The sequence below is a fragment of the Mesorhizobium sp. PL10 genome (assembly GCF_053714315.1).
This window is the reverse complement of the sequence record NZ_JBSKBR010000006.1, coordinates 165186-221394: the sequence shown is the minus strand read 5'-3', so window position 1 is coordinate 221394 and position 56209 is coordinate 165186. Positions and strand designations below refer to the sequence as shown.

The 56209-nt window shown below is 61.9% G+C and carries 51 protein-coding genes, 2 tRNA genes and 1 pseudogene (2 of these 54 only partly in view); 23 read left to right on the top strand and 31 right to left on the bottom strand.

The window, feature by feature from the left end:
• The 5 genes from ACWGTO_RS12450 to ACWGTO_RS12430 form a co-directional block, all read left to right on the top strand.
• Positions 1-131, top strand: the end of a protein-coding gene (locus tag ACWGTO_RS12450) for an anti-sigma factor family protein (RefSeq protein WP_454575151.1). 646 nt of this gene lie to the left of the window's left edge; 131 of the gene's 777 nt are visible here — the last part of the coding sequence; the start codon falls outside the window, past its left edge; the stop codon is at positions 129-131.
• Positions 132-155: 24 nt separating this feature from the next.
• Positions 156-872, top strand: coding sequence for a Bax inhibitor-1/YccA family protein (locus tag ACWGTO_RS12445; RefSeq protein ID WP_454575150.1), 717 nt, complete (start codon positions 156-158; stop codon positions 870-872).
• Between the two features lie 172 nt (positions 873-1044).
• Positions 1045-1914 carry an aldose 1-epimerase family protein gene (locus tag ACWGTO_RS12440; protein ID WP_454575149.1) on the top strand — a complete coding sequence of 290 codons (870 nt, stop codon included), beginning with the start codon at positions 1045-1047 and terminating at the stop codon, positions 1912-1914.
• Positions 1915-2028: 114 nt separating this feature from the next.
• Positions 2029-2802, top strand: coding sequence for a DUF2066 domain-containing protein (locus ACWGTO_RS12435; RefSeq protein WP_454575226.1), 774 nt, complete (start codon positions 2029-2031; stop codon positions 2800-2802).
• Between the two features lie 19 nt (positions 2803-2821).
• Positions 2822-3226: a hypothetical protein gene (locus ACWGTO_RS12430; RefSeq protein ID WP_454575148.1), complete on the top strand. Its 405-nt coding sequence runs from the start codon at positions 2822-2824 to the stop codon at positions 3224-3226.
• Between the two features lie 18 nt (positions 3227-3244).
• Here the strand turns inward: ACWGTO_RS12430 and ACWGTO_RS12425 are convergent, their stop codons facing one another.
• On the bottom strand, positions 3245-3934 hold the full coding sequence (locus ACWGTO_RS12425) for a TetR/AcrR family transcriptional regulator (protein WP_454575147.1): 690 nt from the start codon (positions 3932-3934) through the stop codon (positions 3245-3247).
• Positions 3935-4128: 194 nt separating this feature from the next.
• On the opposite strand from ACWGTO_RS12425, the gene ACWGTO_RS12420 reads away from it, so the two are divergent.
• From ACWGTO_RS12420 to ACWGTO_RS12410, 3 genes are all read left to right on the top strand, one after another.
• A complete protein-coding gene (locus ACWGTO_RS12420) occupies positions 4129-4611 on the top strand; it encodes a RidA family protein (RefSeq protein ID WP_454575146.1) in 483 nt (160 codons plus the stop codon).
• A 120-nt stretch (positions 4612-4731) separates the two neighbouring features.
• The gene (locus ACWGTO_RS12415; RefSeq protein ID WP_454575145.1) at positions 4732-5151 is read left to right on the top strand and encodes a VOC family protein; all 420 of its coding nucleotides are present in this window, start codon (positions 4732-4734) and stop codon (positions 5149-5151) included.
• A gap of 281 nt (positions 5152-5432) precedes the next feature.
• Positions 5433-6197 carry a GNAT family N-acetyltransferase gene (locus ACWGTO_RS12410; RefSeq protein WP_454575144.1) on the top strand — a complete coding sequence of 255 codons (765 nt, stop codon included), beginning with the start codon at positions 5433-5435 and terminating at the stop codon, positions 6195-6197.
• A gap of 13 nt (positions 6198-6210) precedes the next feature.
• Here the strand turns inward: ACWGTO_RS12410 and ACWGTO_RS12405 are convergent, their stop codons facing one another.
• The 7 genes from ACWGTO_RS12405 to ACWGTO_RS12375 all read right to left on the bottom strand — a co-directional run bounded on the left by ACWGTO_RS12405 (position 6211) and on the right by ACWGTO_RS12375 (position 13736).
• Positions 6211-7029, bottom strand: a complete 819-nt coding sequence (locus ACWGTO_RS12405; protein WP_454575143.1) for an MBL fold metallo-hydrolase — start codon at positions 7027-7029, stop codon at positions 6211-6213.
• Between the two features lie 3 nt (positions 7030-7032).
• Positions 7033-7821 carry a TatD family hydrolase gene (locus ACWGTO_RS12400; RefSeq protein WP_454575142.1) on the bottom strand — a complete coding sequence of 263 codons (789 nt, stop codon included), beginning with the start codon at positions 7819-7821 and terminating at the stop codon, positions 7033-7035.
• On the bottom strand, positions 7821-9371 hold the full coding sequence (metG, locus tag ACWGTO_RS12395; RefSeq protein ID WP_454575141.1) for a methionine--tRNA ligase: 1551 nt from the start codon (positions 9369-9371) through the stop codon (positions 7821-7823). Before metG ends, ACWGTO_RS12400 begins: the two co-directional genes overlap by 1 nt.
• A gap of 92 nt (positions 9372-9463) precedes the next feature.
• Positions 9464-10519 (bottom strand): DNA polymerase III subunit delta', encoded by a 1056-nt coding sequence (locus ACWGTO_RS12390; RefSeq protein WP_454575140.1) that lies wholly within the window; start codon positions 10517-10519, stop codon positions 9464-9466.
• Positions 10516-11190, bottom strand: a complete 675-nt coding sequence (tmk, locus tag ACWGTO_RS12385; protein WP_454575139.1) for a dTMP kinase — start codon at positions 11188-11190, stop codon at positions 10516-10518. The genes ACWGTO_RS12390 and tmk overlap by 4 nt, the downstream gene beginning before the upstream one ends.
• A gap of 76 nt (positions 11191-11266) precedes the next feature.
• Positions 11267-12433, bottom strand: coding sequence for a D-alanyl-D-alanine carboxypeptidase family protein (locus ACWGTO_RS12380; protein WP_454575138.1), 1167 nt, complete (start codon positions 12431-12433; stop codon positions 11267-11269).
• A gap of 97 nt (positions 12434-12530) precedes the next feature.
• Entirely contained in the window at positions 12531-13736 is a 1206-nt protein-coding gene (locus ACWGTO_RS12375; protein WP_454575137.1) for a septal ring lytic transglycosylase RlpA family protein, read from the bottom strand.
• A 371-nt stretch (positions 13737-14107) separates the two neighbouring features.
• Between ACWGTO_RS12375 and ACWGTO_RS12370 the strand changes: the two genes are divergently transcribed.
• A tRNA-Ser gene (locus ACWGTO_RS12370) sits at positions 14108-14197 on the top strand.
• Positions 14198-14366: 169 nt separating this feature from the next.
• Here the strand turns inward: ACWGTO_RS12370 and ACWGTO_RS12365 are convergent.
• Positions 14367-14864, bottom strand: a complete 498-nt coding sequence (locus ACWGTO_RS12365; protein WP_454575136.1) for a hypothetical protein — start codon at positions 14862-14864, stop codon at positions 14367-14369.
• Between the two features lie 1795 nt (positions 14865-16659).
• Between ACWGTO_RS12365 and ACWGTO_RS12360 the strand changes: the two genes are divergently transcribed.
• The 3 genes from ACWGTO_RS12360 (at position 16660) to rimO (ending at position 19321) form a co-directional block, all read left to right on the top strand.
• On the top strand, positions 16660-17067 hold the full coding sequence (locus ACWGTO_RS12360) for a DUF930 domain-containing protein (protein WP_454575135.1): 408 nt from the start codon (positions 16660-16662) through the stop codon (positions 17065-17067).
• 146 nt (positions 17068-17213) lie between these two features.
• Positions 17214-17873, top strand: a complete 660-nt coding sequence (locus tag ACWGTO_RS12355) for a TerC family protein (protein WP_454575134.1) — start codon at positions 17214-17216, stop codon at positions 17871-17873.
• 134 nt (positions 17874-18007) lie between these two features.
• Positions 18008-19321: a 30S ribosomal protein S12 methylthiotransferase RimO gene (gene rimO / locus ACWGTO_RS12350; RefSeq protein WP_454575133.1), complete on the top strand. Its 1314-nt coding sequence runs from the start codon at positions 18008-18010 to the stop codon at positions 19319-19321.
• A gap of 155 nt (positions 19322-19476) precedes the next feature.
• Here the strand turns inward: rimO and ACWGTO_RS12345 are convergent, their stop codons facing one another.
• Complete coding sequence (locus ACWGTO_RS12345) at positions 19477-19920, bottom strand: hypothetical protein (protein ID WP_454575132.1); 444 nt, start codon at positions 19918-19920, stop codon at positions 19477-19479.
• Between the two features lie 236 nt (positions 19921-20156).
• Here ACWGTO_RS12345 and ACWGTO_RS12340 point away from each other — a divergent pair, with 236 nt between their 5' ends.
• Positions 20157-21257, top strand: a complete 1101-nt coding sequence (locus ACWGTO_RS12340; RefSeq protein ID WP_454575131.1) for an acyltransferase family protein — start codon at positions 20157-20159, stop codon at positions 21255-21257.
• Positions 21258-21302: 45 nt separating this feature from the next.
• Here the strand turns inward: ACWGTO_RS12340 and ACWGTO_RS12335 are convergent, their stop codons facing one another.
• The 8 genes from ACWGTO_RS12335 to ACWGTO_RS12300 form a co-directional block, all read right to left on the bottom strand.
• Positions 21303-22370, bottom strand: coding sequence for a BMP family ABC transporter substrate-binding protein (locus ACWGTO_RS12335; protein WP_454575130.1), 1068 nt, complete (start codon positions 22368-22370; stop codon positions 21303-21305).
• Between the two features lie 50 nt (positions 22371-22420).
• On the bottom strand, positions 22421-23341 hold the full coding sequence (locus ACWGTO_RS12330) for an ABC transporter permease (RefSeq protein ID WP_454575129.1): 921 nt from the start codon (positions 23339-23341) through the stop codon (positions 22421-22423).
• Positions 23341-24456, bottom strand: a complete 1116-nt coding sequence (locus ACWGTO_RS12325) for an ABC transporter permease (RefSeq protein WP_454575128.1) — start codon at positions 24454-24456, stop codon at positions 23341-23343. The genes ACWGTO_RS12330 and ACWGTO_RS12325 overlap by 1 nt, the downstream gene beginning before the upstream one ends.
• Positions 24453-26030, bottom strand: a complete 1578-nt coding sequence (locus ACWGTO_RS12320) for an ABC transporter ATP-binding protein (protein WP_454575127.1) — start codon at positions 26028-26030, stop codon at positions 24453-24455. Before ACWGTO_RS12320 ends, ACWGTO_RS12325 begins: the two co-directional genes overlap by 4 nt.
• 216 nt (positions 26031-26246) lie before the next feature.
• Entirely contained in the window at positions 26247-27224 is a 978-nt protein-coding gene (locus ACWGTO_RS12315; RefSeq protein WP_454575126.1) for a quinone oxidoreductase family protein, read from the bottom strand.
• 17 nt (positions 27225-27241) lie between these two features.
• A complete protein-coding gene (pcsA, locus tag ACWGTO_RS12310) occupies positions 27242-28072 on the bottom strand; it encodes a phosphatidylcholine synthase (protein WP_454575125.1) in 831 nt (276 codons plus the stop codon).
• Entirely contained in the window at positions 28069-28683 is a 615-nt protein-coding gene (locus tag ACWGTO_RS12305) for a DUF1326 domain-containing protein (protein WP_454575124.1), read from the bottom strand. The genes pcsA and ACWGTO_RS12305 overlap by 4 nt, the downstream gene beginning before the upstream one ends.
• A gap of 13 nt (positions 28684-28696) precedes the next feature.
• Positions 28697-29590, bottom strand: a complete 894-nt coding sequence (locus ACWGTO_RS12300; RefSeq protein ID WP_454575123.1) for a DUF2182 domain-containing protein — start codon at positions 29588-29590, stop codon at positions 28697-28699.
• Between the two features lie 102 nt (positions 29591-29692).
• Between ACWGTO_RS12300 and ACWGTO_RS12295 the strand changes: the two genes are divergently transcribed.
• A complete protein-coding gene (locus ACWGTO_RS12295) occupies positions 29693-30904 on the top strand; it encodes a UbiH/UbiF family hydroxylase (protein WP_454575122.1) in 1212 nt (403 codons plus the stop codon).
• A gap of 58 nt (positions 30905-30962) precedes the next feature.
• Here ACWGTO_RS12295 and ACWGTO_RS12290 read toward each other — a convergent pair.
• A pseudogene (locus tag ACWGTO_RS12290) lies at positions 30963-31121 on the bottom strand (AEC family transporter); the annotation flags it as partial.
• A 224-nt stretch (positions 31122-31345) separates the two neighbouring features.
• Here ACWGTO_RS12290 and hspQ point away from each other — a divergent pair.
• Positions 31346-31669 (top strand): heat shock protein HspQ, encoded by a 324-nt coding sequence (gene hspQ, locus ACWGTO_RS12285; RefSeq protein ID WP_454575121.1) that lies wholly within the window; start codon positions 31346-31348, stop codon positions 31667-31669.
• Between the two features lie 133 nt (positions 31670-31802).
• On the opposite strand, the gene ACWGTO_RS12280 is transcribed toward hspQ, so the two are convergent.
• Positions 31803-32789 (bottom strand): glycosyltransferase family 2 protein, encoded by a 987-nt coding sequence (locus ACWGTO_RS12280; RefSeq protein WP_454575120.1) that lies wholly within the window; start codon positions 32787-32789, stop codon positions 31803-31805.
• Positions 32790-33011: 222 nt separating this feature from the next.
• Between ACWGTO_RS12280 and ACWGTO_RS12275 the strand changes: the two genes are divergently transcribed.
• On the top strand, positions 33012-34550 hold the full coding sequence (locus tag ACWGTO_RS12275; RefSeq protein ID WP_454575119.1) for a glycosyltransferase family 2 protein: 1539 nt from the start codon (positions 33012-33014) through the stop codon (positions 34548-34550).
• A 62-nt stretch (positions 34551-34612) separates the two neighbouring features.
• Here the strand turns inward: ACWGTO_RS12275 and ACWGTO_RS12270 are convergent, their stop codons facing one another.
• Complete coding sequence (locus ACWGTO_RS12270) at positions 34613-35239, bottom strand: invasion associated locus B family protein (RefSeq protein WP_454575118.1); 627 nt, start codon at positions 35237-35239, stop codon at positions 34613-34615.
• Positions 35240-35499: 260 nt separating this feature from the next.
• Here ACWGTO_RS12270 and ACWGTO_RS12265 point away from each other — a divergent pair, with 260 nt between their 5' ends.
• Positions 35500-37320, top strand: coding sequence for an extracellular solute-binding protein (locus ACWGTO_RS12265; protein ID WP_454575117.1), 1821 nt, complete (start codon positions 35500-35502; stop codon positions 37318-37320).
• 98 nt (positions 37321-37418) lie between these two features.
• Positions 37419-38099 (top strand): DsbA family oxidoreductase, encoded by a 681-nt coding sequence (locus tag ACWGTO_RS12260; protein WP_454575116.1) that lies wholly within the window; start codon positions 37419-37421, stop codon positions 38097-38099.
• Here the strand turns inward: ACWGTO_RS12260 and ACWGTO_RS12255 are convergent, their stop codons facing one another.
• Positions 38100-38534: a hypothetical protein gene (locus ACWGTO_RS12255; RefSeq protein ID WP_454575115.1), complete on the bottom strand. Its 435-nt coding sequence runs from the start codon at positions 38532-38534 to the stop codon at positions 38100-38102.
• Positions 38535-39173: 639 nt separating this feature from the next.
• Between ACWGTO_RS12255 and ACWGTO_RS12250 the strand changes: the two genes are divergently transcribed.
• Both ACWGTO_RS12250 and mgtE read left to right on the top strand, forming a co-directional pair.
• Positions 39174-41066 (top strand): ABC transporter ATP-binding protein/permease, encoded by a 1893-nt coding sequence (locus ACWGTO_RS12250; protein ID WP_454575114.1) that lies wholly within the window; start codon positions 39174-39176, stop codon positions 41064-41066.
• 289 nt (positions 41067-41355) lie between these two features.
• Positions 41356-42723, top strand: coding sequence for a magnesium transporter (gene mgtE / locus ACWGTO_RS12245; protein WP_454575113.1), 1368 nt, complete (start codon positions 41356-41358; stop codon positions 42721-42723).
• A 44-nt stretch (positions 42724-42767) separates the two neighbouring features.
• On the opposite strand, the gene gor is transcribed toward mgtE, so the two are convergent.
• The 3 genes from gor to rpiA all read right to left on the bottom strand — a co-directional run bounded on the left by gor (position 42768) and on the right by rpiA (position 45608).
• Positions 42768-44156: a glutathione-disulfide reductase gene (gor, locus tag ACWGTO_RS12240; RefSeq protein WP_454575112.1), complete on the bottom strand. Its 1389-nt coding sequence runs from the start codon at positions 44154-44156 to the stop codon at positions 42768-42770.
• Between the two features lie 122 nt (positions 44157-44278).
• Complete coding sequence (locus ACWGTO_RS12235) at positions 44279-44890, bottom strand: DUF2059 domain-containing protein (RefSeq protein WP_454575111.1); 612 nt, start codon at positions 44888-44890, stop codon at positions 44279-44281.
• Complete coding sequence (rpiA, locus tag ACWGTO_RS12230) at positions 44877-45608, bottom strand: ribose-5-phosphate isomerase RpiA (RefSeq protein ID WP_454575110.1); 732 nt, start codon at positions 45606-45608, stop codon at positions 44877-44879. Before rpiA ends, ACWGTO_RS12235 begins: the two co-directional genes overlap by 14 nt.
• Positions 45609-45772: 164 nt before the next feature.
• Here rpiA and ACWGTO_RS12225 point away from each other — a divergent pair, with 164 nt between their 5' ends.
• Both ACWGTO_RS12225 and ACWGTO_RS12220 read left to right on the top strand, forming a co-directional pair.
• Complete coding sequence (locus ACWGTO_RS12225) at positions 45773-46456, top strand: phosphoglycolate phosphatase (RefSeq protein WP_454575109.1); 684 nt, start codon at positions 45773-45775, stop codon at positions 46454-46456.
• Between the two features lie 129 nt (positions 46457-46585).
• Positions 46586-46660: transfer RNA gene (locus ACWGTO_RS12220), tRNA-Val, on the top strand.
• A gap of 34 nt (positions 46661-46694) precedes the next feature.
• Here ACWGTO_RS12220 and ACWGTO_RS12215 read toward each other — a convergent pair.
• The 5 genes from ACWGTO_RS12215 to ACWGTO_RS12195 form a co-directional block, all read right to left on the bottom strand.
• Positions 46695-46865 (bottom strand): hypothetical protein, encoded by a 171-nt coding sequence (locus ACWGTO_RS12215; RefSeq protein WP_454575108.1) that lies wholly within the window; start codon positions 46863-46865, stop codon positions 46695-46697.
• A gap of 201 nt (positions 46866-47066) precedes the next feature.
• Positions 47067-49718, bottom strand: coding sequence for a DNA/RNA non-specific endonuclease (locus ACWGTO_RS12210; RefSeq protein WP_454575107.1), 2652 nt, complete (start codon positions 49716-49718; stop codon positions 47067-47069).
• On the bottom strand, positions 49715-50980 hold the full coding sequence (locus ACWGTO_RS12205) for a hypothetical protein (protein ID WP_454575106.1): 1266 nt from the start codon (positions 50978-50980) through the stop codon (positions 49715-49717). Before ACWGTO_RS12205 ends, ACWGTO_RS12210 begins: the two co-directional genes overlap by 4 nt.
• Before the next feature lie 167 nt (positions 50981-51147).
• A complete protein-coding gene (locus ACWGTO_RS12200) occupies positions 51148-52131 on the bottom strand; it encodes a trypsin-like peptidase domain-containing protein (protein WP_454575105.1) in 984 nt (327 codons plus the stop codon).
• 9 nt (positions 52132-52140) lie between these two features.
• Positions 52141-54405, bottom strand: coding sequence for a DNA/RNA non-specific endonuclease (locus ACWGTO_RS12195; RefSeq protein ID WP_454575104.1), 2265 nt, complete (start codon positions 54403-54405; stop codon positions 52141-52143).
• 502 nt (positions 54406-54907) lie between these two features.
• Between ACWGTO_RS12195 and ACWGTO_RS12190 the strand changes: the two genes are divergently transcribed.
• Positions 54908-55594: a Crp/Fnr family transcriptional regulator gene (locus ACWGTO_RS12190; RefSeq protein ID WP_454575103.1), complete on the top strand. Its 687-nt coding sequence runs from the start codon at positions 54908-54910 to the stop codon at positions 55592-55594.
• Positions 55595-55601: 7 nt separating this feature from the next.
• Here ACWGTO_RS12190 and ACWGTO_RS12185 read toward each other — a convergent pair whose 3' ends face one another.
• Positions 55602-56209 carry the 3' end of a cytochrome P450 gene (locus ACWGTO_RS12185; RefSeq protein ID WP_454575102.1) on the bottom strand. 3718 nt of this gene lie beyond the right edge of the window, so the window shows 608 of its 4326 coding nt (coding positions 3719-4326); its start codon lies off the right edge, out of view; it ends in the stop codon at positions 55602-55604.

Here is a 56209-nt window from a genome sequence, read left to right as displayed (position 1 = left end):
CAATAGCGCCCTCGGGCGAAATTTCCTCGGCCTATTTCCAGATCGGCGAGGTCGCTTACGCGGTCGTTGCGCGCAGCGACGTCCACGACCTCGACCGTGCCGCCGAAACACTCGCCAAAACGCTTTACTGATTTAGACCCCAAAGGAGAACCCGCATGAACACCCCCGACCTCGGATACCGCATGGGCGCTGGCGCCCGCGCCGGCGCCGTCTATGACGAAGGCCTGCGCAGCCACATGCTGCGTGTCTACAACTACATGGGTATCGGCCTTGTCGTGACCGGCCTCGTCGCCATGTTTGTGGCCTCGACGCCGGCGCTTTACGTGCCGATCTTCTCCAGCCCGCTGAAATGGGTGGTGATGCTGGCGCCGCTCGGCTTCGTCCTGTTGTTCTCGTTCAAGATGCAGACCATGTCGGCGGCGAGTGCCCAGACGATGTTCTGGGCCTTCTGCGCGGTGATGGGCCTGTCTCTGGCTTCGGTGTTCCTTGTCTTCACCGGCACCAGCATCGCGCGCACCTTCTTCATCACCGCCACCATGTTCGGCGCGACCAGCCTTTACGGCTACACGACCAAGCGCGACCTGACGCAGTTTTCGTCGTTTCTGATCATGGGCCTGCTCGGCGTGGTGATCGCCAGCGTCGTCAACATCTTCCTCGGCTCGACCGCGCTGCAGTTCGCCATTTCGGTGATCGGCATCGCCGTGTTTGTCGGCCTGACCGCCTGGGACACGCAGACGATCAAGGAACAGTATGCGGAGAATTTCGACGCTGAATCGCAGCAGAAGCTCGCCGTCTTCGGCGCACTGTCGCTCTACCTGAACTTCGTCAACATCTTCCAGCTGTTGCTGAATTTCACGGGCGAACGCGAATAGTCGAACCGTAGCAGGCAACAATCTCGATCTTGCAGTGGCCGGGGACACCTCCGGCCACTGTTGTTTTTGCCATAGTTCATTTCCCAGGCTCCGTGAGCGGTGTCTTGCCGCCTTTGAGTCCACGCGGGCTTTTGCTAACCTCCCGCTCGCACGCAGCTTTCCGCGAGGACGCATGGAACAAGTGACGCTTCACGGCGACAGGATTTCGGCGACCATTGTCGGGCAGGGGGCTGAACTGGTTTCTCTGCGCAACGCCGAGGGTATCGAGTTTTTGTGGCAGGCCGGACCTGAATGGCGGCGGCATTCGCCGGTGCTGTTTCCGATCGTCGGTCGGCTGAAGGGCGACCAGCTGCGCCACCGTGGCCAGGCCTATCCGCTGACGCAGCACGGCTTTGCTCGCGACAAGCCGTTTGTGTGGGCTGAGACGACCACCCGATCCTGCACGCTGGTGTTGACCGACGACGCCGACACCCGCGCGCGCTATCCCTTCGCGTTTCGCCTGGCGGTCACCTACACGCTGGAACGGCGGCAGCTCGATATCTCCTTCGATATCACCAACACCGGCGACGAGATGCTGCCTGCCTCGATCGGAGCGCATCCGGCATTCAACTGGCCGTTGCTGCCGGGCCTCGCCAAGACCGATTACCAGCTGACCTTTGCTGCTGACGAGCCGGCGCCGATCCGTCGGCTGAAGGACGGCCTGGTGCTTGCTGCGCCGCAGCCGACGCCTATCGAAGGCAAAACGCTGGTGCTGTCGGAACGGTTGTTCGACGCGGACGCCGTGATCCTCGACCGGCCGGCCAGTAAGAGCGTTCGTTATGCCGCCACGCACGGTCCGGCGATCGAAATGGCTTGGCAGGGTTTCAAGGAACTGGGTGTCTGGTCGAAACCCGGCGGCGCGCCGTTCCTGTGCATCGAACCCTGGCATGGCCTCGCCAGCCCCGTCGATTTCGACGGCGAGTTCGCCGACAAGCCTGGGGTGATGCTGATCGCGCCCGGTGAAAAGCGCGCGGTGAGCTATCAGGTAAAGCTGACATCCTAACTGATGCTGCGCTCTTCAGGTGCTTGAATTTCCCTGAAATGACCGGGAATATGGATCCGTCGGATGTTCCGGACCGTTCGGGAGGGTCGATGGGTGCCTGGATGCTTGAAAATCGTGGCAGCGATGCTGGCGGCGCTGATTGCCTTTCCGGTCGCTGCCGCTGATCTCGACCGCACCAGTCTCTACCGTGCGCAATCGGTGACCAGCGGCACTGGTGACGAGAATCGGGCGTGGGGTCTGGCGCCGTGCCTTGAAGAAGTTCTGGTCAAGGTTTCCGGCGACCCGCGGCTGATTGGCGATCCGCGCGTTGCGGAGATGAGCCGGCATGCAGCCGACTATGCCACTGATATCAGCTACCGCGACCTGCTCAACAACCGCCCGCCGCATGACGAGCAGGGCACTCACGACCGGCCGCAATACATCACCGCCGATTTCGATCCGGACAAGATCGATGCCTTGCTGGCATCGCTGGGACGTAAGCCATGGCTGTTGCCACGACCCGCAATCGTCGCGTTGCTCGAGGTAAAGCCGATGAAGGGGAACGGCTTCACGGTGGTGCGCGATGGCGGCGACAAGCTTGAGGCGGATATGCGTGTTGCGTTGGCGGACGCCGCGCACCGGACCGGTTTGCTGCTGGAGCTCCCCAAACCGCAGGACGTCGCGCTTGCCGATGTAGCCAACACCTTGGCCGGCGATGCTCTGCTTTCCGGCACTTTGGCATGGCGCCAGGAAGCGCTGGGTTGGATTGGCGACTGGCGGCTTGGCTTGAGGGGCAAGGAATATCGCTGGCAGGTGCGTGGCGTCAGCTTCGACGATGCGTTCCGCAATGCTGCGCGAGGAACGTTGCAGATCCTGTCGGGCAACGGACAGCCGGACACGCCGCACTGATCCAGGCGTTTTCCTGGGTGTGAAGGGCGCCCATTGCGGGCATAAGTCAGCCGGTGAACGTTTGGTTCTGGCATTGCCTTCTGGAGGAATAATGCGGCCAAAATTCTCCTCGCGGGCAGGGTTCCTTGTCGGCCTCGGCATCACTCCCATTGCTTTCTTCCTGGCACTCTATTCGGCCGGCTCAGGGCATGGAGACTATGTGTTGGCGCGGCTTCTCTATCCGATTCCCATGCTGGCAACCCTTTTGACCAACACAACCATCACCGGCCTTTCCATCGGATTGGCGGCGCTGCAGATTCCTGCCTATGGGGCATTTGTTGGTCAGGCGGGCGCAGGCCGCTTGAGATGGCTGGCCCTTGGCGTCTTCCATGGTGTCGCAATCCTAGCCGCCTTCAGCGGGGCCCTGGCGAGTTTTTCGGGATGAAAACTTCGCGACAACCGCTTATCTCGGAGAAAGCCCATCGAGCAGGAAGCCGAGGCCTTTGCGGAAGGCGCCATCCCAGTCATCGTCCAACAGCAGGCGGGAGCGCCCGATTGTCGGGTAGGGGCCGCTAAGACGCTCAAGGCGCTGCTGCGCGGCGGCCCTGTCTACGTCAGAGACATCGAAGCTCGCCCGGGTGATGGTGGCGCCCATCACATAGTTCCAGAGCGACCATATCGCCGCGTTCAGGTCGGCGTCCGCGACGCCGGCCCTGGACAAGGTCTTGCTCATGAGTTCCAGGCGACCGAGGATGTTCTGGCCGAGCGCCCGGCGCGGCAACAGCGATGTCGACCAAGGATGGAGGAGCATGCTGGCCCGCCAGTCGTCGAGCATATGAATGACTTCCGCGCGCCAATCTTGAGGCGTGTCCAACTGCTGCAAGGCGCGATAATCAAGCACCGAATCGAGCGCCAGATCCAGGACGTCGTCTTTGTTGTCGACGTGCCAATACAGGCTCATCACGCCTGCCCCGAGGCGGTCGGCCAGCCGACGCATCGTCAACCCGTCGAGCCCCTGAGCGTCCAGCAATTCCACCGCGGTCGCCACGATACGGTCCCGGGAAAGAGGCGGTTCGCTGGTCGACTCCTGCACGGGCCTGGGCCTGGTCTGTTCCGGTCGTTCGCTTCGGGCGCCTTCGCGTTTGGCTGCCATCTGTCGTCCTCGCTGACTGAGCGTCGATTTTGGCAGGCAGCGTCAGGAATGTCGACGCTCACCGCTTGACTGGTACGTTGTACCATAGCATGTCTCGTACATCGTATGAGTCATGTCATGGCTGATATGGCCAAAGTTCAAATCATGCGGCCGCAAGGGACGTCGCTCGCGGTCCGCGCAGCCAAGAGAAAATCATGTCACGCGCAATCAGGCATCTGCTTATCGGAGGGCTAATCATCATGAATATATCAATTCCCGCAGCGACGACGGCCACTGAGAACAAGCTGACCATCGTCAATCCGCAAACCCTCTACGACCCGTCCCCGAACGGTTACAGCACGGCAGTGATCACGCCGCCCGGAGCCCGGGTGGCGTATATTTCCGGGCAGGGCGGCCAGGACGCCACGGGAGGCTTGTCGCCCGACTTCGCTGTCCAGGTGAAACAGGCATATGCGAATTTACGCGCCGCGCTTGAGGATATCGGTGCGAAACCCGATCAGGTCGCCAAGCTTACGGTGTTCGTGGTCGACCACGACATGTCCAAGCTCGCCGTGCTGACCCAGAACGTCAAGGAGATGTTCGGCGACGCGCTGCCGGCACAAACCCTGGTTCCCGTTCCCAAACTTGCGATCGACCCGATGCTGTTCGAGGTTGATGCCGTGGTCTTGCTTGACTAGCGGGCCGGCCATATAGCGGGCAATCGGGGGGCCACTTTGAGGGCATCCTTTGGAACGCTGTCGGCAAATCATGCGTTGTATCGCAACCATAGGATGGTGACCATCCAGGGAGAGTTCCCAATGAATGTGATGGCGCAGCTTGAGTTCAATGGCGATTGCCGGCAGGCATTCGAGAAATATGCGGAACTCCTGGGAGGCGAGATCAGGGTTATGAATGCCCATGGCGATACTGAGGACATAGCTCTGCCGCCAGGATCAACTCGTGGGGCGCCCGACATGATCCGGTTCGCTGACCTTCAGATCGGAGATGACCATCTGTTGGGCAACGATTTGCCCGCCAACGAATATAGACTACCAAGGGGGTTTAATATCGCATTGCACGTCAAAGGCGTCGAGAAAGCTCGACGCCTTTTCAATGGGCTGGCAGATGGTGGAAAGATCGCCACGCCGCTTGCAAAAGTCGAGTGGGCCGAATTGTTTGGTTTGGTCACCGATCGCTTTGGTGTGCCGTGGCTGGTTCTCGCGTTCAACGATAGCTGAGACGACGCCAAACTCGCCGTTGCCAGCCTCGCCAACTTTTCTTCCCACCGAGCAATCCACAGCCGCGGCCGTATCTCGCTCAGCAGGGCGTATTTCGGGGCCGGGTCTGATGCCACCAACGGAAACAGGAAGCCACATACAAAAGTCGCATAAGATAGATTATGGAACTTATGTGTTGAGCGGTAGCCGGGAATTGCTGCTGATTTTCATAGGCTTGGCGCGATCGATGCGTGTTGCCTTGAGCTTAAGACCAACGATACGCTGCGTGAATGACGACAGCAATGCGTGAGATCGAAGCGGCGATCGAAGTGTTCGTGCACGGCTACAGCAGCGACAAGAGCCGCACCTTTCCATATGAGGCCAGCCGCGTTGGACCCTTGTGGTTGATGCGCGATGCCGAGCGAAAGAATGCGCGCGACTATCGCAACGAAGAATGGGTCGTCCATGACGTCGCGGCCGAGGAAGCTGATGCGATCGTGCGGAAGCACGCGCGGTCAAGCTTTGCTGTTTCGGTCGCGATCGCCAACGGCGAACCGGATCAGCCGGTGCGGACCGCCTACAAGGCTCTCGGTTACCGGCTGCTGCGAACGGAAGGTTTTTTCGTCCAGCCATTGCGTCAGATCCCGGATCCGCCGGCGGCCGCCTTGCCAGAGGTCGTGTCGATTGAGCGCGTGCAGACAGTCGAGCGTGCGGCGCAACTGGCGGAGATCATTCGCAGGCGGCCGATCGCGGCCGATCTGCTCGGCGACGGTGCGCCGTTGCGCCAATATGTGGCGCTCGATGGCGGCACCATCGTTGGACGCGTGCGCAGCATAGACGCTGTCGGCGCCACCTGGTGCGCGGCCATGTATGTCGAGCCTTCGCACCGGCGTCGCGGCATCGGCCAGGCACTGATGTCCAAAATGCTGCAGGACGACCGGGCTCGTGGGGCGCGATGCTCGATGCTGTTGGCGACGCATGCCGGAGCGCTGCTTTATCCCCGCATGGGCTATGAGCGGATTGGAACGCTGCTGATCTTCGGACCAAAGAGCCGAATGCCCTCATGAAAAGCCGTTCACATCACGCTGATTCATAAGGGATTTCGATCACCATGCCATCATAGGCCGGGGTGATACTGGCCGGCACCTCGGCCTTGACCGTGGCATAGTCGAGCGGCACATGCATATGCGTCAGCACGGCCTGTTTCGGGGTCAGTTTTTCAATCCAGCCAAGCGCCTGACCGAGCGACAAATGGCTGGGGTGAGTGTTGTACTGCAAGGCATCGATGACCAGCATCTCCAGGCCGCGCAACCGGTCGGCGGTGGCGTCGGGAAAGTCGCTGATATCAGGGCAATAGGCCAGCCCGCCGATGCGGAAACCAAGCGAAATGATGTCGCCGTGGATCTGCGGCAGCGGCTCAAGGGTGAGGGCTCCGCCCTCACCTTCGATCGTTACCGGCCTGGCGTGATCGATGATGTGCGGCCTGACGATCGGCGGATAGGAGCTGCCCAGCGGCGTCTCGAAGCAATAGCCGAACGCTTCGCGCAGCCTAAGCATCGTCGGCTGGTCGGCATGGACATCGATCAGATGGCGTTGTTCGAGCACGTAGCCGCGCAGATCGTCGATGCCGTGGATGTGGTCGGCATGCGGATGCGTATAGACGACGGCGTCGATGCGCCGGACCGCCGCCATCAGCATCTGCTCGCGAAAATCCGGCCCGGTGTCGATGACGACCGTCGTTCTGGAGCCGTTGGCCGCAATTCGCTCGACCAGGGCTGCCGTGCGCATTCGCCGGTTTTTCGGATTGGCCGGATCGCAATTGCCCCAGTCGCCGGTGATGCGGGGCGTGCCGGGCGACGAGCCGCAGCCGAGGATGGTGAGGCGCAGCCGGTCGCCCATGCGTCAGAGTCCGGAGGTCCGCGGCATCTTGCCGAACAGACGGAAGAAATTCGCCGTCGTAAGGGTCGCGATCTCGGCCTCGCCGACGCCAACCGTTTCGGCCAGCACCTTGGCGGTGTGCGCGACATAGGCCGGCTCGTTGCGCTTGCCGCGAAACGGCACCGGCGCCAGATACGGCGCGTCGGTCTCGACCAGCAGCCGGTCATGCGGCACATCGGCGGCGATAGCGCGCAATTCGGCGGAGTTCTTGAAGGTCAATATGCCCGAGAAGGAGACATAGCCGCCAAGCGCCACGCCCACCTCGGCCAGACGGCGTCCCGAGGAAAAACAATGCAGGATGAAGGGGAAGGCGCCCTTCCCTGTTTCGTCCTCGAGGATGGCAGCCATGTCGTCGTCGGCGTCGCGCGAATGGATGACGAGCGGCAGGCCGGTTTCGCGCGCAACTGATATGTGGGTCCGAAAGCCCTTTGCCTGCGCGTCGCGCGGCGCTTTGTCGTAGTAATAGTCGAGCCCGGCCTCGCCGATCGCCACCACCTTTGGATGCGCGGACAGGCGAACCAGCTCCTCAGCCGTCACATCGAGCTCTTCGCCGGCATTGTGCGGATGGGTACCGACCGAGCAGTAGACTTCGTCGAAAGCCTCCGCAATCTCAAGCACTTGCGGAAACCGCTTCACGCGCGTCGAGATGGTCACCATGCGACCGATCCCGGCGGCCTTGGCGCGAGCGACGATGGCCGCCCGCTCCTCGGCGAAATCCGGAAAGTCGAGATGGCAATGGCTGTCGACGAGCATCAGGCGCTCGCCTCCGGCTTTTCGACGTAACGCGGAAAAATCCCTTCCGGCACGGGCAGTGCCGTGCCGGGCACCAGTGCATAGTCGGCGTGGACATGGGCGAAGTCACGATTGTCCGCCGGCACCGCCAGCAGGTCGAGCAGCTTCGCCGCCGACCCCGGAATGTAGGGCTGGCACAGAAGCGCCACGCGACGCACGAGCTCGGCTGTCGTCCACAACACAGTTTCCATGCGCGCCGGATCGGTCTTCTTCAGCGCCCAGGGTGCCTGCGAGGCGAAGTAGCGATCGGCTTCCGCCACCACACTGAAGATTGCCGCCAGCGCCAGATGGATGCCCTGTTCCGCCATCGCCTTGCGCGCCGCCCCAAGCGCTTCCACTGCCTGGTCGAGGATGGCGCTGTCGGCCTCGGTCAGTTCGCCGCGCTGCGGCACCGCGCCGCCGCAGTTCTTGGCGATCATCGACAGCGAGCGCTGGGCCAGATTGCCGAGGCCGTTGGCAAGGTCGGCATTGGTGCGGTTGACGATCGCTTCATGGCTGTAGCTGCCGTCCTGGCCGAACGGCACCTCGCGCAGGAAGAAATAGCGCACCTGGTCGACGCCGTAATGCTCGACCATGGTGAAGGGGTCGACGACATTGCCGACCGACTTCGACATTTTCTCGCCACGGTTGAACAGGAAGCCATGTGCGAACACGCGCTTTGGCAGTTCGATGCCCGCCGACATCAGGAAAGCCGGCCAATAGACCGCATGAAAGCGGACGATGTCCTTGCCGATGATGTGCGTGGCCGGCCAGTAGCGCCATTGCTCGGTCTTGGTGTCGGGATAGCCTGCGGCGGTGATGTAGTTGGTCAAGGCATCGACCCAGACATACATCACGTGCTTGTCATCGCCGGGCACCGGCACGCCCCAATTGAAGGTCGTGCGCGAGACCGAGATATCCTTGAGGCCGGACCTGACGAAGCTCATTACCTCATTTCGGCGCTCGGCCGGACCGATGAAATCGGGCTGGTTTTCGTACAGCGCAAGCAATTTGTCCTGATAGGCGGAAAGCCTGAAGAAATAACTTTCCTCCTCGTTCCACTCGACGGGCGAGCCAAGCGGCTCGCGCCGCACACCGTCGTCGCCGAGCGTGGTTTCGCTCTCTTCAAAATAGGCTTCCTGGCGGACCGAATACCAGCCGCTATAGCGGTCGAGATAGATGTCGCCATTGGCGGCCATCGCCTTCCAGATCGCCTGGCAGGACGCGTAGTGGCGTGGTTCCGTCGTGCGGATGTAGTCATCATTCGAGCCGCCCATCGCCTCGGTCATCGAACGGAAGATCGCTGAATTGCGGTCGGCCAGCGCCAGAGGCGTGATGCCATCCTTCTCGGCTGTCTGCTGCATCTTGAGGCCGTGTTCGTCGGTGCCGGTCAGGAAGAACACGTCCTTGCCGTCGAGACGCTGGAAGCGAGCCAGCGCGTCGGTCGCTATAACGGTATAGGCGTGGCCGATATGAGGCTTGCCGTTCGGATAGAAAATCGGTGTCGTGATGTAGAATGTGTCGCGTGACATGAATGAACCGTCATGAATGTCCGAATTGAATGTGAGGCGGTGGATATCGCATCGAGACGGCGATTGCCATCCCGACCCGAAGCCGGATCCGGTCACATTCGCATTGCGGAATTCAGGCGGTCGATCATGGTCAAGGCGTGCTGCTTCTTGTCGAGATTGTAGGTATCGGTCTCAGATATAGCGTCCAGCGCCTCGTGCCAAGTGTCCGACAGGGTTTTCGCCCGCTGGAGATCACCGGCCAGTGCCGCTTCGCTGGCGCCTGACGACAGCAGATCGAGTGCCCGACGGTTGAAGATGTCGAACTGGATCGCCTGGTCGCGGCCGGCGACGGCCTCGGCAAGGCGATAGGCGCCGGCGATGTCGCTCTTGCCTGAAGTGACCAGGGCATCGAGCGTGCCCGCAATCTCCAGTCCGCCATATTGCGTCAACAGGATCGCACTGCGGGCGCTGCCCCCTGCCCGTTCCGCCAGTGCCGCGCGCGCCGCCGGATCGGTCGGCGGCGGCGGCTCGACAGTCTCCAGAACGCTCATCAGGCTGCCGGCATCGAGCGGCGCCAGCCGCACCATCTGGCAGCGCGAGCGGATCGTCGGCAACAGGCTGCCCGGCGCATGGACGATGAGGATGAAGAGCGTGCGGGTCGGCGGCTCCTCAAGATTCTTCAGCAAGGCATTGGCGGCGTTGGTGTTCATGTCGTCGGCCGGATCGACGATCACCACCCGGTAGCTGCCGTCATGCGAGGTCAGCGACAGGAAGCGGTTGACCTTGCGGATCTCATCGACGGTGACGACGGTCTTGAAGCTCTTGGTCTTGTCGTTTAGCGGCCGGGTCAGATGCAGCACGCCGGGATGCGCCCCGGTGGCGATCTGGCGAAACAGCGATGAGGCCGGATCGGGAACGGCAAACACGTCCGGCGCCTGCTCGAAGGCCGGATGCTTCAACAGATGATGCGCCAGGTGGAAGGCGAGCGTCGCCTTGCCGATGCCGACCGGTCCGGCAAAGATCAGCGCATGCGGCAGTTTTCCCGAGCGATAGGCGGCGGCGAGCATCGCGGCCGCCTGCTCGTGGCCGACCAGGCGCAGCGTTTCGGACGGTTCCGGCACGCCGTCCAGCGTGTCGTGCTGCTCGGGGGCGATGCGTTCGAAGATCATGCGGGCGCCGCCTGTCTGTCGCGGGCGAGCGCCCTAGCCTCAAGTGCTGCGAACACCGCCGCGGTGACGACGTCCTCGACCATATCGGGAGGCGCCGCCGCATCGATCACGATGCAGCGATCCGGTTCGGCGGCTGCAATCGCCAGGAAGGCGTCGCGGCGGCGCCGGTGGATATCCAGCGTCTCCTTTTCGAAGCGGTCCGGACCGTCGCTGGCGCCACGCCGCGCGGTGGCGCGCCGCAAGCCTTCGGCGGGGTCGATGTCGAGGATAAGCGTCATGTCAGGCATCATGCCGTTGATGGCGACCTCTTCCAGCGCTTCCATGAAAGCGGGGTCGAGGCCGCCGGTGACACCCTGGTAGACGCGCGAGGAATCCAGGAAACGGTCGCACAGCACGACGGAGCCTTGCTCCACCGCCGGCCGGATGACCTGCTCGACATGGTCGGAACGCGCGGCGGCGAACAGCACCGCCTCCATCTTCGGCCCGAATGGCTCGGCGGCGCCAGAAAGCAGGACATGCCTGACCGCCTCGGCGCCGGGCGATCCCCCGGGTTCGCGGGTGACGAGAACATCATATTTCTTGGCGCGCATCTTCCTGGCCAGCCGCACGATCTGCGTCGACTTGCCGGCGCCCTCGCCGCCTTCGAAGGTGATGAAAAATCCGCGCGCCAACCGAAAGGCCTTTTGTCCTGCTTTGCGCTGACGTCATAGTCCGGACCTTGTCAAAGGTCCACGATTCTAACTCTGCTTAACGCAGCCAGCCGACGGCCAGTTCCCTGGCGGCATCGAACGCGCGTTGCGGCAGCGTGCCGACGCCGACCGATTCGGCGGCGAAAAGCGGGGTCTCCTGGCTCAGCGTGTCGCCGATCCAGACGCGCAGCACACCGACGGGCTGGCCCTCCTCCACCGGCGCCGATACCGGCCCCTGATAGACGATCCTGGCGGTCAGCTTGTCGCGGTTGGCGATCGGCAAAAGCACGTTGATCGGCGCCTTCGCCTTCAGCGCCACGCCGGGTTTGGCGCCGCCGAACACCTGGGCCTCGCCGACCACTTCATTGTTGGCGAAAATCTCGGTCTTCTCGAAGGAACGGACGCCCCATTCGAGCAGCTTTCGCGCTTCCTCGGCGCGCTCGCGATCGTTCGCCAATCCGCTCATCGCCGCGATCACCCGCGCGACGTCATGGCTGACCGAGCCGACAATGCCGAAACCGCCCGCCTCGCTTGCTCCAACCGCCAGTCCGTCGGCGCCGATGCCCATGGCCAGCAGCGGGTTGCGGTTCCTTTGCGTAATCTTGTTCCAGGTGAAATCGGGCCGGCCATAATAGAGGTAGAGATCAGGGTATTCGCGCCACAGGTGCAGGCCGAGCTGCGCCAGTTCGCGCACCGTCGTCTGCTGACCGTCGGCCGGCAGGCCGGTCGAATTGACGAATGTCGATTTCGCCAGTCCGATCTGGCGAGCGCGGTCGTTCATCTGCGCGGCGAAATTCTCTTCGGAGCCCGCCATGCCCTCGGCCAGCACCATGCAGCCGTCATTGGCGGCCTGTATGGTGACGCCCTGGATCAGGTCCTCGACCCGGACCGCCGATTTGAGCTTGGCGAACATGGTCGACGTTCCCGACGGGGCGCCGCCCTTGCGCCAGGCGTTCTCCGAGACCACGAAGGTGTCGTCGAGGGTCATGCGCTTCGACTTGATGGCGTTGAAGACCATCTCCATGGTCATCAGCTTGGCCATCGAGGCCGGCGGGATCGGTCGGTCGGCATCCTTGGAAAACAGCACCGTGCCGGTTTCGGCGTCGATCATGAAAGCCTGCGTGGCCTTGGTCTCAAAAAGCTGCGCGTTGGCCGGAACCAGCGCGGCCAGCAAAAGGCCAAGACCCAAAAGCCCGGCAAAAGGGTGGACAAGGCGAAATCGCATGAGAGGCTCGACCCGTTGGCCTGCAGGAAACGTGCTGCAAAGCTATCAGTCTTCTTCCCGGCGGATCAACCGCGCAATGGCAAAGCCGGCTTCTTGATCAGTTGCGCACAGCCAGCGCATCCGGCGCGCCGTGCGACCATGCCGCGCGCAGGAGATCGTCGACATTGCCGTGGCCATCCGGATAGAGATTGACCGCGTACCAGTCATTGCCGTCGAGTTCGGTGCTCTGGATTTCGGTCCTGCCGAAGGGTTTGAGGGCTTCAGCCACCCGCTTTGCCTCGGCTGCATCGTCGAAGGAGCCTGCCGCGACATAGTCGGAGACGGAAGGCTCCGCCTGCGGGTTGGATTTCTTCCACGATTGCAGGATGTCGGCCGGCGACATGCCCTGGTCATCGAGTGCGGCAAACACGTCGGCGCGCTGCACGCGTTCATCCGCATAGGAGAGCGAAGCCACGGCGAAGGGCGTCTCCGGCCGCTGAGGCACGATCGGCCCGAATTCAGGCAGCGTCACATCACCGAAAGCTGGCGCCTGCACTGACATCACCGGCTGTGCTTCGGTGCCGGAGTTGGTCAGCTGGCCGGGGAACGGCACGGCGGCCGCCCCAACCGGCAGGCTCGGCGAAGGTCCGTTCATCGCCACCATGACGCCGGTCGGCAAGCCGTCCGACGGGTCCGGTATCCGGTTGCCGGGATGGTAGGATGCCATCAAATACTGATCGTCGTCGCCATCGAGCGGAGCGCGGCCGACATATTCGACCTTGACCTTGGCGGTGCCGACGTTTGCGTAGTCGAGCATCTGGGCGGCACGCTCCGAAACGTCGATGATGCGGCCTTCATGGTACGGGCCGCGGTCGTTCACGCGCACGATAACCGAACTGCCGGTTTCGAGGTTGGTGACACGGGCGTAGCTCGGCAGCGGCATGGTCGGATGCGCCGCCGTCAGATGCGTCATGTCATAGACTTCGCCATTGGCTGTGAGTCGGCCGTGGAAGGCGTCGCCATACCAGGAGGCGAGACCCACCTTGGCGTAGCGCTTGTCTTCCTTGGGATAATACCACTTGCCGCGCACCTGATAGGGCTTGCCCAACTGGTCGCGGCCGCCGCCGCGCCGCATGTATTGGACGCGCGGGCTGGCCTTCACGCCATACTCGGTCTCGGCAAAATATTCCTTCGAGCGCGGCTTTCGGGTGTCGACCATGGCCTTGGGCTGCGGCGACGCGCACGCGGCCAGCAACACAGCCGAAAGAGCGCACAAGACCAAAGCAGGAGCGCGACGAAGACGCCGATGCGTCGTGGTCTGCATGTTTTCAGATGTCCCCTACCATGTCGACACAGGCGCCGCTTCTAGAATCTCGGCGAAGCCAGAACTGCAATGCCTGCGACGCGCCAATCCCCATTCCCTTGTGCGCAGGAAATGTTTAGCAGCCTATTAATCGATTGTGTCCGGAACCGGGCAGGATTGTGGCGGCGGTGGCAAGGCGATGGACCTGAGAAATCGGGCTGTCTGGACTCGACCGCTGTCCATTTTGCCCAGGCGGACCGACCCATGCCGGTTGACACGGCTTTGCCGAGCGCACTAGAGCAATGAACGCACATGATCGACCTTTCGCTGCTGCTTCCGGCAGCCAGGAGCGGCGATCATGACGAGCGCGCAAGTGATTGAAAAATCACGACGGAGGGATGGCCGAGCGGTTTAAGGCACCGGTCTTGAAAACCGGCGTGGGTGCAAGCCCACCGTGGGTTCGAATCCCACTCCCTCCGCCACAATCAAAGCATAATCAATGATTTAGACGGTTCATTGGAACCTTGCTATAACCGTTGCCCCACATGCCGAAAAAACCGCAAACTCGATAAGGGGATGTAAAGTAGGCTAACATTTGGGCTAACTAAAGCGCGGAAAGGCTCCGTTTGAAGCCTCGCAATTGCGACTTTTTCACCGGTGGGGAGCGGTGAAGCGGTCGGAGTCGGCAATCTGCAGCATGTTAAGTGGGTCGGAATCGTACTTGGCGCCGAACCAGTCATGATACACAATGCGGATCGGAAACATCGCCTGCGGTTTCCAAAAGCTTTGCTGCGGATCCATGTGCGTCATCCCAAATGAGCATGACGTCTTGTCGCCGTTTTGGAGGAGCGGAATTTCCGTAGAATCATGGAAACACGCCAGCCACCGATTTTGGTCATCCTCACTAGCACCGGCTCCAAGCGCCGCTTTGAGCCCCGCTCGATCGTAAACGATGAGGCGGATATTTGTCGCGGGAATTGATCCGGAATTCAGCACGACGAGCTTATAGGCGATCCCGTGGCTCCCGCCGCTATGAGTTTTAACTGTAGCCGTTACAATCGGGCGAAACTGGCGCTTCCAAAAGTAGAACGACATACCGAGAGCAAGGAGAGATATGGCCAGTGCGGCAAGCGCTATTAAGGTGTCCAAGTTCGTTCTCCTTCTTGCCGCCTAACGGTGGCGGGCTTCTTCAAGGCGGAAGCACACTTGTTTCTTGAACAATCCTGGTCACCTCTCCCTCGTCAACCATGGGCTTTGAGCGTTTCCCCTGAAGCGGTCCGCAGCCGATGGAGTGCAAGGCCGAATCCGGAATGCAAGATGGTCCAATGAGGTAGGTTGCTGACCTAATGGGGCGACGACCATTATGCGCAATCGCTAAAATACGGAACGTCCAATGGACATTGCCGGAACCGAACAGGGTCAATTAGACCTTTGCGCGAGTAAGTCTGAGACCTTGGTCCCCATCAGTTTGAGGTAGAGCGCCGGGCCACAGAACGCTTCCTTGATCATTTTTGGCCCGCCTGGCCGAGCGCAGCCGCGGGAGCCGCCAAGCTGACGTTGGAAAGCGCCAAGCCCGGTGATCAATCAATCCCGACGTATGACGTTACGTCAAGAATCAGGTATCACTGAGTTACGGCGGACCTGATAACCGCCCTGCCGGCGCTGATCAGGCAACCTCCCAAGCGGCGCCGGCCTTTTTCCAAGCGGGCGGCCCGCAAAATTTAGATCGGCCGCAGGTCGCCACTAAGCAAATTGGCTGAGGCTGCAGAAGCGAACGTATGAGACGACGCCGATTGCCTTCGAAGCAGCTTGCGCTCATTCTTAAGTCAGCCAGCACCGCGCCTCGTTCAAGCCAGACTGGTCAGGCCCAGCAGCAGCCGCCGCAAGTCCCTAGACCATGCCGCTGGGCCGCCCTGCTACAAGACGCGCTGGGCCGCGGGGGCGCTCCGAACGGCAAGGTCACCGTCTCTTCCGCGATCACACCAAATGCAAATGCGGCCCGTCTGTTAGCCTATCTTGGCGGCGGACCATTTTCCGCCATGGCCGGCGCCCCCTACCTAAGGCACCCCAACAAGCGCCCTTGCGGCGCCGGCTATCTTCACCGGCGTTCGCTGTGGACCATCGTCCAAAAGGCTGTATTTCCACAACTCTAGCGAGAGCGGTACACTCACTACTCGGCGCGCTTCCCTCAAAGCGCCGTCGGCAAAAGGGTCGGCGCCCTCTGGTTTGTTCAGTGTCAAAAGGAGGGCGCCGGCCCAGCCATTGCCATTCGCCTGCGCCCTCGGTGTTGAGAGCGATACGAAGGGCAATTCGTGACACGAGTGAAGCGTAGCAAACTCGCCGAGCGAAGACCCCAACAGCCTCAAGCCCGGCGAGCCTACAACCTGATCAGAATACGCGATCAGGACCGGGGTCAGCCGGCAAGCTCGTGCAGCAAGACTGATGCCAGCGATTGTTTCCCGAAATGGGACTGCATAAAAGTAAGGTGATCTGATCTGGGGAAAACGTCCGCGCCGGGTTCTATTGCAGAGTCGCTAATATTAGGGTGGCATTAGCCGGCTCGCCAGCCCCGAGTCGGTTAGGCCCGGCGGTAAGTCGAATTCACCCCAACGGACTCTGTCGGGCCGCTTGGTGGATCGCCCGGGAGGGCTATTCTACGGACGGCTTTTGGCGTGGACGACCTCATTACCACGCGCGACGCGCCGCAAATCCCGCCAGGGAAAATCTGAGGGCGACCTGCTGAGCGAACTGGTTCGAGAAATCAACGTCCCCGCGCAGGGCGGTGAATCGTGTGGCCGGGTGGTTTATCTGCTCGGCGGCCGGGGCCCGCGTGCCAGCAGCCGCCGGATTGCGTATCCCTATACTGGGGATGTGCAACGTTGCCGTCAGCGCGTTATCCTGACTGGATCCCGATCGGCACTCCGGTTGATTTCTGAACCGAAGTATGCTGGTTCTCCCGCCCATGAAAAAACTATTCCTTGTGGCCTTGGCCTTGGCGACGCTGGCCTGGCCTGCCCACGCGATGGACGCCGCCTTGCGCGCCGGTTTGCTGAAACTCGATCCGCAGACCCGGCTGGAACAGAGATGCGACGCCGAGGTTCTCGACCGCATCAGCCATGACGATCGCAACTACAAGGCTGATCGGGTGGTCGCTTACGCCTTTGCGACGCCGCAGATGAGCGCCGACGCTATCAAGAGTTCCGGCGCTGCCTTCCGCAGCAAGGGGCAATGGTACCGGCTGAAGTTCAAATGCGAGACGGCGCCGGACCATATGGAGGTCTTGCAGTTCCGTTACCGCATTGGCGACGAGATCCCGGAAGCCGACTGGGCGAAGTACAATCTCTACGACTAAGTTCTCTCAGGCAGAACGCCTCTTCCCCATTCCTGTGGTTTTTCGGCGCTGTTTGTAGCGCTCTCTTGACGCCCGGGAACCATACACGTTAGGGCGTCGGCATATCCGACGACGAACACGCGGCGAACAGTAAGGGCCTCCGGTCGATGGACATTTTCAGCGCTGCAAGCATGACGGCCCTACTCCAGGTCATCGCCATCGATCTGGTGCTTGCCGGCGACAATGCCATCGTCATCGGCCTTGCCGCAGCAGGCCTGCCTGTCGAGCAACGGAAGAAAGCCATTCTCATCGGTGTGCTGGCGGCGACCGTGCTGCGTATTCTCTTCGCCGCGATCACCGTCAAATTGCTTGCCATCGTCGGCCTGCTTCTGGCCGGCGGCATCCTGCTGTTGTGGGTGTGCTGGAAGATGTGGCGCGAGTTGCGGACGTCCCATGCCGAGGAGCAGGAGGCGACCGAGGCGCTGGCCAATGCCGATCTCGACGGCGACAAGACCGTGGCAGTCGGCAAGGCGCGCAAGACGCTCGGCCAGGCAGCGCTGCAGATCGTCGTCGCCGATGTCTCGATGTCGCTCGACAATGTGCTGGCCGTCGCTGGCGCCGCGCGCGATCATTTCCCGGTTCTGGTCATCGGCCTGGTGCTCTCGATTGCCCTGATGGGCCTCGCCGCGAGCTTCATCGCCAAGCTGCTGCATCGCTATCGCTGGATCGCCTATGTCGGCCTGCTGATCATTCTCTATGTCGCGATCGACATGGTGTATCGCGGCATCGTGGAAGTCGCGCCGCATGTAACCAACGCAGTGAGTTGAAGCGCTTTCCGCAATATCGAGCCTGTTTCGACGGCAATTACCGTGCGTTTTGCCGCATGAAGGGCGTGCCCATACCATTGCCGCAATAAGTATGGTACTGCGCCGCCAATCCTGAAAATACCGGAAAACGCTTTATGTCCGCCCCACGCGTGAGTTTCGTCAGCCTTGGATGCCCGAAGGCCCTTGTGGATTCCGAGCGCATCATCACGCGCCTGCGCGCCGAAGGCTATGAGATCGCGCGCAAGCATGACGGCGCCGACCTCGTCGTCGTCAACACCTGCGGCTTCCTCGATTCAGCCCGCGACGAGTCACTCAACGCCATCGGTTCGGCGCTTTCGGAAAACGGCCGGGTCATCGTCACCGGCTGCCTCGGCGCCGAGCCGGATGTGATCCGCGAAAAGCACCCCAATGTGCTCGCCATCACCGGGCCGCAAGCCTATGAAAGCGTGATGGCTGCGGTGCATGAGGCCGCACCGCCGAGCCACGATCCCTATATCGACCTGTTGCCGCCGCAGGGCGTAAAGCTGACGCCGCGCCACTACGCCTATCTCAAGATTTCGGAAGGCTGCAACAACCGCTGCACCTTCTGCATCATTCCCGCTCTGCGTGGCGATCTTGTCTCGCGGCCGGCGGCCGACGTGCTGCGCGAGGCCGAGAAACTGGCCAAGGCCGGCGTCAAGGAACTCCTGGTCATCTCGCAGGACACCAGCGCTTACGGCATCGACATCAAGTATCAGACATCGACGTTCGGCGACCGCGAGGTGCGGGCGAAATTCCTCGACCTGTCGGAGGAACTGGGCAAGCTCGGCATCTGGGTGCGTATGCACTATGTCTACCCCTACCCCCACGTCGCCGACGTCATTCCGCTGATGGCGGAGGGCAAGATCCTGCCCTATCTGGACATTCCGTTCCAGCACGCCTCGCCGCAGGTGCTGAAGAACATGCGTCGTCCCGCGCATGGCGAAAAGACGCTGGAGCGCATTCGCGGCTGGCGCGAAGTGTGTCCGGATCTCGCGATCCGCTCGACCTTCATCGTCGGCTTTCCCGGCGAGACGGAAGATGATTTCCAGATGCTGCTGGACTGGCTGGACGAAGCGAAAATCGACCGCGCCGGTTGCTTCAAATACGAGCCGGTGCGAGGCGCCCGCTCCAACGATCTCGGCCTCGAACAGGTGCCGCAGGAGATCAAGGAAGCGCGCTGGCACCGCTTCATGCAGCGCCAGCAGAAGATTTCGGCGACGCAGCTGGCCAAGAAGGTCGGCAGGCGCCTGCCGGTGCTGATCGACGAGGCGCATGGCACCTCGGCCAAGGGCCGCACCAAATACGATGCGCCCGAGATCGACGGTTCGGTGCACATCCAGTCGCGCCGCCCGCTGCGCCAAGGCGACATCGTCACCGTCAAGATCGACCGTGCCGACGCCTACGACCTCTACGGCTCGGCGGTCTAGGAAACGCCAAAAGAGCGCCTCCCCGGCGCCCTTAAAGCGCGCCGCATCGAAACGGATTCATGCGACGCGCTTTAAGTCTTTGTTTTGATGCATGTCGTTCTCTCAAAACCGGGGGCCACTTTTGAGTGACATGCATTAAGCTGAGTGGCGTTTCGTCAGAGCTTGACCGACTCCATTGCGGCCAGGGACCGATCGATCGCCTGATTGAGGGTCTTGTCCAGCCGCATGCCCGCCGCTTGGGTTGCGACGACCGACAGGCGCGCGGCAAATCCCAGATGGAAGTCGACGAACCATTCAGGGTGCGGCTCGGGCTCCGGAATTGGCGGCCACCACGGCGGCAGCTTCGGGATCTTCGGTCGCGTCGGGCACCAGTCGTCGAGGTCGGCCAGCACCGATTTCATATCGAGCCCGCCTCGCTCGGCGGACCACGCGCCGCGGACGAATTCGTCGGCGATCGCGGCGCCCAGTTCATGCGGCGGGAGCGGCTGAGGATTGAGTGCGACTTGCGCGAACCTCCACTGTGGTCCGTGCGGAATGACATCATAAATGGCTGGAATACGCTTACCGATAATGGCTAAGAGTTTTTTGCTCAATTGCATAAGACATTCTCCTGCTCAAATTAGTAACGCCGGCCGATTTCGTCAGGCCGCAAGATGAGCATGCAAGTAAAAAGCAATTTCGTCTGTGAAGGGGATCACGGAGGCGCATTGCAGGCAGTTGTACCCGGTTGGATGCTTGCGCTGCCATTTACCAAATTTCGCGATATTTGCTGCCGTTTACCCTGTTTGGATGGGACCTGCGTTATGGTTTCCGGGTTGTAAACGCAGAGGTTCGCATGGACGCCAGACCTGCCCGGCAGGATTACATCGCGACGCTCGACCTGCTGAGGCTGGCCGCGGCGCTGGCTGTGGTTTTCTTCCATTATTTCTTTCGGGGTGCTGCCGCCGACGGCGCGCTCGCCGAGGGCTATCCGGCCGTGGCGCCGTTCGCGCTCTACGGATATCTCGGCGTTAATCTGTTCTTCCTGATCAGCGGTTTCGTCATTGCCTGGTCGGCGGAGGGCCGCTTCTGGCAAGAGTTCGCCATCGCGCGTTTCGTGCGCCTCTACCCCGGCTACCTCCTGTGCATGACCATCACCTTCATCATTGTCTTGGCTTTCGGCGTACCGCTGTTTTCAACTTCTCTCGGTCAGTACGCCGCCAATCTGTCGATGTTTGCGCCGTCCTTGGGCCAGCCCTTCATGGACGGCGTCTACTGGTCGATCCTGCTCGAACTGGTGTTCTACGGATGGGTGACGCTGGCGCTCATCGCCGGCGTTTTCCAGAAATGGAAGCTTGGGCTGATCTTCATCTGGCTGGCGATTGCGGCCTTGAACGAGTTCTTCCTTGGCAGCCGGGGGATAAGGCTGCTGTTCATCACCGAGTTCGGTCCGTTCTTCGCCGCCGGCGTGCTGGTCCACCACCTCCATGCGCATGGTCGTTCGTTGCCGGCCCTGCTGCTGCTTGGCGCCGCCTTCCTTCTGTCCTGCAGCACCCTGTCGGTGACGCAGCAGTGGATGCTGAATGAATACGGCATAGCCGTTTCGCAGCCGCATCTGCTGATCGCCAATATCGTCATGCATTCCCTGCTGATCGGCGCGATCCTGCTGCGCAGCTATGTCGTGCCGTCCGCACTGACGCTGGCGCTGGGCGGACTGACCTATCCGCTCTATCTCCTGCACCAGAAAATCGGCTATATCGCCATCAATGCCGCTGCACCTTGGACCGGCAAATGGGCTGCAGCCCTAGGCTGCGTCGCGCTCATGGTTCTGATGTCCTGGGCAATATGGAAGTATTTCGAGCGGCCGGCCCAGCGCGAGGCCAAGGCCTGGATCGGCCGCGGGCTCGATACCGCGCTGGCTCGGTTTCGCGGCACCAGCGCACAGCCGGCGAAATGAAAAAGGGCGCCTTGCGGCGCCCTTTTTGTTTTGTATTTCCTGGGCTTACTGCGGAAGCTTGTCGTCGACGCCCTTCACGTAGAAGTTCATGCCGAGCAGCGTGCCGTCATCGGCGACTTCGCCGTCCTTGAGCCACGGCGTGCCGTCCTGCTTGGCGATCGGTCCGGTGAAGGGGTTCCATCCGTCGGAGATCTTCTTGGTGGTTGCCTCGGCCATAGCCTTCACGTCGTCGGGCATGTTGGTGAAGGGAGCCAGCTTGACGGCGCCGTCCTTGATGCCGAGCCAGACGTTATCCGGCTTCCAGGTGCCGTCCAGTGCTGCCTGTACGCGGCTGATGTAGTACGGTCCCCATTCGTCGGTGAGCGAGGTCAGCTGCGCGTTCGGCGCGAACTTGATCATGTCCGAGGACTGGCCGAAGCCGTGCAGCTTGCGCTCCTCCGCCACCTGCAAGGCTGCGGTGGAATCGGTGTGCTGGACGATAATGTCGGCGCCCTGGTCGAACAGCGCCTTGGCGGCATCGGCTTCCTTGCCCGGATCGAACCAGGAGTTCACCCAGACGATCTTGGCTTTGAAGTTCGGGTTGACCGACTGCGCACCAAGCATGAAGGAGTTGATGCCCATCACCACCTCGGGGATCGGGAAGGACACAATGTAGCCGGCGACCCCTGCCTTCGATTCCTTGGCGGCGATCTGGCCGAGCACATAGCGGCCTTCATAGAAGCGCGCATTGTAGATGCCGAGATTGTCACCGGTCTTGTAGCCTGTGGCATGCTCGAACATCACCTTGGGAAACTTCTTGGCGACCTTCACTTCCGGATCCATGAAGCCGAAGGAGGTGCCGAAGATGATCTTGCAGCCTTCGCGCGCCAGGCGCTCGAAAGCGCGGTCGGCGTCGGGGCCCTCCGAGACGTTTTCGAGGTAAGCGGTCTCGACCTTGTCGCCGAGCGCCTTTTCCACCTCAAGGCGTCCCTGGTCGTGCTGGTAGGAATAGCCGAAATCGCCGATCGGGCCGGTGTAGACCCAGCACGCCTTCAGCTTGTCGGCGGCTTGCGCCGACGCCGCCAGTGACATGGCGGCAGTCGTGGTCATCAACGCAATAAGCAGTTTTTTCATTGTGTTACCTCTCTGAGTTTAGCCTTGGGGCTTTCCCGTTTGTTTTGTTGTCAACGATCCGGAACGAATGGCTGCCCCAAGGAAGCCGGCGTGTTCATCATCGTCAGACGCTTGTTGCGCGAGATTAGAACGAGAACCACGACGGTTGCCAGATAGGGCAGAGAAGAAAGCAGCTGCGAAGGCACCGGAATGCCAAAAGCCTGTGCATGAAGCTGGCCGATCCACACCGCGCCGAAAATGTAGGCGCCGGCCAGCACTCGCCACGGCCGCCAGGAGGCGAACACGACCAGCGCCAGCGCGATCCAGCCGCGGCCGGCGGTCATGTTCTCCACCCATTGCGGCGTGTAGACCAGCGACAGGTGGCCGCCGGCAAGTCCGGCGCAGGCACCGCCGAAGATCACGGCGAGATAGCGGTAGCGGATGACCTTGATGCCAAGCGCGTGCGCCGACGTGTGGCTGTCGCCAATCGAGCGCAGTGTCAGACCGGTGCGGGTCTTGAACAGAAACCACATGACGGCGGCGGTCAGCGCAATCGAGATGTAGAAGATCGGGTCCTGGCCGAACAGCAGCCTGCCCACCACAGGAATGTCGGTCAGCCCCGGGATATAGAGATTTGGCAGCCTTTCGCCGGGCTGGCCGACAAAGCTCGTCCCCATCATGCCGGACAGGCCGAGGCCAAGCAGCGTCAGCGACAGGCCAGTCGCCACCTGGTTGGTGGCGAGCGACAGCGTCATGACCGCGAACAGCAGGGAGAACACCGCGCCCATGGCGATGGCCGCCAGCAGGCCGATCCAGGGCGATCCCGTGAGATAGCCGGCGCCGAAACCGCCGACGGCGCCCATGATCATCATTCCTTCGACGCCGAGGTTGAGGACGCCGGAGCGCTCGACCACCAGTTCGCCTATCGCCGCGATCAGCAGCGGCGTCGCCGCTGTCGCAATGGTCAAAAGGATGTTGACGGTGATGTCCATCAGCGAGCTTCCTTCAACTTCGGCGCGGCTTCGAGTTTCGGCGCCAGCGCCATACCGACCAGGCGAATGCGATAGTGGATAAGCGTGTCGCAACCGAGCACGAAGAACAAAAGCATGCCCTGGAACACGCGGGCCACCTTGTCGGAGATGCCGAGCGCGCTTTGCACCGCCTCGCCGCCGAGGTACGTCAGCGCCAGCACCAGGCCGGCAGCGACGATGCCGAGCGGATTAAGCCGGCCGAGGAAGGCGACGATGATGGCGGTGAAGCCGTAGCCGGGCGAAATCACCGGCTGCAGCTGTCCGATGGCGCCGGAGACTTCCGAAATGCCGGCAAGCCCCGCCAGCGCCCCCGACAGCAGGAAGGCGAAGAAGACCATGCGGTTGAGGCCGAAGCCGGCGAACCGCCCTGCCCTCGGGCTGGAGCCGAGTACGCGCACCTCGAAGCCCTTGAGCAGGCGGCTCATCAGCACCCAGATCAGCACGGCGGCGATCAGCGCAAAGACAAAACCCCAATTGGCGCGGCCGGCATCCGGCATCAGCTCGGGCAAAACGGCCGAGTCGTTGAACTGGATCGTCTGCGGAAAACCATGGCCCTGCGGATCGCGCCAGGGACCGCGCACCAGCCAGTCGAGGAAGAGCTGGGCGACATAGACCAGCATCAGGCTGGTCAGGATCTCGTTGGTGCCGAAGCGCGTCTTCAGCAAGGCCGGAATGGCCGCGTAGAAGGCGCCGCCAACCATGCCGGACAACAGCATCAGCGGCAGAACCAGCGGTCCCTCGAACTGCGGGAACAACACCGGGATGATCGAACCGAAAATGCCGCCGAGGATGAACTGGCCTTCGGCGCCGATGTTCCAGATGTTGGCCTTGTAGCAAACCGACAGGCCGACCGCGATCAGGATCAGGGGTGCTGCCTTGATCGCCAGCTCATGCAGCTGCCAGACCTGGCTGATCGGCTCGATGAAGTAAATCTCGAAGGCATTCAGCGGGTTGACGCCGAGCAGCGCGAACAGAATCGCGCCGGCAATGATCGTCAGGCCGAAGGCGATGAAGGGCGACAGCGCCGAAAACAGCATCGAGCGTTGCGGGCGTTTGACGAGTTCGAGGCGCATCATGCGGTCTCCAGAACATGTTCGGCGTGGCCGGGCTCGGCGCCTCCCATCAACAGGCCGATCTTTTCGAACGTGGCCTCGGCGATCGGCAGCGGTTTCGACAGTTCGCCATTGTGCATGACCGCGATCGCGTCCGAAATTTCGAACAGCTCGTCGAGGTCCTGGCTGATGACCAGGACAGCCGAACCGCTGCGCGCCAGTTCGATCAGCGCCTGGCGGATATGGGCGGCAGCACCGGCATCGACCCCCCAGGTCGGCTGGTTGACGACCATGACGGCAGGGCTGCGGTCGAGTTCGCGGCCGACGATGAATTTCTGCAGATTGCCGCCGGAAAGGGCAGCGGCTTCCGGATCGGGCGCGCTCTTGCGCACATCCATCGCCACGATGATGCGCTGGGCGGCGGCATAGACCGCACCGCCCTTGACTGCGCCGCCGGTGCCGACAAAGACCTTGCCGTCCGTGGCGTGGCGCGACAGGAGCAGATTTTCCGAAAGCTTCATGCGTGGCGCCGCACCGTGGCCGAGGCGTTCTTCCGGCACAAAGGCGGCGCCCATCAGCCGCCGGCCGGTGATCGAGAGCGCGCCGGCGTCCTTGCCACGGATGCGCACGGACGCGGCGTCCTGCTGCAGCACCTCGCCGGAGACGGATTCGAAGAACTCGCCCTGGCCGTTGCCGGCGACACCGGCAATGCCGATCACCTCGCCGGCGCGCACAGTGAGGTTGATGTTCTTCAGCGGGATCGAGAACGGCGTCGCCGGCTTGCGGCTGAGCGCACGGATCTCGAGCAGAGGCGCGGCGGTCTCGATGCCTTCGGCCGGCGCGCGCACCACGGCTTTCACCTCGTTGCCGACCATCATGCGGGCCAGCGAAGAAGCGGTTTCCTCGCGCGGGTTGCAGTGACCGACGACCTTGCCGTGACGCAGCACGGTGGCGCGGTCGCAGATGCGTTTGACCTCTTCCAGCCGGTGCGAAATGTAGAGGATGGATTTCCCCTCCGAGCGCAGGCGCTCCAGAGTCTCGAACAGCTTGTCGGCTTCCTGCGGCGTCAGCACGGAGGTCGGCTCGTCGAGGATGATGAGCTGGGGCGTCTGCAAGAGGCAGCGGATGATCTCGATGCGCTGGCGTTCGCCGACCGAGAGATCGCCGACCAGCGAGTCCGGGTCGAGCGGCAGGCCGTAGCTGAAGGAAAGCGCCCTCGCCTTGGCAGCGATCGAACTGATCGGCGAGCCGTCATCCAGCGACAAAGCGATGTTCTCGGCCGCGGTCAGCGCCTCGAACAGCGAAAAGTGCTGGAACACCATGCCGATGCCGAGTTTCTTCGCCATGCCCGGGCTGGTGATGCGGACGGCGTCACCATTCCAGAAAATCTCTCCGGAATTGGGCTCCAGCGAACCGAACAGCATCTTGACCAGCGTCGACTTGCCGGCGCCGTTTTCGCCGAGCAGCGCGTGAATCTCGCCTTTGGCGATGTTGAGGTCGATATGATCGCACGCCGTCAGCGTGCCGAATATCTTGGTCAGGCCACGAACCTCAAGCAGGTTCGCTCCATTGTGATCTGCACTCACAGTGCCTCCCATCCGGTTTCCGGACATGTTCTGTGTTCCCGCCAGCATCGTATGCGCTGGCTACTCTCGTGCGAAAGCAGCACCCACCTTGAAAGAGCTTCAAGAATTTCAGCGGAAACTCAAGGGGTAAAGATAAGGCTGTTTCACGCAAGAAAGTATCCGGCCGGTTCTTCGTGCAAACATCGCCCGGCGCCGCGGCAGAGCGCTGAAAAACTGGGCAAATTCTCCTCAGGGGATCAGAATGGTGGTGCCCGTCGTCTTGCGGGCTTCGAGATCGGCCTGCGCCTTGCCGGCATCCTTCAGCGCGTAGCGCTGGTTGATCTTGATTTCGACCGCGCCGCTCAGCACCACGTCGAACAAGGCCGCGGCGGAGACTTCGAGGTCCTCGCGCTTGGCATTGTAGACGAACAGCGTCGGCCTGGTGACGAACAGCGAGCCCTTCTGCGCCAGGAGCGACATCGAAAATGGCGGGATCGGCCCCGAGGACTGCCCGAAAGCGACGAACATGCCGAGCGGCCTCAAACAATCGAGCGAGGCGGGAAATGTGTCGTTGCCGACCGAATCGTAGACGACGTCGCATTTCTTGCCCCCGGTGATGGCGGCGACGCCGGCGACGAAATCCTGCTCCTTGTAGTTGATGACGTGGTCGAAGCCGTGCGCCCTGGCGAGTTCGATCTTGTCGGTCGAGCTTGCCGTGCCGATGACGGTCGCGCCGAGATGTTTTGCCCATTGTCCCAGGATCAGGCCGACACCGCCGGCTGCGGCATGAAACAGGATGGTGTCGCCCGTCTTCACCTTGAAGGTACGACGCAGCAGATACTCCGCCGTCATGCCTTTCAGCATCATGCCGGCGGCCTGCTCGTCGCTGATGCCGTCCGGCACCTTGACCACGCGGTCGGCGGCGACGACGCGCTCTTCGGCATAGGCGCCGACATTGACGGCATAGGCGATGCGATCGCCGGGCTTCAGCCAGTCGACGCCAGTACCAACCGTCAGCACGACGCCGGCGGCTTCGCCGCCCGGGACCAGCGGGAAGCCGCCGGGCGGCGGGTAAAGGCCGGTGCGATGATAGACATCGATGAAATTGAGGCCGATCGCCGTGTGCCTGACCAGGATCTGCCCGGCGCCGGGCTGGCCCGGATCGGCATCCTCATAGGTCAGGACTTCCGGACCGCCATGGGCGTGGATACGGATCGCTTTGGACATTTCTGGGCTTCCTGCGGTCAGGATTTTTTTTCGTCCGGCTTGGCGCCGAGTTTGGGGAAGAACTGCATGATAGCGCCGATGCAGGCGAGGTAAAGCCCGGTGACGGTGATGCCGGCCTTGGTGAAGACGCTGACCTGCTCGCCCAGAACGCCGATCTGGTCGTAGAAGGCGGCAAGCGCCGCCTGCGCCAGCGCCAGCGCGCCGAAAGCGCACCATAGCAGCGTCATGCCAAGGTTGATCGGCCGCAGCCGCACCACCCGCACCGGATGGATGAAGTTGATCGGGACGAAGGTGAGGATGCCCGCCGCCACGACGACGCCGAAGGACACCCATTGGCCCGGCTCGATGACGAACAGGGTGAACACCACCATGTTCCAGACCACTGGAAAGCCCTTGAAGAAGTTCTCCTTCGTCTTCATTCCGGTGTCGGCATAGTAGATGGCGCTGGAGACGACGATGATGGCCGCCGACAGGAACGATAGCCGCTCCCCCATGAAGCCGCGCTGGTAGAGCGCGAAGGCCGGGATCAACACATAGGTGACGTAGTCGATAATGTTGTCGAGGAGTTCGCCTGACCAGGTCGGCAGGATCTCCTTGACCTCGAGCTTTCGCGCGATCGGCCCGTCGATGCCGTCGACGAACAACGCCAGCCCCAGCCACCAGAACATTGCCGTCCAGCGTTCCTCGCTCGCCGCCACCAAAGACAGGAAAGCCAGGAACGAGCCCGACGCGGTCAACAGATGGACCGAAAACGCACGCGCCTGCGGCCAGGTGACCTTCTTCTTCGGCCGCGGAATCCGATCGGCGATCTTTTTGGCGGCGTTCCTGGCGGTTGTGTTCTTGCTCACGGGCCCCGCCAATCCAGCTTGCAGATTTCGGCCGAACGGCCGGCGAAATTCCAGTTACGGCCGAAAGCCCGCATCTTGCTCTTGTCGGACCTGGCCACGATGATCTCGGGCGCGATCCAGTATTCCGAGTTTCTGATCACGGTATCCTTCTCGCGATCCTTGCCGGGAATCGGTGTCACCACCCCGTCGATGATCTTCGGTATCTGGAAAATGCGGGTCTTGTCACGCGTCTCGTAGGTGATCGGCACCTGCTCGACGCCGAGAAACTTGCCGACAAGGATGGACAGCAGCGAGGTTGTTCCGCCGGCCTTGCCGGTGAAGATTTTCGTCAGCGCCTTCACCGCATAGACCGAGGCGCGCTTGTCGATGAACAGGCCGGCGGTCCAGTTGCCGCGGCTCATATAGCCGGGGATTTCCATGACCAGCCCGAGGTTGAGGCCAGACAGGTCGACCTCGCCGAAATGGCCGGCGTCGATGCGGAACCCTGCCCAGGTCTGGCAATAACCCTCGGTTGGCGGATGGCTGCCAAGCGACAGCACGCAAGGGCAAAAAACCGTGCAATTACAGGAGAGTACAAGCTCTCCTTTCATTGCCCAGACTTGCTCTGCCATTGAATTCTCCCCCTTATGCAGAGACTACTAGCAGGGCGACTGCCCAGACAAGCAGTATCGCACCGGCCACTCGGGTTGGAACCCTGCCGCTGGTCTGTTTCTCGATCAGGGTGAACAGGCCGATCAGGGCCATCCAGAACACGTTCATCGTGCCGACAGCAAACATCACCAGCATCAACGCCCAGCAGCAGCCCAGGCACCACAGGCCCTGCTCCAGCCCGAGCCGGAAAATGCGACTGGGCTCGGCGCTCCAGTTGGAAAACAGGGTAGCGAAGGGATTCCTGCATTTTGTCAGGCAGGCCTGCTTGAGGCCGCTGAACTGGTAGAGGCCGCCCACCAGCAAAGCGGCAGCCGCGGCGAAGCCGGCCACCGGGTCGAGCAATCGCCCCGACGCAAATGCGTGGACGGCCAGCGTCAGCGTCGCGAAACCAGCCGACGCGACGAGCCATGTGCAGAGGTAACCCGAAACCAGAACCAGCGGGTGGGCCACCGGCTCACCCTTGATGCGGGCGGTGTCGGCGATCTCGCAATAGGTGCGGATCATCGGCGTCGCCGACGGCAGCATCGTTGCCACGGCCATCAAAAACCACATCGCGATCAGCGCCAGAAGTTGTGCGCCGCTGCCGGCGTCGAGCGGTGCGGGTGTCAGGCACAGGCCGAAGAAGCGGTCGAGAAGATCCGGCAACGGCAGTTGCGGCAGGTATCGCAGGACCACATCGCCTGGTGCGCCGGCGCCGGGAAGCCGGCTTTCGGCGCCGCGGATCGCCAGGGCGCCGAGAATGAACCAGGCGATGAGAATGCTGCCGGCGATGGCGATGTTGACCGTCAGCCGGGGACTGCGGGCCAGGCTTGCCGTGGCGCGGCCGGCGCGGTCGAGATGGCTGAAATCGTCCTGCTCACCGGTCATGGCAATCGAATGAGCCTAATCGCCGCGTTGATCAAGCCGCATGGTCTGACCTATATCCATGGATAGACAGGATGGGCCTGCATCGCAAACTGGAAGTCCAATTTGGATCATCGCGAGACAGCACGGATACTGGTTGCCGGCAGCGGCCCTGCCGGGCTGATCGCGGCGCTCGGTTTTGCCGAGGCGGGATTTCCCGTGACGCTCGTCGGACCCGAAGCGGGCGGCCCCGATGGCCGGACAACGGCGCTGATGAACCCTGCCCTCAAGATTCTCGATCGACTGGGCGTGCTGGCCGAGATCAGGCCAAAGGCCGCGCCGCTGAAGGTCATGCGCATCGTCGATGCCACAAGCCGGCTGATCCGCAGCCCGGTGGTCACCTTTCGCGCCACGGAAATCGGCGAGGAAGAGTTCGGGCTTAATCTGCCCAACAGCGTGCTTAACCCGGCGCTGGCCAGGGCCGTCGCCGCGCATTCCGGCATCGAATGGCTGAAGGTGATGGTCGAGAGCTGGCGCCTGGATGCCGACGAGGCACATGCCGTTCTGGCGGATGGCCGCGAAGTTTCCGCATCGCTGGCGGTCGCCGCCGATGGGCGCCTGTCGCCGGCGCGTGAGGCGGCCGGTATAGCTGCGTCGGCGCGGTCCTATCCGCAGGCGGCGCTGGTGCTGAACTTTGGCCATCGCAGCGAACACGGCTTTACTTCGACAGAATTCCACACCGAAACCGGGCCGTTCACCCAGGTGCCACTGCCCGGCAACCGCTCCAGCCTTGTCTGGGTGGTGAGACCGGAAACGGCAAAAGACCTCGCCGCGCTCGACGACGGGACACTTTCCGAGCGTGTCGAACAGCAGATGCAGTCCATGCTGGGCCGGGTGTCGGTCGAGCCTGGCCGGCAGATCTACCCGCTTTCGGCGGCATCACCGGGCCGCTTCGCGCAGAACCGCGTTGCCCTGGTCGGCGAGGCCGCGCATGTGTTTCCGCCGATCGGCGCCCAAGGTCTCAACCTCGGTATCAGGGACATCGACGATCTGATTGGAATCGCTGGTGAAAATCGCAACGATCCTGGTGCGGCCAACGTGCTTGCGGGCTATGATTCCAGGCGCCGTCCCGACATTCTGGCGCGCAGCAGCGCGGTCAATCTGCTCAACATGTCGCTATTGTCGGACATGCTGCCGGCTCAGATGGCGCGCAGCGCCGGCCTCAGCGTGCTCGGCAGTTTTGCGCCGTTGCGCGGCTTCTTCATGCGCGAGGGCCTGCGGCCCGGCAGCGGCTTTTCCGGACTCTTCGGTGGCCTAGGGAAACAGGTCCGGCGGTAATATGCCGTGCCGGATCAGATAGAGCAGCCCAGTCACCCGTCAGCACAGACAAGCAGGTCGTGATGAGCACGCTGGACAGGGCTGGAAGCGCGACATAGACGATGAAGGTGTTCATCCAGCCAAGCACTTCCAGCGGCTGCCTGGTGATGCGTGCCACCAGAAAACCGATGAAAATCAGCCCGAAGAACGGAAGAACAAGACCGATGACGTCAGACATTTTTGCCCTGGGCCGAAAACCCTGAGCCGGGCTGGCCCGTAGCATCCTCGGGCGTCAAGCGCTTCGGCATTGAATTGAACCACCGTCTGCGCCAGATAAGGCGAGATACCAGCCCTAAAGTCGGGCTCGATTTTTTGTGACGGCGTGTGTAAATTCAAAGCCTTAGAGCGCGTGCCGTGCATTCCAAGGGACGCCGGGCGGTTCAGGGCTTAGTGGTGAGTATGATGAAAACAGCCAAATTCTCGATCGGACAGGTGGTTCGCCACCGGCTGTTTCCATTTCGCGGCATCATTTTCGATGTCGATCCGCAATTCGCCAACACCGACGAATGGTACGAGGCGATCCCGGCCGACGTACGGCCGCGCAAGGACCAGCCGTTCTACCACCTGCTCGCCGAGAATTCGGAAACCGAATACATCGCCTATGTGTCCGAGCAGAACCTGCTGGAGGATCAATCGGACGAGCCGGTCCGTCATCCGCAGATCGGCGAGATGTTCGACAAGCGGCCGGACGGACGCTACGAGCCGAAGCGCCAGTCGAGGCATTGACCTCATGACGCTGCGATGAGCAGGTACATCATGGCCGCGTCCGATTGATTTGCGGGCTTAGTCCAGCTTCATCATGCCAGGCTGTCGTTGCCGAAGTTTTGCAAAAGCTCCGACAGTGCAGCCTCTTATCGACCTATATTCGCATGATGCCCAGTTTGTAGAGCCGATGATAGAGAACGTGCTTCTTCATATAGCCGGCCATCGCTGCATTGATATCTCCCCACCCGAACACTGAGCCGTGACTGCGCAGGAGAAGGCGGTCCTGTTCTTCTCGCCCAACGTCGTGCATGGCAAAGGTCTTTTGACTGGGATGAACGCGAAAGCAGCCGAGGAAGCGTGGGAGCCGCTTGAAACGGAAACCTGCCGACTGCGCCCGGAGGATGAAATCCCAATCCATCGCATACTGAAAATTTGTGTCGAATGAACCGAGTTTTTCCCAAACGCTGTGGCGCCAGAACATGGTCTCCTGGGGGATGTAATCGACCCATTTGATGACCTCGCTGTCGTGCGGCGGCAGGACAACGCGAGCGGTTTCTTTCCCTGTTTCGTCGATCACAATTCGATTGCCATAGACAAAATCGGCCTCGGGGTACTTTTCGAATGCGTGTGCCACATAATGCAGCGTACCGGGCAACAGGACGTCATCGCTGTTGAGATAAGCCATGATGTCGCCGGAGACGACGGCAAAGCCCTTGTTGATGGCGTCCGTCTGCCCGCCGTCCGCGGCGCTATTCCAGGCAATCCGTTGTCCGTAGGACTCGAGTATCTCGCGTGTCCCATCTTGCGAGCCGCCATCCTGAACGAGGTATTCGAGATTGGCGTAGTTTTGGGACAGCACGCTGTCGATCGTAGCTGGCAGAAAATGCGCATGCCCATAGGACGGCGTGACAATGGCAATCCGAAGCGCGCCGGTGTTGGGTGCTGGAACACTGTAGTTAGGTGGGGTCTGCAAATTTCGTGGCTGGTACTGATGGAAATCGAAAAGCTTCGGCTGAAATTTATATCTCCAGCTGTTGCGCCGACGCAGGTAATAGTCACCCTCAAGCGTCTGGATTCGCCGCGTCAGTGACGAAATCTCTTTCACCAGATTAGCGATTGTGACTTCCTGCCCGCCGTCCATCACTTGGTTCCTCAACAATTGCGCTGCCACACGTCACACAACATGTGGTCCGTTTCAATAGCGCCCAGTGCTACAATTGGTCTGCTACAAGTTTTCGGCGCCATGGACGACGGCCATGTTGCAAACTCTGGATTTGGCCGTGAAGGTGCAGAGAGCCTGATGCGTCCAGACCGCGGTGGGCCCCTTTGAACACGTAGATCCTCCAGAAAACGAAGGCATGTCATGCGCCGCTCTTTGTCCCGGGAAAGTTCGCAACAGCATCCGCCCGATTCGAATGTGCTGATTTCCGTTCTGGTGCCGCTTGAGTTCCACCGCGACCAGGCAACCATCGCGATCCGTAAATGGCGGCAGGAGCAGACTCTGAGGGGCTCAGCATTCGAACTCATACTCGTTGCCTCCCACGACGCCAACGCTGCGGATATGGACGAGATTCGCCAGCTGCTTGCCCCACAGGACCGCCTTATCCAGACCTCAGCAGACCATGACATCGCCCAGGTTGCGGAAGCAGCGCGGCATGCCAGGGCGGACCTGCTGTTCTTCACCGAAAGTCATGTCTGGCCGACGCCCACCGTCCTCGAACAATGCCTCGATGTCTTCTCAAAGCGCCCCGAATGGGCAGGATTCTCGTGCCGAACCCATGCCAGCGCACCCAACAAGCTGGCGCGCGCGGAAGCACGGATGTACGAGGCCGATATCCAGCACGGCATGACGGAGAGTTCGTGGCGCAAGATACTCGACCAGTGCTTCGCAACACGCCGCAAGGCCTACGAAGAAGCCGCGGGGTTTGACTTTGGCTTCGGGCATTTTTCGGAATGGCTGCTGGCTGCCCGCTACCACAAATTGGGGCTGTCCATCGGCTACGTGCCAGAAATCGAACTTGTTCATCACTACAGCGGGCAATGGGCGGAACTGCGTCGCTTCACGGAGGATTTCGTCGCCGGCGAGGCGCTCTGGCTGGCGCGCGGCGGACCGCGGCAGGAGCCGATGATCGAAATTCCATTCGAATGGAGCAGACGAGGCGAACGCCGCAAAGATCTGGCGCAGCATATTCTGCAAATCGCCTGGCAACAGAAGAGGCGGGGATTACGTCCGCGGCTGCACGGTGGAGGCATGATGCAGGTGCTCCGGCGCCATTGGGTCGCGGCCTTGCTGGGAGACCGTCTGGACACCGGCCGGGCGCGCGCAACGCTTCTCTGGCGGCATGTCGCGCTGATGCTGTCACGGGCCTTCGGGTCGGACGCGCAACTCGACAGAGTGTTTCGGCAAACGATTGCCGCACTGGTGCACGAGAAACGGCTGCGTGCCTCACCTGAAATGCAAAAGTTTGCCGGGGACGGCTCGCTGTGGACGCCGGATGAAATGGATGCCGGGCGCGCCGCCGGGATCCATGCGGCAGAAGTCTACAATGGCGTACCGTTTCGATGGTCGAGCGATGTCGCGTCGGTCGAACTGAAATTGCCCGCGGGTGAACATCTGGTGCAGGTCCAGACGCTGGCGCACATATTGACGACGCGCGTTGAACCGCTTTTTTATCTGAACGGGCAAATGTTGCCCATTGAAGCCGCCAATGTCGCCGACGGGACTTTCGTCCTCAAGGTGGCGCGGGACAGCGGCAATCCCGCGATCCTCGGCTGGGTCGGCGAGCATCAGCAAGCGCCGAACGATAGTCGCATACTAAGCCTGCCGGTCACACGGATTTCCAGGCTAGAGAGCAGGCCGCTACGAGCCGAAACGCCGATCCAGGCGCTGATAGCACCCTGACCTCAGGCAACAAAAAAGCGGGGCATGACCCGCTTTTTTGTTGTTCCGAAATTTGCCCGAGATCAGTTGGCTGCCTTGGCCTTGTCCTGCTCGTCCTTGAGCTTCTTGGCAAAATCCTGGTTGTTCTTGGCAACGAAGTCCTGAAGCTTCTTCTGCCGGTCTTCGATATCGGACTGCTGCAGCGGCGGGCCGTCATAGGCGCCGCTGAAGCCGGTCAAGGCAACCTTGATCGGGTTCGGCTGGTTCTGGAAGTTAACCGAGGTGAGCGTGATCGCCTGGCCCTTCTTGAAGGAAGCGACGAGGGTGTCGCTCAACGGCACTTCGGCCACGCAACGGTCTGGGAAGCAGATGACATAGTCGAGCTTCTGCGCCTTGCCGGCGTCGATCTGCAAGCCGATGCCGGGAGGCACCAGACGCCCCGTCGGGACCGTGACCTGGAACACCTTGCGGTTCACCTTGCCCTTAAGCTCGATCAGGCTGATGCCGGTGACGAGCTGGCCGTTGCCGGCGGTGACGATGTTCTGGACATTGCAGATGTCGACATCTTCCTGCTTGGTGCAGGCCTTGAACCAGCCCTGCGGAATCTGCTGCTGCTGTGCCGAAGCGGTGGGAAGTCCGGCGCCCAGAAAGCCGACCACGCCTGCGGCCATGACCGAAAGGCGGTATGCGTTGCTGTTCAGGCTCGTCATGTCGTGCACTTCCTCTCAAATGATCCCGGGACCGGCTTCTTCGCGCCGTGTGGTCCAGCTACCTGTTGCCGAAATGAGGCAACAGGATGACTTCGGAGCGCGTGTTACACCGCATGCGCAGCCGAATCCAGCCCGGCGCCTGCGATTCTTGGCCGTGCAATTTGGGTCGCGCGATTTGGGCCGACGTATCTGGCCGGAGCGCGGCGGCGCCATGCTAGGGTGCATTCCGAATCATCAAGCCGCCCAGTAAGGAGACGGTCATGGGCCGCATTCTTGTTTGGCTGATCGCCGCGATCTCGTTTCTCGCTTTTTCGCTTCAGCCGGCGATGTCGGAGCCGAAACATGCCATCGCCATGCAGGGCGATCCGGCGCTGCCCGCCGATTACCAGCATTTCGACTACGTCAATCCGGATGCGCCCAAGGGCGGCAACATCACCTATTGCGTCGTCGGCAGCTTCGACAATCTCAACCCGTTCATTCTGAAGAGCCTGCGCACCACGGCGCGCGGCATGCTCGATCTCAACTACGGGAACCTGGTTTTCGAGCCGTTGATGACGCGCAATTATGACGAGGCCTTCAGCCTCTATGGCCTGCTCGCCGACAGCGCCGACATGGACCCCGAGCGCAAGTCGATCGAATTCCACCTCAACCCTGACGCAAAATGGTCGGACGGCGAACCGGTGACGCCGGAGGACGTGCTGTTCACCTACGATGTCTTCACCGACAAGGGCCGCCCGCCCTACAGCGATCGCATGAGCCTGATCGCCAAGCTCGAAAAGACCGGCGAGCACAGCGTGCGCTTTACCTTCAATGAAAAGGCCAACCGCGAGACGCCCCTGATCATCGCGCTGACGCCGATCATCCCGAAGCATGCCTTCGACAAGGACACGTTCGACAAGACGACGCTGAAGCCTCTGATCGGCAGCGGCCCCTACATTGTCGACAAAGTGCAGCCGGGACAGCGCATCGTGTTCAAGCGCAACCCGAATTACTGGGGCAAGGACCTCCCCTCCAAGCGCGGCTTCGACAATTACGACCAGATCACCATCGAGTACTTCCTCAACGCCAACGCCAAGACGGAAGCGTTCAAGAAAGGCATCTGCGCCATCTACGATGAGGGCGATCCGATCAAGCGCGAGCGCGACATCGATTTTCCCGCCTTCCGCCGAGGCGAGGTAATCGCCGAAACCTTCGACATCGGCATACCGCCAGTGGTGACCGGGTTCCTGTTCAACACCAGGCTGGAGAAGTTTTCCAATCCGGTGGTGCGGCGCGCGCTCGGCATGCTCTACGACTTCGAATGGGCCAACAAGAACCTGTTCGGCGGCAAGTACTCGCGCACGATGAGCTATTGGCAGAATTCCGAACTGTCGGCGCTCGGCCATCCCGCCGACGACAGGGAGAAGGCGCTGCTGGCGCCCTACCCCGGCCGTGTGCCGGCCGATGTCATGGACGGCACCTGGCGGCCGCCGGTGAATGACGGCACGGGCCAGGACCGCAAGGTGCTGAAGGTGGCCTTCGACCTCTTGAAGAGCCAGGGTTTTGCCGTCAAGGACGGCGTGCTGCTCGACCCCAAGGGAAACCCCTTCGGCTTCGAGATCCTGACCGCTTCGCAGGAAGAGGAGCGTTTTGCGACCGTCTATCAGCGCACGCTGGAGAAGATCGGCATCACGGTGACCATCCGCAGCCTCGAAGCCGACCAGATCCAGTCGCGCAAGCAGCGTTTCGATTTCGAGGTGCTGATCGGGTCGAGCGGTTTCAGCAACTCGCTGTCGCCCGGCATCGAGCAGAGTTTTCGTTGGGGTTCTTCAGAAGCCAAAAGGGAAGGCTCCTTCAACCTGGCGGGCGTCGCCGATCCCGCGGTGGATGCGGCGATCGATGCGATGCTGAGAGCGCGGACCAAGGGGGACTACGTCGCCGCCGTGCGCGTCCTCGACCGATTGCTCATCTCCGGCAACTACATGGTGCCGATGCAGTACAACGCGCAGCAATGGCTCGCTTACTGGAATTATCTGGACCATCCGAAAAAGACGCCCATATTCGGTTATCAATGGCCGACCTGGTGGCGCAAAGCGAACTGAGCATGATCCCGAAAGCGGTTGCCGGTTTTCTCGGACAAACGGAAAGCCGTTTTGTCCAGAGATGATGCTCTAAGAAGTGTTCGCGGCAGGAGATCGAGATGAGCAAAGACAATTCCATTACCGTCGACGTGGTTTCAGACGCCGTTTGCCCCTGGTGCTTCATCGGCCAGAAGCGGCTCGACAAGGCGATCGCCGCGGCCGGTGACGTCGAGGTGCATGTGCGCTGGCGGCCGTTCCAGCTCGATCCGACCATTCCGGCCGGGGGCAAAGACCGGCGCGCATACATGATGGCCAAGTTCGGCAGCGAGGAGCGCATCCGCCAGATGCATGCCCGCATCGAGCCGCTCGGCGAAGCCGAAGGCATCGATTTCGCCTTCGACGCCATCAAGGTCGCCGCCAACACGCTGGACGCGCATCGTGTCATCCGCTGGGCCGGGGCAGCCGGCGAAGCCGTGCAGAACCGGTTGGTGCGCCGGCTGTTCCAAATGTATTTCGAGGAAGGTGCCAATATCGGCGATCACGCGGTGCTGATCGAAGCCGCCCGCGAGGCCGGCATGGATGCTGCCGTGGTCGAAACGTTGTTGCCGACCGACGCCGACGTCGAGGCGGTACGCACAGAAATCGCCACGGCATCGCGGATGGGCATCACTGGCGTGCCATGCTTCCTGCTCGAAGGCAAATATGCCGTCATGGGCGCGCAGGACGCCGACACGCTGGCCGATGCCATCCGCCAGGTCGCCGCCGCCAAGGCCAAGGGCGAGCTGGAAAAGACCGGTTAACTACTTAACCGTCACCCTGGCCTTGCTGACGAAAAAGCCATGGCCGTTGCTGGCCGTGCAGGCCAATCCTTTGGTTGACGACTGGCAGGTAAACGGCCCTTTGCTCCAGCTATTGCCGTAGGCCAGCTTGGCGACATCGCTGCAGCAGCCTTGTTCACCCGGATTTTTGATCAATGTCGCCGGCCCGTTCGGTCCGAGGATCACAGTGACGTAGCTGGGCTCGACGCGCGAACAGCTAAGGTCGGGGCCGCCACCCTGCGGCTCGTAGGTGCTGGTGCCGCCCTTCGGTGTGTAGATGCAGCCGATGTTGCCGGACGGAGCATTGAACTCGATTTGCCCTTCGGCGTTCGCCGCAATGGTCTGGCTGCCGGCATGCGCCAGAGGCGGGAAGGCAAAGAGCGACAGGATTGCAGGAGCGGCTGCGCGTGCAAGCATTGGGGAGCTTCCTGGTTGGAGAACCGGATATGCATGGGTGCCGACAGTGCTGCGCAAGGTTCAACCGACGGCGTATGAATTGTCAATCTTGTTGAGCGGCAGCTAAAAGCGCGCCCCGGCCGATCATGTTCGCTTTGGCAGCGGCGAAGTGTTGAACGACCCCCGTGACGCCGCCGCCAGGACCTTTTCCCGGCACTTCTCGGCTTCGGGAAAGTTGATTCGGGCAAGCCGGAAGCGATCACGGACAGCGAATTTTCTGGTGTTTCCGTCAGTCCGCAGTAGGAAATCCGCCTGATCCGCAAAGCCGATCGGTTCACGAAACCGTGAATCCAGCTTCCCCAACGGAAGCTTCTCACACATCTCAGCGTTCTCACAAAACATTGAAACCAAACGAAATATTTGGCCTGGAGACCGCTGACTCCACGCACCACCTGTTGCCTCACGGCAACGGCAGGTCGGCAGCCTCACATTCGCCGCGATAAAATTAATAGAAAATGATCAATTGGTGTTACTATCCGTAACAAAACTAAAAAAGGTTTGGGCGGGATTGTGATTCGGGTCGACAGACCGCGACGTTCAGGAACGGCAAAACTACCTAGCGACGCCGCAAGGCTGCCGCCCCTGACGCCGGTTTCCTCGATGCGCAGCTTCTGGGGGTTGATGCGAGCCTACTGGTTCTCTGAGAACTGGAAGGAAGCCTGGGGCCTTACCCTTATCATCGCCGCCCTCACCACGTTGCTCAGCAAGACCGGTGTCTGGTTGGCCCTGATGATCGGCGAATTGACCAATTCGGTCAATTATTATCATGACGCAGCAAACACCTCGCCGCTCAGGACTTTGCTGACCAATGCCGGGCTCGTCATGGCCCTGTTTGTGCTCAAGGACGCCGGCATCGCAGGCGCAAGGAGCCTGGTGTCGCGCACATTGCACCGAAAGTGGCGCGGCTGGTTGAACAGCCAGTTCAACAAAGCGCTGCTCGATTCCAATCATACTCATTTCCACGCTCAGCACGGTTCGTCAGGCACAGGCGCCCAAGCGCCGGACAACATCGACCAGCGTGTTCAGGAATCCATCAAGGGCATGACCGGCGGCGCAATCGGCCTCGCCATGGGCGTGCTTGGCGTTGCCACCTCGCTCTACTTTATCGGCGAAAACCTCATCCAGAATTCAGTCGAGGTTGCGGGCCTGGAATTCCTCGGAGGCTATGGCAGCGCTGTTCTCGCGCTGCTCGCCATCGCCACCTACGTACCGTTCAACACGTGGATCGCGGTACGGCTTGGAAGAGCGCTGGAGCGACTGAATGTACGGCTGCAGCAGGCCGAAGGCAGCTATCGCGCTGAATTGACGACGTTTCTGCGCCGCAGTTTCCATGTCGCCTCCTCGCGCGGCGAGGATGTGCAGAAGACCATGCACAATCGGCTCTATGGCGAAATCGACCGAACCTGGGCGCGGCTGAATATCGTCACCGTCTTTTATGATTCATTCGAGGCGGTTCACAATTTCATGGGCTTTCGCATTGTCGCTTATGCGCCAGGTCTGGTCTCGTTCATCAACAACAAGCTTGACCTCAAGGGCTACGTGACTGGCGCCGAGATGATCAACCAGTTGATCGGCCAGTGTTCCTGGCTGATCAAGGTGATGCCGGACGTCGCTACGCTGCGGGCGAACAGCCAGCGTGTGACCGAACTCGCCAGCGCCATCGAAAACGTCCAGCAGCCGCAGGAGTTTTACAGCCAGACCGGCCGCTCGGATTTCCACTACGCCAGCCAGAACCCGGTGTTTGGCCTCACCATCCAGAAGCTCGAACTGGCGCATCAGGGCGAAGACGCAACGCCGTTCCTGAGCGCCGCCAATCTGCGCTTCCGTCGTGGCGAGTGGACGTTCCTGCGCGGTGAATCCGGCTGCGGCAAGACTTCGCTGGTCAAGGCGATAAACGGTCTGTGGCCCTATGGCCGCGGCACCATCGTTTTCCCTGACGGCGTGAAGAGCTTTTATGCCGCGCAGGAGGTCAAGCTGCCGCAGGTGACGCTGAAGCAGCTTGTGTGCCTGCCCGGTTCCGAAGAGGACTATGGCGACACGCAGGTGGCGTCGGCCCTGCACAAGGCTGGCCTTGGCGACTTCATCGAGCAGATGGCCGATGAAAGCCGCGAGGGAAAGATCTGGGATCAGATGCTTTCCGGCGGCCAGAAGCAGAAGCTGGTGGTAGCCCGCATCGTGCTGCAGCAGCCGGGCTTGCTGTTCCTCGACGAAGCCACCGGCGCGCTCGATCCGGATGGCAAGATCGCTTTCCATCAGGCGATCAAGGACAATTGTCCCGATGTCACGGTGATCAGCATCATGCATGAGGCGGTTGCGCCACGCTCGGCCTCGGGCGCGGAATTCTACCACAGCGTGGTCGCGATCGCCGACGGTGTCGCCACCAAGAAGCCGCTTGTTCCCAACCTCCCGCGCGAGCTCACCACGATCCTTACGCAGCCGCGGCCGGTCGAAGACAAATGGATGCGTTTCTCGCGCCGGCTGAAGCAGAAATAGCAACGACACCGTGGCGCCGTCCGCAACCGGCGGTCGGGTCCTCGCATCCTCCCCTGCAATAATGATCACAGTGTCGCGATCCGACCTCCGCGCGCGCGTTTTCCGCGCACTCTGAGATTGACGCGCCAAAATGCGCTCCTATGTTGCGCCGGCTTGCAGCATTCCAAATCGAACCGCGAGCAGAAAGGTCACCGCGCCATGCCTGGCGACAGTCACAGTCGAACGCAACCGCCGTCCGCCTAGACGTGACCTGATGGCTCACGCCCTGCCGGACGGCAAGGAGTGAGCCATGAACGAATTTTCCCCCGTCGTAGCGGGCGACGAAGCCGTCGCGATCGCCCGTATCCTCGCCAATGATCACGTCGCCGATGTCGTCGACGCCCTGAACCGGGAACCTCGCGAAACCGCGATCGAGCTGCTTTGCGAAGTGCCGTTCGAGCGGCTGGTCGAAATATTCGACCAGCCCGAACTCGACGGCGCGTCCGAACTGGCCGAGGCGCTGCCGCGCGCCAAGGCGTGCAAGCTTCTCACCGCCATGTCAGTCGACCGCGCCGCCGATATATTGCGCGAGCTGGACGAGCCGGCGCGTTCCGAGCTGCTCGGCGGGCTGGCGCCGCCGCTGCGGGCAACGCTGCTTTCCATTCTCGGCTACCCCGAAGGCAGCGCCGCCTCGATCATGACCACCGAGTTCGTCAGCGTGCCTTCGGACTGGACCGTCGGCCGCACGCTCGACTACATCCGCAAGGTGGAACGGACGCGCGAAACCGTCTACGCCATCTACATCATCGACCCCGACACGCATGTGCTGGTGCGCTCGACCGGCTTGCGCCGGCTGATCACCGGCGAGCCGGACGATCCGATCCTGTCCGTAGCGCCGGACCGCGCGCCGGTGACGGTTACGCCGCTCACCGATCGCGAGACTCTGGCGCAGACGATCTCCAAATACGATCTGCTCGCGGTTCCCGTCGTCGACCACGGCAAGATCCTCGGCATCGTCACCATCGACGACATCATCGACACCATGATCGAGGAGACGACCGAGGACGTGCACCGTTTCGGCGGCATGGAGGCGCTGGACGAGCCCTACATGAAGATGAGTTTCCTCGCCATGATCAAGAAGCGCGGCGGCTGGCTGTGCGCGCTGTTCATCTCGGAGATGCTGACCGCCAATGCCATGCAAAGCTATGAGGGCGAGCTGGAAAAGGCGATCGTGCTGACCCTGTTCATCCCGCTGATCATGAGCTCGGGCGGCAATTCCGGCTCGCAGGCGACCTCGCTGGTCATCCGCGCGCTGGCGCTACGCGAGATCGGTCTTCGCGACTGGTGGCGGGTGGCGTTGCGCGAACTGCCCACCGGCCTCGTGCTCGGCGGCATGCTTGGCGTGGTCGGCATCTGCCGCATCGCGCTCTGGCAGTATATGGGCTTTTACGACTATGGGCCGCATTGGCCGCTGATCGCGGCGACCGTGGGGGCAGCGCTCGTCGGCATCGTCACCTTCGGTTCGCTGTCGGGCTCGATGCTGCCATTTGCGCTGAAACGGATCGGCTTCGATCCGGCGAGCGCTTCGGCACCCTTCGTCGCCACGCTGGTCGATGTCACCGGCCTGGTGATCTATTTCTCGGTGGCGTTGGTGGTCCTGCGCGGCACGCTGCTCTAGCCATAGCGTATCCGCCGCCGGCAGTGACCGGCGGCGGGTTGCGATCAGACCCGCACGCCGTTCTTCACCCGGTAGGTCGGCTTGTACATGGTGACCAGTTCCTCCGCCGCCGTCGGATGGACGGCCATGGTGCGGTCAAAATCGTCCTTGGTGACGCCGGCCTTCAGCGGAATCCCCAAGAGTTGCGCCATCTCGCCGGCGTCCGGCCCGAGAATGTGCGCGCCAAGCACTTTTCGCGTGGTGCCGTCGACCACTAGCTTCATCAGCATCTTCTCGTCACGGCCGGACAGCGTGTGCCGCATCGGCCGGAACGTGGCGCGGTAGATCTCGATGTCGGCGTAGCGCTTGACGGCTTCGTCCTCCGACAGGCCGACGGTGCCGATCTCCGGCTGTGAAAAGACGGCGGTCGCGATGGTGTCGTGGTCGGGTGCGGTCGGGTTTCCCTTGAAGGCGGTCTCGATGAAGCACATGGCCTCGTGGATCGCCACCGGCGTCAGTTGCACGCGGTTGGTGACGTCGCCGATCGCCCAGATGTTGTCGATGTTGGTGCGGGAATACTCATCGACAACGATGGCACCGGTCTTGCCGAGTTCGATGCCGACGCCTTCCAGGCCCATATTCTCAGTATTCGGGATGCGGCCGATGGCGAGCATGACCTGGTCGACCGTCAACACCTTGCCGCCGGTGACCAGCGCGTCCAGCCGCCCGTCCGGCCGTTTGCGGACCCATTCCGACACGGCGTGGCAGAGAATCTTGATCCCCTTCTTTTCCATGGTCTGGTGCAGCATGCGCCGCAGATCCATGTCGAAACGCGACAGGATTTCCTTGCCGCGGTAGACCAGCGTGGTGTCGACGCCCAAGCCATGGAAGATATTGGCGAATTCGACGGCGATGTAGCCGCCGCCCTCGATCATGATCGACTTCGGCAATTGCTTGAGGTCGAAGGCTTCGTTGGAAAAGATACAAAGTTCGTGGCCGACGAGAGCCGGATGCGGCGCCGGCCGCCCGCCGGTGGCGATCAGGATCTGGTCGGCGGTGACGGTGCGATCGTCGCCGAGGAGATGCACGACGTGAGGGTCGACCAGCATGGCGCGTGAATGGAATGTCTCGCCGCCGGCACCCTTCACGTTCTTCTCGTAAATACCCTCCAGCCGGGCGATCTCGCGATCCTTGTTGGCGACCAGCGTCGGCCAGTCGAAACGCGCCTCGGGCACCGACCAGCCATACCCGGCGGCATCGGCGAAATGCTCGGGAAATTGCGAGGCATAGACATAGAGCTTCTTCGGCACGCAGCCGCGGATGACGCAAGTGCCGCCATAGCGGTATTCCTCGGCGATGCCGACGCGCTTGCCAAGCGCCGCCGCCACTCGCGCCGCTCTCACCCCGCCGGAGCCGCCGCCGATGACGAAGAGATCGTAGTCGTAACCGGCCATGCCGCTGCTCCTGCCTTAGAAATGCTTGAGACAGGTAGGCTGCGTGGCGGCAAAAGAAAAGCCCGGTTGGCACCAGGCTTTCTTGGTCCAGCGGCAACACGCCGGTGGCGAAATCGGATGACCTAGTTCTTCGGTGCTTCTGGCTGGTCACCGTCGGCAGGCGCTGCGCCATCGGCGGGGGCCGCGCCATCAGCTGGGGCAGCGCCGTCGGCCGGCGCCGCGGGAGCCTTGGCCTTGGCGGCCGCTGCCAGCGTTTCGCCGACCTGTTGGGCGAGGTCGCGCGCCAGGCCGTTCTGCCAGATGTCGGCAGCCTTGACCAGTTCGCGCGTCACCGCTGGGCCGCTGTCGAGCAGCTTCTTGCCGGCATCGGAATTGTAGAAGGCAGCGATGTCGTTGAGGTCCTTTTCGGAGAACACCTTGGCATAGGCAAGTGCCGCTTCCTTCTCCAGGTCGGCACGGCGTGAGGCCAGCGCCAGAGCCTTCTCGCTGATGGTCTTGCCGATCAGCTCCTGCATGTCGGGGTTCTTCTGGATAAGCTGCTGCTCGAGCGAGGCAGCAGCCTGCGGCAGGATGTTGTCGAACGGGTCGGTCGCGTGGATGGCGGCGACCGCGGCGCGCGCCGCCTTCAGATGCGATTCGGTGACATCCTGCGCAAACGCCGGCGCGGAAAACGCCAAGACAGCCGAAGCCGCCACAATGGCGGAGAATTGGCGAACCCGTTTATGCAACATCATGATCGGTAGAACTCCCTGGTTTTCGGGCGGCATGGACGGTTTGGATGCCGTCGCCGCCGGCGATGATGGCCGCTGACGCCAGCCCGATGAAAAGACCATGCTCGACCACGCCGGGAATGGCATGGAGAGCATTCGAAAGCGCTCTTGTATCCGGAATGCGGCCAAAAGATGCATCGAGGATAAAATGGCCGCCGTCTGTAACAAAAGGCTGGCTTCCCGTCATCCTCAATGTAACCGGGCCGGAAAGGCCGAGGCTTTTGGCCGCTGCCGCAACCGCAATTTTGGTCGCGCGCAGGCCGAATTGATTGACTTCGATGGGCAGCGGAAACTGGCCGAGGGTCTCGACCATCTTCGACCGGTCGGCGATGACGATCATGCGCCCGGAGGCCGCGGCGACGATCTTCTCGCGCAGCAGCGCGCCGCCGCCGCCCTTGATCAGGGTCAGCGCCGGATCGACCTCGTCGGCGCCGTCGACGGTGAGATCGAGCTCGGGTGTTTCCTCCAGCGTCGACAGCGGCACGCCGAGCTCGCGGCAAAGAGCGGCAGTGCGCTCCGATGTCGGCACGCCGATGATGGTCATGCCCGTGGCGACCTTCTCGGCCAGCAGCCGCACGAATTCTTCCGCTGTGGTGCCGGTGCCGATGCCGAGCCGCATGCCGTCACTGACATGGGCAAGCGCTGCCCGCGCGGCCTCGACCTTCAACTGCCTCGCATCCATGCTTGCCCCGGAGGTTTTTGGCCTGATTGTGATTTTTCTGGTTGCGCGCTCCTAGCACTTTTGCCCGCCCGGTCAAAGACTTTGACCGCGCCTGCTTGCCTGAACGAAGCGCAGCCGCTATCGCCTGCCGGCAATACCGCAGGGCAATCACCATAGGACAGGCCATGACCAGACCGATCATCGTGTTCGACCTCGACGGAACGCTGGTCGACACGGCGCCGGACCTGCTCGACAGCCTCAACCACAGCCTCGCCGCGAGCGCGCTTGCCGCTGTCGACGAGGCCGGCTTCCGGCGCTTTGTCGGCCAGGGCGGACGGGTGATGATCGAGCGCGCGCATGCCGCGCAGCAGAAATCGCTCGGCGTCGAGGAACATGACCGGCTGCTAAAACTGTTTCTCGATCACTACACGCTCAACATCCCCGGCAAGTCGCGCCCCTACCCCGGCGTGGTCGAGGCGATCGCCCGCTTCGAGAAGGCGGGCTATTTGCTTGCCATCTGCACCAACAAATATGAGACAAATTCCGTGGCCTTGATCGAGGCGCTCGGCCTCACAAAGCATTTCGCCACGATCGCCGGCCAGGACACATTCGCCTTCCGCAAGCCCGATCCGCGCCATCTCACTGAAACGATCAAGCTGGCCGGCGGCGATCCGCACCGCGCGCTGATGGTCGGCGATTCGCAGACCGACATCGACACGGCCAAGGCAGCCGGCATTCCGGTGGTCGCCGTGGATTTCGGCTACACCGACCGCCATGTCCGCGAATTCGAGCCGTCGGCCGTGATTTCGCATTTCGACGCCCTGACGCTCGGCTTGGCCGAACGGCTGATTGCGGCAGCGGCCGGCTGAACGGAACGGGCGATTGCGCGGCGGCGCCCGCCCTCGCCTATTTTCGGGCGCGGAACGCACGCGCATCGCCTTGACTTCATAACCCTGCCTCCCTTATATCGCGGCTCGCTTGGCCTTCGGGCAACGAGCGGGCGATTAGCTCAGCGGGAGAGCACACCCTTCACACGGGTGGGGTCGCAGGTTCAATCCCTGCATCGCCCACCATTTTCTTTCCCTTGGGCGTCGCACTCCAGCCGCGCTAACAGCTACAGCTCGCTCCCTCGCCGCCAAAATTCTTCTGGGCAAAGTTCAGGGCGCTCGAGTAGCTCGTGTAGCTCTGGAACTGGCAGACGTCGGAGCCGTTGCGCACCTTCATCTGCTCGAGATCCCAGAACGAGACCTGGATGCGGTCGTCGGCGCAATAGACCATGTATTTTCAGGCTCGAGCGCGCTGGCTTTTTGCAACGGCATGGAGACGGCAGGAATGGAAAGCGCGGAAAGTGCAAGCATGACGGCGTGACGCGTGCGCATGGAAAAAACCCCGAAGTGAACCAACGCATGGTGCGACCGTCACAGTCAGCAGCCGCATCGCGGCTTTTTTGCGCACCATCGTCGTTCGGCTTTCGGTGCCCTATGGCCCGATAAGGATCATCAGCATCCTGCCGCCAATCAAGGGCGATGCCCGGACGGTCACTGGTTGGCCGGCCGCGGCGAGGTCGGCGGCCAAAAGTTCGGCAGCGTCGTGTGCGACGTCGACGTTGGGGCTGTAGAGAACCTGGTTCTTGCCTGCCGCGCTTTTCACCTGTTCTTCGCCGGACATGACCCAGCCTAATGCGCGCAACTTGGCGGAGAGCGCCTGGACGTCCTCCTGCGCCATGCCGAAGAACTCGACGTAGACGTTCTGCGTGCTCTGCTGGATGTGAAGCCGGTCCTTCAACCTGTCGAGCGCGTCGCGATCCTCGGCGTCGATGATCGTCTGACCGTCGGCTGAAATGGCGAGATCGGCAACCGCCCGGCGCGCGCCGGCGAATACAGGCAGCCAGTCGGGGCGGCTCCACAAGTCAGGCGGGACCCCGAGCAAGGCGTCAAGCACGTTGTGACGCCCGGCAGGCGAAAGTCCGGTCATGCTTTGGAGGCCGGCCACCTCGACCAGAGCCGCAACGACTTTGCGCCGTTCTTGCGCCGGGAGATTCTGATTGCCGAGGACGGCAATCAGCTCACCGCGCATAGCCTGCGCATCCTTGGCGCTGTCGAGCAGTTTGACGCGTCCGGCCAGTTTGTCGGCCGCGGTTCCGTTCGGACCGGCATGCGTATCTGACCATTCAATAAGGTAGCCAAAATTGAGGCTCGTGCGTTTTTCAAGCTCGGCAACCGGAAGCCGATACTGCTCGACGTCGAACGCGCCCGTGGCGTCGCCCGGAATGAAGAACGCATCGACGACGAATTCCGGCCCCCTCGCCTCCCCCTTCACGGCAGCCGGTACGGACGAGACGGCGAGTTTCCAATAGGCATTGGGGACCGGCACGTCATCGATCGGGTGGCTGGTGGGCTTGAAGACGGTGCCGCTGAAGATGGTCACCCTATTGGCCAGCGGATTGTGCTGTGCGCGGACCCAGTTTTCGAGTGGCGCCCACCTGGTTTCGTAGAAAGCGCTGGACTGCGGCATCGTGTTGGGCAGCACATAGGTGTACCGGGCCAGTTTGAGCGCCGCCGTTGCCGGATCGCCGGCGAATTCGGGGCCCCAGGCGATGTCGCTGGCATTGGCCAACCGCGCCGGCAGCCAGCGCCGGTCGGGCCTGAGGTACCAGGCGCGGTCCGGCTGCAAGTCGTGCAACAGCCTGTTGTCGTACCTCAATCCGCCGCCGGTGACCTGCAAGGTCATCCTTTGCGAGCGGTCCAGATTGACCGCCGAATAGATGGCCATGCGGTGGCTTCGGCCCATGACCAGCGAGTAGTTGATGTAGTCCAGCGGTGTCGCCGAGACATCGCCTGCCAAATCGCCGGTCAGTCTGGGCAAGCCAATGTTGGCCTGGATAAAATCGACGTTGTATCCCGTAAGACTATTGGGCTGCTTGTCGGTATCCTTGCCGAGCAGCGGCTGCAGCGCGCCCCGCAGCGCCTCCGGCAACTCATTGAGCTTGACCTGGCCGCTTTTGACCCGGTCAGCCAGTTCGAGAAGCACCGCCGGCCGCAAATCGGACGTCAACTCATCCAGGGCCATGCGGCCGCCGTTGATCTGATCGGCCAAAAACACGATCGCCGACCGCAAGGTGGTCTGAGTGGCTTGCTGCTCTGCGATCGTCTTGCCGGCGTCGTCCGCCTTCTTCTTGGCAAGAACAAGCGCGGCTTCGGCATCTTTGCGTGCGCTTGCTTCCTGCTCAAGGGAAGCTGCGAGTTTTGCGTTTAGCTCCGTAATCTCTACCGCCTTAGCCAAAGCAGCTAAGCCCGAGGCGACCGCATCATTTCTCTGTTTAAAAGCAAAATAGGTGGTTCCGGCGAGGGTCGCCGCCAGGATGGCAAACAGCGCGATCAATATGTTCTTGCTGCGATCGCGCTGCTTCTGGCTGTCCGTCTCCGCCTTGGCGCTTGCCTCGACGAACTCGGCAATGTCAGGACCCTGTGGAAGTTCCGACGCCTCCTTCAGCGCTTCGCCGCGCAAGAGATAGCCGGGATAGCCGGTGTTCTTCCATTGCCGGGCCTGGGCGGCCACGCGAATGCGAAAGCGCTCGGTCAGCTCGTCCGAACTCAGTTCGTCGTCCGATGCGAAGCCGTCGCCGGACACGGCACCGTCTTTGGTCGCAACAGTCACCGATTCAGGAACGGCAATGGCGACCGCTCCGGGGTCATCGATTTCACGCGATGCGGGTTCGGAGTCGACAGCGACTGGTTCAGCCGTTTCGAGGCCGCCTGCGAAGGCCTCGAGACGCGCCGGGCTGACATCGGCGGAGGTGATCCCCGGTCGCGTGACCAGTTCGGCCGACCAATAGTCCAGGATGCGCTGCGCCGCGCGACGGTCGGATACCCGCGCAATGGTGCTGCCTGCGCGCCGAGCCTTGGCCAGGAATTCACGGATGGTCAGGGCATCCGGAACCGTGTTGTCGGTGTTGGCGTCAGCCGTCTTAGAGGTGACCTGATCACTGCGACTCATCGAGGGATCGACGGCTTCGTTGCTGCTGGCGATCCGCATCAACTCGAGATGCGCGACCCGGATGTCGCTCAGCGAGTCAAAATCTCCATCGGCGGAGGTTATGGCTTCGGTGCCTGTCGCTGTTTGATCGCTCATGACCCGAGGTCCTCAATGATCTTGTGCAAAGGCGTGCTGACGCGGACGATCGAGGCGCATTCCGTTTTCAGCGCCAGATCGACCTGGACGAAGCGTTGCTGGGCCTCGTCCCGGTAGGCTTCGAAGGCAAGGATGAAGGCGGTGTCGACGGTCTCGCGCGACAGCTGGTCGTTGACGTCGGTTGAGTAGCCGGCAAGCATTGGCCGCCACTGTCCGTTCGGGTCGAGATCGGCAAGGACCCGAACCTTCACTTCCAGGTTTCGCCACAGCGGCGAGAACTGGAACGGCAACGACTTGTCCGCCGCCGCACCCCCTTCTATCGGCTCGATCATATCGGTGAGGCTGGCCAGCTTGTTATCGATGTCCTGCCAGAGCTTGTGCTCGACGACCCGCGCATAGATGGTCGATGACAGTACCTTGATTGCGTCATGCGCGGCTTTGATCGCCTGTACCGACGGCGCGTCGGCCGGAAGTTTGCCGGCTATTGTTTCGAGCCCCGTGGCCAGGATGCCGAAAGGCAAGTTCTTGGCGGTGACGAAGATCTGCTGGTTCAGCCGCGAGGGTACGACGCGCAGCACGGTGCGCACATCCAGCAAGGCGTCGTAAGCGTCAGCCGAGGTGTCGGGGATTGCGCCCTGCAGTTTCGTCGCGGCCTGCCCGAGGTCGTCGAGCCATGCCTGCTCGATGTCGCGAAGCGCCGGCCCGGGGGGCAATACCGTAACCTTGTCGCCGGCGGATGCGCAGAAGAGTCTCAACTGGTTCAGGAATTTGCGCAGGACGCGGACTTGATTCAGATCCGCGCCCATGTCCCGCCCGGCGATCATGAGGCTCTGGAAGCTGCCGATGCCATATTGAAAGCTCTGCAGGCCATCATGCAGGTTCTTGTAAGTCGCAAGAACATCGATCTGGCTGGTAACTGCGGTGAGCCCATCGCCGGCGGCGAGCACCGCCTGGATGTCCTTGGGCTGCTGGTTGACCGCGTCGAAGCCGGCAACCGCGGTATTGACCCGATCGTCGGTGGTTAGGCCCGGCAGTTCAGGCGTCGGTTTCTCGCCCGCTGCGAGTTCATCCAGATACGCTTTGCATATTGCGGCGCATTGCGGATTTTGCTGAACGACAATGTTCACCAGCGGCTGTGACAGCTTCTTTGCTTGCGCATAGTCGAGGATGTTGAACCAAACTGTAAGCGCGGCCCCTTGCAGGTTGATGGCGCCTGCGACGATCCCAGCCTGCTTGGTTACCTGCAACCAATCGGGAGGCAATGGGTAGAGATCAGCCAGTTGAAGCCTGAGGTCGAAATAGGCGCTGATCTCTGACCTCCCCTGGCGTTCGGTGTGGCCTTATAGTGCGTTACATCCGAAAGAATTCACATGGCATAGTCTCAAATCGTCGCGCATCTCGCGACGTCATCCGTCTGCTTCAACCAGAATTACACAGGCTTGGCCGCGAGGTCCTGGATGATGCTGTCGATCGCTATACCCTCGTTGCGATAGTAGGTGCTCTTGGTCGCTGCGTTGGGCTCGGTGAGCCAGCCGCCGCTGTGATGCAGCGCAATCAGGTTCCAGTCGGTGTCGAAGACGGGCGAGCCCGACGAGCCCGGCAGCGTATCGGTGAGATACTGGACGCGGCCGCCGCCGACGAAGGCCACGACATTGGCGACGAATGAGATCTGCTTTTGCGCGCCGCCGGGATGCTGGATGATGTTGACATGGTCGCCGACCTTGACGGTCATGGGTTTCAATTCCAACTCGCCCCATTTGGAAGCATCGCCCTTGATGCGGACGGCTGACCAATCATTGTCCTTGGAGGTACGAAGAGGCACGGCTGTGTCGATGTCGAACTGATCAAGCGGCGCGTCGAGCCCGGTAACCGTGCGCTGATAGTTGAACTGGATCACCGTGCCAACCAATGAAGCGTCGTCGGGCAACACGTGGTTGTTGGTGATCAGGATCCCGCCGGTGGTCATGAACCCGGTGCCGGAACTGCCATCCGCACGCTTGATGCGGACCACCGATCTTGCCCTGACAAGGCCGAGCTCGAGATAGCTGATCGGCACCAGCGTGCTCTTGTCGCCGAGGATTTTTTCAAGCTGTGCCGGCGCCGTCGCACCGCTCCAATTGGCGGTGGGGGGTCCTTCGACCGGCGGTGGCGGAGCATGCTGCTTTGCCTGAAGCAATGCCTGGTCGCCGGGATTCTCATCCAGCGCGAAGGCGACGAGATCGTCGGCTTTTGTCTCCTGTTTTGCGCGTTGGACAATGGCGAACCAGTTGTTGATCGCCTTGTTGTCGAAGGCGATCTGGGCCGTCGACAGCCCGACGCCCTTGGCCACGCGCACGCCGTCGCCGATCATCGGGTAAAGATTGGCGAGGATGCGGTTGAGGCTGTTGAGCTCTGATTGCGTCCATTCGGTCATTGGACGCCCCTACCCCTTCTTCTTCCGCTTCCGCGACCCTGCCCGCAGGGCGATCTCGGCGCCGCGGACCGTTTCGTACTGGTCGGCGTCGATCAGCGATTGGTCGAAGCTAACGCCGGTCATTTCGGAGATTTCGGTCAGTGGGTACATGGCGCCGATGAATTCTTCTGCGACCGTGAACTCCAGTTCCGTGTCGGTGAGATCCTGTTCGAGCACGAAACCATAGCTGGCGAGGCCGTCGGCGACGCGGGCGACAACCACTTTCCAAAAGCGGCGCGGCACGAGCGCCCGAAGACTGCTGCCCTTGGGCCCCTTGCCGGCAAAGGTCCGGTCGTCTTTGGCCAGGATCGGCCCGGCGAAGACGCAAAGCCGCTCGCTGGCCGCCTCGGACAGGACATGGTTCTCGAGATCGCCCCAGTTCTTCTCGCCACTGTCGGAGCGGTTGTAGCCCTCGACCTGGGGCGAGCAGTTGGTGACATGGAAGGAGCAGACATTGCCACGGAGCAGAAGCTCGAAGGTGCTGCCCCACGCCACGTCATCACGCCTGACGATATGGCCCTTGTCGAAAGCGCCCTGATCCTTGACATAGAAGACGTCGGGGATCTGGTATTTGTCGTCGAGCCGCAGATCCGGGAACCAGCGCTCGCTGAACAGGCCGCCGCGCGAATAGTTGCGCCCCTTTTCCGGGTCGCGCAGGTTGCTCTCCTCGGTGACGTTGGAAGCGGTGAAGAGGGCCAACCGCCGCTTGGCGTGCATCTTGAGCGAGAAGTTCTGGTAGTCGAGCCGCGTGCCGCCGGCCTTGAGCGGCGCCAGCACGGACGGGTTGGTGGCCTCAGGCATCGGCACCACGACCGGCGCGAGCTTGGTGCCGCCAGAGAGGAATTTTTCGTCGTAGCCCTCGTAGCGGTCATAGTCGGCGACCGATTTGGGAACGAACGCGCCGCCTGGAGGGGTCGGCTTGGCCGCTTCGAGTTCGACCGATTCCGTTACCGCCTCATGGGCAGGCGTTGCGCCGAGCGAGACGGTGATGCGCAACGGCACTTCGAAGGTGACACTGCCGCCGGGCGAAACGACGACGCCTCCACCGGTGGGCGGCGTCTGGGTGGCGACGCCCGGGATCTGCTTTACGCCGCCGACCTCGACCAGGTTTACCCCCTCGGCCGGCGAGGCGCTGTCGGCCTTGTTCCACCAGGCGCCCCAATCGTTGGTGCCGCCGGTGGCTCCGGCGAAATTGAGGCCGAGGTCGACGACCCGCTGGTCCCTGGCCAGGACGCCGGTGGGTACGGCGTAGTTGCGTTCGAGATAGCGGCCGGCGAAATGGAGCCCGACGACCTCGCCGGTGGCGAGATTGATCATGGCGGTACCGGAGTTGCCGCCGGTCGTCGAGCAGTCATGTGTGGCCGCGCTGACGATCTTGCCGAAACTCTCGGTGTCGAAACCGCCTTGCAGCATGCCCGGCTGCAGGCGCTTGACCTGGAAGCGGTTGCGCATCACTTCGGTCTGGACATCGACCGCGTTGCGATTGTCGAACGCCGGATAGCCGATGGCGACGACCTCCTGGCGCGACAGATCGCGCGCGTCGGCGACGGCGAGCGACAGCGGCGTGATGTTGTCGGGCAGGCCCTCGACTTCGAGGATCGCCATGTCCCAATAGGGATGGATCATCCGGACATCGCGGATCTTGAAGACGTTTCCTGCTGCCGAATCGCGCTTGAAGTCGATGCCGGCGGCGCGGCCGTTGATGAACTGCAGATTGCGGTCACCGAGGCCTGCGGCGAAGATCTGCGCAACATGACGGTTGGTCATCAGAAGGTTGCGCCCGACGACAAAGCCGGTGCCGCCATAGGGGATGTTGGTGTTCCACAACAGATCGATGCGCCCGATCGCCGGCAGGGCGGATTCGATGCGCTGTCTCAATGCGGCCTCGCTGGTAAGCTTCTTCCACAGCGAGTGACCAGGTGTCGGAGCGCCGTCGAAAGTCAGCGTCGTGAAGGTGCCATCCTTGATGTCATAGACCGGCCGCAACTCCGGGATGATTATGGCTTCCAGATCGGAAAGCTGTTCGGGTGCGACTTCGGCCCCTCGCGCGAGGTTCTCCGCACCGGCGCGCGCCGATTCAAACGCCGCTTCCGTCCTGCCGCCATCCGTAGGCGCAAGCGACTCCAGAGCGTCACCGGCCATCGTGTCCATGTTGGCGAGGACCGATTCAGTTCCCTCGCCCCCGGTGACGAGATCAAGATATTGACGGATTCGCTGCTCTCTGCTGACCGGCATGGTCGCCCCTCCCCCAAAGGTTCTGTCAAAGTAAAGAACTGTATTGCCCCATTTTAGACTGGCGCAATTCTGGATGGCACGCAAGAAAACAAATCAACGCGCGTCTAATATCACTGAGGCGTGACGTTGGCATGTCTCTTCGCCGGCAGTCGCTCGCGCGATGTGTAACGGTCGCACTATTTTAGCGCCGCCGTATGTGATCTCGATCACAGACGATGATGCCGTTTGCGCCGACCTATCGCAGCGGGCGGAAATGAGCATAGCGTATCCGCTCGGTTTGCTGGAATTTGATCACCTAGTCATTTTTTTCAGTTGCCGTCTGCACGCGGCCGGCTCCTCCCGCCGCCCCTGCAGACGGCTTTCCGGTTGGCGCAAGTCAGACTGGGCGTAACCACTGCTCCACGCCGTTAGAAGGCGTAATGGCAAAGGGATGAACACCGGGCTTTGATGCCGTGCACTCTTGCCGTAAACTTTGCTGATTGCGGCAATTGGGACGTTCAACATGGCTTTTGGCGGCGCGAACGACAGAAACGATCTGCCGCGCCTGGCACGTATCGATCCAAAGCTGTTCGATATCCTGTTCAGCGGCTGCAAGGTCGAGCGCTGCGCCGCGGGCCAGCATCTGTTCGTCCAGGAAGATGCCGCCGACCGCATCTATGGGGTTATGAGCGGCACGGTCGAAATCTCGATCTATTCGCCCGGTGGCCAGAAGCTGGTGGCCAATATCGAGCTTTCGCGTAGCCTGGTCGGCGAGATCGGCGCGCTTGACGGACGGCCCCGCACCGCCACCGCCATCTGTCTTACCGCCTGCGAGCTGGTCTCGCTCAGCAGAACACAACTCTTTGATCGCATTGAAAAAAACCCGCCCCTGGCGCGCGCGATGATCGAGCTCCTGTGCGCCCGGCTGCGCTGGGTCAGCGGCGAGCTCGGTGACCAGGCCTTTTTCGGCATCGAGGCGAGGCTGGCCAAGCGCCTGGTCTTCCTGGCCGAGGTGATGGCCGACGCCGCCGGCTGGATACCGATCTCGCAATCGGAGCTCGGAGAGTTCCTCGGAGCCACGCGGGAGTCCGTCAACAAAACGCTCAACGAGTGGCGTAGCCGCTCGTTCATTGCCATCAAACGCGGCGGCCTGCGCATTACTGACACTGGCGCGCTGCGCCACATCGCCGAGTCGCAGGACGACGATTGACGCCGAATCAGAGCCGCGAAATCAGGTAGCGCAACGCCGAGCGGCTGGGCATGAAAAAATACCCGCCCCCCTTGGTGGTGACGAATTGCGGCATGTCATGGAGCGTCGTGACCTTTTCCCATGACGGAATGGTGAACCGGCCATCGCGGTCGCGCGAACCGATCGTCGGGTCCTTTTCAGCGACGAGGCCTTGGAAAGTGGCCGACGAAACCCAGGTCTGCTGGATGAATTCATACTGGCGCTCGATGTCGGCGTTAAGGCACATGAAGAGCAGTCCCTTTTCGACCTTCCCATTCTTGCCATCCTGCTTCTCATAGGTGCGGCCGACCCGCAGGATACGATGGCGCTTGCCGATATTGATCTGCGTATCGCGGTCCTCGCCCAGCGAATCGCGCGGGTTGGACCGGCGTATGTGGGCACCAAGCGGGCAGCGATGGCCTTGCGGATCCTCGGCGCCAGTGGCGAAGTTGTTGTCGATGACGCGTCCCGGATGATCGGGATTGCGCACCAGCGAGCTACCGTTCTGCCAGCGGCCGAGCATCTTGGCGGCAATCCAATCTTGCGTGATGGCTTGGTTGCCGAGTTGGGTCGCGACCAAGGCTGCAGCCTTTTTGC

What these genes read in the sequence shown, in the direction of transcription:
- ACWGTO_RS12445 (WP_454575150.1), top strand. Translation starts at nt 156, where the DNA reads ATGAACACCCCCGACCTCGGATACCGCATGGGCGCTGGCGCCCGCGCC.
- ACWGTO_RS12440 (WP_454575149.1), top strand. Translation starts at nt 1,045, where the DNA reads ATGGAACAAGTGACGCTTCACGGCGACAGGATTTCGGCGACCATTGTC.
- ACWGTO_RS12425 (WP_454575147.1), bottom strand. Translation starts at nt 3,934, where the DNA reads ATGGCAGCCAAACGCGAAGGCGCCCGAAGCGAACGACCGGAACAGACC.
- ACWGTO_RS12420 (WP_454575146.1), top strand. Translation starts at nt 4,129, where the DNA reads ATGTCACGCGCAATCAGGCATCTGCTTATCGGAGGGCTAATCATCATG.
- ACWGTO_RS12415 (WP_454575145.1), top strand. Translation starts at nt 4,732, where the DNA reads ATGAATGTGATGGCGCAGCTTGAGTTCAATGGCGATTGCCGGCAGGCA.
- ACWGTO_RS12410 (WP_454575144.1), top strand. Translation starts at nt 5,433, where the DNA reads ATGCGTGAGATCGAAGCGGCGATCGAAGTGTTCGTGCACGGCTACAGC.
- ACWGTO_RS12405 (WP_454575143.1), bottom strand. Translation starts at nt 7,029, where the DNA reads ATGGGCGACCGGCTGCGCCTCACCATCCTCGGCTGCGGCTCGTCGCCC.
- ACWGTO_RS12400 (WP_454575142.1), bottom strand. Translation starts at nt 7,821, where the DNA reads ATGCTCGTCGACAGCCATTGCCATCTCGACTTTCCGGATTTCGCCGAG.
- metG (WP_454575141.1), bottom strand. Translation starts at nt 9,371, where the DNA reads ATGTCACGCGACACATTCTACATCACGACACCGATTTTCTATCCGAAC.
- ACWGTO_RS12390 (WP_454575140.1), bottom strand. Translation starts at nt 10,519, where the DNA reads ATGATCTTCGAACGCATCGCCCCCGAGCAGCACGACACGCTGGACGGC.
- ACWGTO_RS12380 (WP_454575138.1), bottom strand. Translation starts at nt 12,433, where the DNA reads ATGCGATTTCGCCTTGTCCACCCTTTTGCCGGGCTTTTGGGTCTTGGC.
- ACWGTO_RS12375 (WP_454575137.1), bottom strand. Translation starts at nt 13,736, where the DNA reads ATGCAGACCACGACGCATCGGCGTCTTCGTCGCGCTCCTGCTTTGGTC.
- ACWGTO_RS12360 (WP_454575135.1), top strand. Translation starts at nt 16,660, where the DNA reads ATGCTGGTTCTCCCGCCCATGAAAAAACTATTCCTTGTGGCCTTGGCC.
- ACWGTO_RS12355 (WP_454575134.1), top strand. Translation starts at nt 17,214, where the DNA reads ATGGACATTTTCAGCGCTGCAAGCATGACGGCCCTACTCCAGGTCATC.
- rimO (WP_454575133.1), top strand. Translation starts at nt 18,008, where the DNA reads ATGTCCGCCCCACGCGTGAGTTTCGTCAGCCTTGGATGCCCGAAGGCC.
- ACWGTO_RS12345 (WP_454575132.1), bottom strand. Translation starts at nt 19,920, where the DNA reads ATGCAATTGAGCAAAAAACTCTTAGCCATTATCGGTAAGCGTATTCCA.
- ACWGTO_RS12340 (WP_454575131.1), top strand. Translation starts at nt 20,157, where the DNA reads ATGGACGCCAGACCTGCCCGGCAGGATTACATCGCGACGCTCGACCTG.
- ACWGTO_RS12335 (WP_454575130.1), bottom strand. Translation starts at nt 22,370, where the DNA reads ATGAAAAAACTGCTTATTGCGTTGATGACCACGACTGCCGCCATGTCA.
- ACWGTO_RS12330 (WP_454575129.1), bottom strand. Translation starts at nt 23,341, where the DNA reads ATGGACATCACCGTCAACATCCTTTTGACCATTGCGACAGCGGCGACG.
- ACWGTO_RS12325 (WP_454575128.1), bottom strand. Translation starts at nt 24,456, where the DNA reads ATGATGCGCCTCGAACTCGTCAAACGCCCGCAACGCTCGATGCTGTTT.
- ACWGTO_RS12320 (WP_454575127.1), bottom strand. Translation starts at nt 26,030, where the DNA reads ATGGGAGGCACTGTGAGTGCAGATCACAATGGAGCGAACCTGCTTGAG.
- ACWGTO_RS12315 (WP_454575126.1), bottom strand. Translation starts at nt 27,224, where the DNA reads ATGTCCAAAGCGATCCGTATCCACGCCCATGGCGGTCCGGAAGTCCTG.
- ACWGTO_RS12305 (WP_454575124.1), bottom strand. Translation starts at nt 28,683, where the DNA reads ATGGCAGAGCAAGTCTGGGCAATGAAAGGAGAGCTTGTACTCTCCTGT.
- ACWGTO_RS12300 (WP_454575123.1), bottom strand. Translation starts at nt 29,590, where the DNA reads ATGACCGGTGAGCAGGACGATTTCAGCCATCTCGACCGCGCCGGCCGC.
- hspQ (WP_454575121.1), top strand. Translation starts at nt 31,346, where the DNA reads ATGAAAACAGCCAAATTCTCGATCGGACAGGTGGTTCGCCACCGGCTG.
- ACWGTO_RS12280 (WP_454575120.1), bottom strand. Translation starts at nt 32,789, where the DNA reads ATGGACGGCGGGCAGGAAGTCACAATCGCTAATCTGGTGAAAGAGATT.
- ACWGTO_RS12275 (WP_454575119.1), top strand. Translation starts at nt 33,012, where the DNA reads ATGCGCCGCTCTTTGTCCCGGGAAAGTTCGCAACAGCATCCGCCCGAT.
- ACWGTO_RS12270 (WP_454575118.1), bottom strand. Translation starts at nt 35,239, where the DNA reads ATGACGAGCCTGAACAGCAACGCATACCGCCTTTCGGTCATGGCCGCA.
- ACWGTO_RS12265 (WP_454575117.1), top strand. Translation starts at nt 35,500, where the DNA reads ATGGGCCGCATTCTTGTTTGGCTGATCGCCGCGATCTCGTTTCTCGCT.
- ACWGTO_RS12260 (WP_454575116.1), top strand. Translation starts at nt 37,419, where the DNA reads ATGAGCAAAGACAATTCCATTACCGTCGACGTGGTTTCAGACGCCGTT.
- ACWGTO_RS12255 (WP_454575115.1), bottom strand. Translation starts at nt 38,534, where the DNA reads ATGCTTGCACGCGCAGCCGCTCCTGCAATCCTGTCGCTCTTTGCCTTC.
- ACWGTO_RS12250 (WP_454575114.1), top strand. Translation starts at nt 39,174, where the DNA reads ATGCGCAGCTTCTGGGGGTTGATGCGAGCCTACTGGTTCTCTGAGAAC.
- mgtE (WP_454575113.1), top strand. Translation starts at nt 41,356, where the DNA reads ATGAACGAATTTTCCCCCGTCGTAGCGGGCGACGAAGCCGTCGCGATC.
- gor (WP_454575112.1), bottom strand. Translation starts at nt 44,156, where the DNA reads ATGGCCGGTTACGACTACGATCTCTTCGTCATCGGCGGCGGCTCCGGC.
- ACWGTO_RS12235 (WP_454575111.1), bottom strand. Translation starts at nt 44,890, where the DNA reads ATGATGTTGCATAAACGGGTTCGCCAATTCTCCGCCATTGTGGCGGCT.
- rpiA (WP_454575110.1), bottom strand. Translation starts at nt 45,608, where the DNA reads ATGGATGCGAGGCAGTTGAAGGTCGAGGCCGCGCGGGCAGCGCTTGCC.
- ACWGTO_RS12225 (WP_454575109.1), top strand. Translation starts at nt 45,773, where the DNA reads ATGACCAGACCGATCATCGTGTTCGACCTCGACGGAACGCTGGTCGAC.
- ACWGTO_RS12215 (WP_454575108.1), bottom strand. Translation starts at nt 46,865, where the DNA reads ATGGTCTATTGCGCCGACGACCGCATCCAGGTCTCGTTCTGGGATCTC.
- ACWGTO_RS12210 (WP_454575107.1), bottom strand. Translation starts at nt 49,718, where the DNA reads ATGAGCGATCAAACAGCGACAGGCACCGAAGCCATAACCTCCGCCGAT.
- ACWGTO_RS12200 (WP_454575105.1), bottom strand. Translation starts at nt 52,131, where the DNA reads ATGACCGAATGGACGCAATCAGAGCTCAACAGCCTCAACCGCATCCTC.
- ACWGTO_RS12195 (WP_454575104.1), bottom strand. Translation starts at nt 54,405, where the DNA reads ATGCCGGTCAGCAGAGAGCAGCGAATCCGTCAATATCTTGATCTCGTC.
- ACWGTO_RS12190 (WP_454575103.1), top strand. Translation starts at nt 54,908, where the DNA reads ATGGCTTTTGGCGGCGCGAACGACAGAAACGATCTGCCGCGCCTGGCA.